Annotated in this window: 62 protein-coding genes, 1 pseudogene, 1 riboswitch and 2 other annotated features (2 of these 66 running past the window's edge); of the genes and pseudogenes, 8 read left to right on the top strand and 55 right to left on the bottom strand. The window is 40.3% G+C overall.

Features of this window, described 5'->3' with window-relative positions; all coding sequences use genetic code 11:
- The 12 genes from odhB to dapF all read right to left on the bottom strand — a co-directional run.
- Window positions 1–967 carry the 5' portion of a 2-oxoglutarate dehydrogenase complex dihydrolipoyllysine-residue succinyltransferase gene (gene odhB, locus KP77_RS10075; RefSeq protein ID WP_041122604.1) on the bottom strand. 296 nt of this gene lie to the left of the window's left edge, so 967 of the gene's 1263 nt are visible here — the first part of the coding sequence; it begins with the start codon at window positions 965–967; its stop codon lies off the left edge, out of view.
- Window positions 968–981: 14 nt separating this feature from the next.
- Window positions 982–3801, bottom strand: coding sequence for a 2-oxoglutarate dehydrogenase E1 component (locus KP77_RS10080; protein WP_041122605.1), 2820 nt, complete (start codon window positions 3799–3801; stop codon window positions 982–984).
- Window positions 3802–4010: 209 nt separating this feature from the next.
- The gene (locus tag KP77_RS10085) at window positions 4011–5396 is read right to left on the bottom strand and encodes a HAMP domain-containing sensor histidine kinase (protein ID WP_084218664.1); all 1386 of its coding nucleotides are present in this window, start codon (window positions 5394–5396) and stop codon (window positions 4011–4013) included.
- A complete protein-coding gene (locus KP77_RS10090) occupies window positions 5393–6064 on the bottom strand; it encodes a response regulator transcription factor (protein ID WP_041122606.1) in 672 nt (223 codons plus the stop codon). The genes KP77_RS10085 and KP77_RS10090 overlap by 4 nt, the downstream gene beginning before the upstream one ends.
- A gap of 83 nt (window positions 6065–6147) precedes the next feature.
- Entirely contained in the window at window positions 6148–6924 is a 777-nt protein-coding gene (gene trpA, locus KP77_RS10095) for a tryptophan synthase subunit alpha (protein WP_041122607.1), read from the bottom strand.
- Window positions 6924–8123, bottom strand: coding sequence for a tryptophan synthase subunit beta (trpB, locus tag KP77_RS10100; RefSeq protein ID WP_041122608.1), 1200 nt, complete (start codon window positions 8121–8123; stop codon window positions 6924–6926). The genes trpA and trpB overlap by 1 nt, the downstream gene beginning before the upstream one ends.
- 1 nt (window position 8124) lies before the next feature.
- A complete protein-coding gene (locus KP77_RS18390) occupies window positions 8125–8724 on the bottom strand; it encodes a phosphoribosylanthranilate isomerase (RefSeq protein WP_041122609.1) in 600 nt (199 codons plus the stop codon).
- Window positions 8714–9490 carry an indole-3-glycerol phosphate synthase TrpC gene (gene trpC, locus KP77_RS18395; protein ID WP_041122610.1) on the bottom strand — a complete coding sequence of 259 codons (777 nt, stop codon included), beginning with the start codon at window positions 9488–9490 and terminating at the stop codon, window positions 8714–8716. Before trpC ends, KP77_RS18390 begins: the two co-directional genes overlap by 11 nt.
- Window positions 9490–10509, bottom strand: a complete 1020-nt coding sequence (gene trpD / locus KP77_RS10115) for an anthranilate phosphoribosyltransferase (RefSeq protein ID WP_041122611.1) — start codon at window positions 10507–10509, stop codon at window positions 9490–9492. Before trpD ends, trpC begins: the two co-directional genes overlap by 1 nt.
- Window positions 10510–11091: an anthranilate synthase component II gene (locus KP77_RS10120; RefSeq protein WP_041122612.1), complete on the bottom strand. Its 582-nt coding sequence runs from the start codon at window positions 11089–11091 to the stop codon at window positions 10510–10512. It abuts the gene before it with no gap.
- Complete coding sequence (gene trpE, locus KP77_RS10125) at window positions 11088–12479, bottom strand: anthranilate synthase component I (protein ID WP_041122613.1); 1392 nt, start codon at window positions 12477–12479, stop codon at window positions 11088–11090. Before trpE ends, KP77_RS10120 begins: the two co-directional genes overlap by 4 nt.
- Window positions 12480–12530: 51 nt before the next feature.
- Window positions 12531–12716: a binding site (T-box leader), on the bottom strand.
- A 25-nt stretch (window positions 12717–12741) separates the two neighbouring features.
- Window positions 12742–12971, bottom strand: a binding site (T-box leader).
- Window positions 12972–13056: 85 nt separating this feature from the next.
- Window positions 13057–14043, bottom strand: coding sequence for a diaminopimelate epimerase (gene dapF, locus KP77_RS10130; protein WP_041122614.1), 987 nt, complete (start codon window positions 14041–14043; stop codon window positions 13057–13059).
- An 85-nt stretch (window positions 14044–14128) separates the two neighbouring features.
- Between dapF and KP77_RS10135 the strand changes: the two genes are divergently transcribed.
- Entirely contained in the window at window positions 14129–14404 is a 276-nt protein-coding gene (locus KP77_RS10135) for a hypothetical protein (RefSeq protein ID WP_041122615.1), read from the top strand.
- A 60-nt stretch (window positions 14405–14464) separates the two neighbouring features.
- Here KP77_RS10135 and KP77_RS10140 read toward each other — a convergent pair whose 3' ends face one another.
- The 5 genes from KP77_RS10140 to ribD all read right to left on the bottom strand — a co-directional run bounded on the left by KP77_RS10140 (window position 14465) and on the right by ribD (window position 19461).
- Window positions 14465–15754, bottom strand: a complete 1290-nt coding sequence (locus KP77_RS10140; protein ID WP_041122616.1) for an NCS2 family permease — start codon at window positions 15752–15754, stop codon at window positions 14465–14467.
- 280 nt (window positions 15755–16034) lie between these two features.
- Window positions 16035–16505, bottom strand: coding sequence for a 6,7-dimethyl-8-ribityllumazine synthase (gene ribH / locus KP77_RS10145; protein ID WP_041122617.1), 471 nt, complete (start codon window positions 16503–16505; stop codon window positions 16035–16037).
- Between the two features lie 12 nt (window positions 16506–16517).
- A complete protein-coding gene (locus tag KP77_RS10150) occupies window positions 16518–17711 on the bottom strand; it encodes a bifunctional 3,4-dihydroxy-2-butanone-4-phosphate synthase/GTP cyclohydrolase II (RefSeq protein WP_041122618.1) in 1194 nt (397 codons plus the stop codon).
- Window positions 17712–17730: 19 nt separating this feature from the next.
- On the bottom strand, window positions 17731–18366 hold the full coding sequence (ribE, locus tag KP77_RS10155) for a riboflavin synthase (protein WP_041122619.1): 636 nt from the start codon (window positions 18364–18366) through the stop codon (window positions 17731–17733).
- The gene (ribD, locus tag KP77_RS10160; protein WP_152614715.1) at window positions 18367–19461 is read right to left on the bottom strand and encodes a bifunctional diaminohydroxyphosphoribosylaminopyrimidine deaminase/5-amino-6-(5-phosphoribosylamino)uracil reductase RibD; all 1095 of its coding nucleotides are present in this window, start codon (window positions 19459–19461) and stop codon (window positions 18367–18369) included.
- 118 nt (window positions 19462–19579) lie between these two features.
- A riboswitch (FMN riboswitch) is annotated at window positions 19580–19714 on the bottom strand.
- Window positions 19715–19865: 151 nt separating this feature from the next.
- On the opposite strand from ribD, the gene KP77_RS10170 reads away from it, so the two are divergent.
- Complete coding sequence (locus KP77_RS10170; RefSeq protein ID WP_041122622.1) at window positions 19866–20987, top strand: amidohydrolase; 1122 nt, start codon at window positions 19866–19868, stop codon at window positions 20985–20987.
- A gap of 292 nt (window positions 20988–21279) precedes the next feature.
- Window positions 21280–21831, top strand: a complete 552-nt coding sequence (locus KP77_RS10175) for a GNAT family N-acetyltransferase (RefSeq protein WP_041122623.1) — start codon at window positions 21280–21282, stop codon at window positions 21829–21831.
- A 32-nt stretch (window positions 21832–21863) separates the two neighbouring features.
- Here the strand turns inward: KP77_RS10175 and KP77_RS10180 are convergent, their stop codons facing one another.
- The 6 genes from KP77_RS10180 to KP77_RS10205 form a co-directional block, all read right to left on the bottom strand.
- Entirely contained in the window at window positions 21864–22511 is a 648-nt protein-coding gene (locus KP77_RS10180; RefSeq protein ID WP_041122624.1) for an SDR family oxidoreductase, read from the bottom strand.
- A 75-nt stretch (window positions 22512–22586) separates the two neighbouring features.
- Window positions 22587–23663, bottom strand: coding sequence for an undecaprenyldiphospho-muramoylpentapeptide beta-N-acetylglucosaminyltransferase (locus KP77_RS10185; RefSeq protein WP_041122625.1), 1077 nt, complete (start codon window positions 23661–23663; stop codon window positions 22587–22589).
- Between the two features lie 50 nt (window positions 23664–23713).
- A complete protein-coding gene (locus KP77_RS10190; protein ID WP_041122626.1) occupies window positions 23714–25186 on the bottom strand; it encodes a phytoene desaturase family protein in 1473 nt (490 codons plus the stop codon).
- Entirely contained in the window at window positions 25183–26271 is a 1089-nt protein-coding gene (locus KP77_RS10195) for a glycosyltransferase (RefSeq protein ID WP_041122627.1), read from the bottom strand. Before KP77_RS10195 ends, KP77_RS10190 begins: the two co-directional genes overlap by 4 nt.
- 30 nt (window positions 26272–26301) lie before the next feature.
- Complete coding sequence (locus KP77_RS10200) at window positions 26302–27006, bottom strand: lysophospholipid acyltransferase family protein (protein WP_041122628.1); 705 nt, start codon at window positions 27004–27006, stop codon at window positions 26302–26304.
- Entirely contained in the window at window positions 26981–27757 is a 777-nt protein-coding gene (locus KP77_RS10205) for a carotenoid biosynthesis protein (protein ID WP_041122629.1), read from the bottom strand. Before KP77_RS10205 ends, KP77_RS10200 begins: the two co-directional genes overlap by 26 nt.
- Window positions 27758–27855: 98 nt before the next feature.
- Here KP77_RS10205 and KP77_RS10210 point away from each other — a divergent pair, with 98 nt between their 5' ends.
- A complete protein-coding gene (locus tag KP77_RS10210; protein ID WP_041122630.1) occupies window positions 27856–29217 on the top strand; it encodes an MATE family efflux transporter in 1362 nt (453 codons plus the stop codon).
- Between the two features lie 12 nt (window positions 29218–29229).
- On the opposite strand, the gene KP77_RS10215 is transcribed toward KP77_RS10210, so the two are convergent.
- From KP77_RS10215 to KP77_RS10285, 15 genes and pseudogenes are all read right to left on the bottom strand, one after another.
- Window positions 29230–30003: an SDR family oxidoreductase gene (locus tag KP77_RS10215; RefSeq protein WP_041122631.1), complete on the bottom strand. Its 774-nt coding sequence runs from the start codon at window positions 30001–30003 to the stop codon at window positions 29230–29232.
- Window positions 30004–30077: 74 nt separating this feature from the next.
- Window positions 30078–31202 carry a Ger(x)C family spore germination protein gene (locus KP77_RS10220; protein ID WP_268747468.1) on the bottom strand — a complete coding sequence of 375 codons (1125 nt, stop codon included), beginning with the start codon at window positions 31200–31202 and terminating at the stop codon, window positions 30078–30080.
- Window positions 31179–31430: pseudogene (locus KP77_RS18530) on the bottom strand (spore germination protein); the annotation flags it as partial. The pseudogene KP77_RS18530 and the gene KP77_RS10220, both read right to left, overlap by 24 nt.
- 37 nt (window positions 31431–31467) lie before the next feature.
- Window positions 31468–31824, bottom strand: a complete 357-nt coding sequence (locus tag KP77_RS10225) for a hypothetical protein (RefSeq protein ID WP_041122633.1) — start codon at window positions 31822–31824, stop codon at window positions 31468–31470.
- A 90-nt stretch (window positions 31825–31914) separates the two neighbouring features.
- Window positions 31915–32676: a CAP domain-containing protein gene (locus tag KP77_RS10230; RefSeq protein ID WP_041122634.1), complete on the bottom strand. Its 762-nt coding sequence runs from the start codon at window positions 32674–32676 to the stop codon at window positions 31915–31917.
- A 550-nt stretch (window positions 32677–33226) separates the two neighbouring features.
- Window positions 33227–34141, bottom strand: a complete 915-nt coding sequence (locus tag KP77_RS10240; protein WP_041122636.1) for a CobW family GTP-binding protein — start codon at window positions 34139–34141, stop codon at window positions 33227–33229.
- A 61-nt stretch (window positions 34142–34202) separates the two neighbouring features.
- On the bottom strand, window positions 34203–35696 hold the full coding sequence (locus tag KP77_RS10245; RefSeq protein WP_041122637.1) for a S41 family peptidase: 1494 nt from the start codon (window positions 35694–35696) through the stop codon (window positions 34203–34205).
- A gap of 168 nt (window positions 35697–35864) precedes the next feature.
- Window positions 35865–36569 (bottom strand): purine-nucleoside phosphorylase, encoded by a 705-nt coding sequence (gene deoD, locus KP77_RS10250; protein ID WP_041122638.1) that lies wholly within the window; start codon window positions 36567–36569, stop codon window positions 35865–35867.
- 98 nt (window positions 36570–36667) lie between these two features.
- Entirely contained in the window at window positions 36668–36886 is a 219-nt protein-coding gene (locus tag KP77_RS10255) for a YozE family protein (protein ID WP_041122639.1), read from the bottom strand.
- 70 nt (window positions 36887–36956) lie between these two features.
- Window positions 36957–37457 (bottom strand): PTS sugar transporter subunit IIA, encoded by a 501-nt coding sequence (locus KP77_RS10260; protein ID WP_041122640.1) that lies wholly within the window; start codon window positions 37455–37457, stop codon window positions 36957–36959.
- Between the two features lie 94 nt (window positions 37458–37551).
- Window positions 37552–37974, bottom strand: a complete 423-nt coding sequence (msrB, locus tag KP77_RS10265; RefSeq protein ID WP_041122641.1) for a peptide-methionine (R)-S-oxide reductase MsrB — start codon at window positions 37972–37974, stop codon at window positions 37552–37554.
- The gene (gene msrA, locus KP77_RS10270; RefSeq protein WP_041122642.1) at window positions 37971–38507 is read right to left on the bottom strand and encodes a peptide-methionine (S)-S-oxide reductase MsrA; all 537 of its coding nucleotides are present in this window, start codon (window positions 38505–38507) and stop codon (window positions 37971–37973) included. The genes msrB and msrA overlap by 4 nt, the downstream gene beginning before the upstream one ends.
- Before the next feature lie 15 nt (window positions 38508–38522).
- Window positions 38523–39098, bottom strand: a complete 576-nt coding sequence (locus tag KP77_RS10275; protein ID WP_052474073.1) for a YpmS family protein — start codon at window positions 39096–39098, stop codon at window positions 38523–38525.
- A 1-nt stretch (window position 39099) separates the two neighbouring features.
- Window positions 39100–39903: an SGNH/GDSL hydrolase family protein gene (locus tag KP77_RS10280; RefSeq protein WP_152614716.1), complete on the bottom strand. Its 804-nt coding sequence runs from the start codon at window positions 39901–39903 to the stop codon at window positions 39100–39102.
- Window positions 39904–40057: 154 nt separating this feature from the next.
- Entirely contained in the window at window positions 40058–40879 is an 822-nt protein-coding gene (locus KP77_RS10285) for a DegV family protein (protein WP_041122645.1), read from the bottom strand.
- A gap of 247 nt (window positions 40880–41126) precedes the next feature.
- Here KP77_RS10285 and trhA point away from each other — a divergent pair, with 247 nt between their 5' ends.
- The gene (gene trhA / locus KP77_RS10290) at window positions 41127–41762 is read left to right on the top strand and encodes a PAQR family membrane homeostasis protein TrhA (RefSeq protein ID WP_041122646.1); all 636 of its coding nucleotides are present in this window, start codon (window positions 41127–41129) and stop codon (window positions 41760–41762) included.
- A 101-nt stretch (window positions 41763–41863) separates the two neighbouring features.
- Here trhA and KP77_RS10295 read toward each other — a convergent pair whose 3' ends face one another.
- Window positions 41864–42346: a dihydrofolate reductase gene (locus tag KP77_RS10295; protein WP_041122647.1), complete on the bottom strand. Its 483-nt coding sequence runs from the start codon at window positions 42344–42346 to the stop codon at window positions 41864–41866.
- Between the two features lie 12 nt (window positions 42347–42358).
- Window positions 42359–43300 (bottom strand): thymidylate synthase, encoded by a 942-nt coding sequence (locus KP77_RS10300; protein ID WP_041122648.1) that lies wholly within the window; start codon window positions 43298–43300, stop codon window positions 42359–42361.
- Between the two features lie 268 nt (window positions 43301–43568).
- On the opposite strand from KP77_RS10300, the gene KP77_RS10305 reads away from it, so the two are divergent.
- Window positions 43569–44144 (top strand): YpjP family protein, encoded by a 576-nt coding sequence (locus tag KP77_RS10305; protein ID WP_041122649.1) that lies wholly within the window; start codon window positions 43569–43571, stop codon window positions 44142–44144.
- Window positions 44145–44182: 38 nt separating this feature from the next.
- Here the strand turns inward: KP77_RS10305 and KP77_RS10310 are convergent, their stop codons facing one another.
- The 8 genes from KP77_RS10310 to mntR form a co-directional block, all read right to left on the bottom strand.
- Window positions 44183–44956, bottom strand: coding sequence for a class I SAM-dependent methyltransferase (locus KP77_RS10310; protein WP_041122650.1), 774 nt, complete (start codon window positions 44954–44956; stop codon window positions 44183–44185).
- Between the two features lie 9 nt (window positions 44957–44965).
- Window positions 44966–45400 carry a BrxA/BrxB family bacilliredoxin gene (locus tag KP77_RS10315; RefSeq protein WP_041122651.1) on the bottom strand — a complete coding sequence of 145 codons (435 nt, stop codon included), beginning with the start codon at window positions 45398–45400 and terminating at the stop codon, window positions 44966–44968.
- A gap of 1 nt (window position 45401) precedes the next feature.
- Window positions 45402–46541 (bottom strand): conserved virulence factor C family protein, encoded by a 1140-nt coding sequence (locus KP77_RS10320; RefSeq protein ID WP_041122652.1) that lies wholly within the window; start codon window positions 46539–46541, stop codon window positions 45402–45404.
- Between the two features lie 72 nt (window positions 46542–46613).
- A complete protein-coding gene (locus KP77_RS10325; protein WP_041122653.1) occupies window positions 46614–48494 on the bottom strand; it encodes an ABC-F family ATP-binding cassette domain-containing protein in 1881 nt (626 codons plus the stop codon).
- Window positions 48491–49105, bottom strand: a complete 615-nt coding sequence (locus KP77_RS10330; protein ID WP_052474074.1) for an HD domain-containing protein — start codon at window positions 49103–49105, stop codon at window positions 48491–48493. The genes KP77_RS10325 and KP77_RS10330 overlap by 4 nt, the downstream gene beginning before the upstream one ends.
- Window positions 49102–49602 carry a hypothetical protein gene (locus tag KP77_RS17560; protein WP_152614717.1) on the bottom strand — a complete coding sequence of 167 codons (501 nt, stop codon included), beginning with the start codon at window positions 49600–49602 and terminating at the stop codon, window positions 49102–49104. The genes KP77_RS10330 and KP77_RS17560 overlap by 4 nt, the downstream gene beginning before the upstream one ends.
- A gap of 133 nt (window positions 49603–49735) precedes the next feature.
- Complete coding sequence (locus tag KP77_RS10340) at window positions 49736–51421, bottom strand: formate--tetrahydrofolate ligase (RefSeq protein ID WP_041122654.1); 1686 nt, start codon at window positions 51419–51421, stop codon at window positions 49736–49738.
- Between the two features lie 88 nt (window positions 51422–51509).
- The gene (mntR, locus tag KP77_RS10345; protein WP_041122655.1) at window positions 51510–51929 is read right to left on the bottom strand and encodes a transcriptional regulator MntR; all 420 of its coding nucleotides are present in this window, start codon (window positions 51927–51929) and stop codon (window positions 51510–51512) included.
- A 225-nt stretch (window positions 51930–52154) separates the two neighbouring features.
- On the opposite strand from mntR, the gene cspD reads away from it, so the two are divergent.
- Window positions 52155–52358 (top strand): cold-shock protein CspD, encoded by a 204-nt coding sequence (gene cspD, locus KP77_RS10350; RefSeq protein ID WP_041122656.1) that lies wholly within the window; start codon window positions 52155–52157, stop codon window positions 52356–52358.
- A gap of 40 nt (window positions 52359–52398) precedes the next feature.
- On the opposite strand, the gene KP77_RS10355 is transcribed toward cspD, so the two are convergent.
- Window positions 52399–52575, bottom strand: a complete 177-nt coding sequence (locus tag KP77_RS10355) for a zinc-finger domain-containing protein (RefSeq protein WP_152614718.1) — start codon at window positions 52573–52575, stop codon at window positions 52399–52401.
- Window position 52576: 1 nt separating this feature from the next.
- Window positions 52577–53245 (bottom strand): reverse transcriptase-like protein, encoded by a 669-nt coding sequence (locus tag KP77_RS10360; protein WP_052474076.1) that lies wholly within the window; start codon window positions 53243–53245, stop codon window positions 52577–52579.
- A gap of 92 nt (window positions 53246–53337) precedes the next feature.
- On the opposite strand from KP77_RS10360, the gene KP77_RS10365 reads away from it, so the two are divergent.
- Window positions 53338–53739: a reverse transcriptase-like protein gene (locus KP77_RS10365; RefSeq protein ID WP_041122659.1), complete on the top strand. Its 402-nt coding sequence runs from the start codon at window positions 53338–53340 to the stop codon at window positions 53737–53739.
- Between the two features lie 45 nt (window positions 53740–53784).
- On the opposite strand, the gene KP77_RS10370 is transcribed toward KP77_RS10365, so the two are convergent.
- The 5 genes in view from KP77_RS10370 to KP77_RS10390 are tightly spaced (at most 3 nt apart) and all read right to left on the bottom strand, a layout consistent with a single transcriptional unit that may run on beyond the window.
- The gene (locus KP77_RS10370) at window positions 53785–54054 is read right to left on the bottom strand and encodes a DUF6123 family protein (RefSeq protein ID WP_041122660.1); all 270 of its coding nucleotides are present in this window, start codon (window positions 54052–54054) and stop codon (window positions 53785–53787) included.
- Window positions 54051–54917: a 5'-3' exonuclease gene (locus KP77_RS10375; RefSeq protein WP_052474077.1), complete on the bottom strand. Its 867-nt coding sequence runs from the start codon at window positions 54915–54917 to the stop codon at window positions 54051–54053. The genes KP77_RS10370 and KP77_RS10375 overlap by 4 nt, the downstream gene beginning before the upstream one ends.
- 3 nt (window positions 54918–54920) lie before the next feature.
- Complete coding sequence (locus tag KP77_RS10380) at window positions 54921–55772, bottom strand: sulfurtransferase (RefSeq protein WP_041122661.1); 852 nt, start codon at window positions 55770–55772, stop codon at window positions 54921–54923.
- Window positions 55772–55957, bottom strand: coding sequence for a hypothetical protein (locus tag KP77_RS18400; RefSeq protein WP_041122662.1), 186 nt, complete (start codon window positions 55955–55957; stop codon window positions 55772–55774). Before KP77_RS18400 ends, KP77_RS10380 begins: the two co-directional genes overlap by 1 nt.
- On the bottom strand, window positions 55947–57671 hold the 3' end of the coding sequence (locus KP77_RS10390; protein WP_052474078.1) for a dynamin family protein. The gene runs 1845 nt beyond the window's last position; the window shows 1725 of its 3570 coding nt (coding positions 1846–3570); its start codon lies beyond the right edge, outside the window; its stop codon occupies window positions 55947–55949. The genes KP77_RS18400 and KP77_RS10390 overlap by 11 nt, the downstream gene beginning before the upstream one ends.

Below are 57671 nucleotides of genomic sequence, written 5' to 3' on the forward strand. Positions count from 1 at the left end.
TATTTTTAGCTTTTTCAGCCAGATTGACAATTTCCTGTTCAATCTCAGCAAAGTTCTTTCTGTCACAGTCTCTTACAATCGGTACAACAAGTCCGTCATCAGTAGATACAGCGACACCTACATCATAATAATGTTTCAGGATCACTTCGTCTCCATCGATCTCAGCATTAACATAAGGATATTTCTTAAGTGCTGCTACTACAGCTTTCGTAAAGAATGACATAAAGCCAAGTCTTACATCGTGTGTTTCATGGAACTTATCTTTTTTACGTTTTCTAAGATCCATCACGTGCGTCATATCAATTTCATTGAACGTAGTTAGCATGGCTGCGGTCTGTTGTACTTCTACAAGACGGTTAGCGATTGTCTGGCGGCGGCGGGACATTTTTTCTCTTGTTACCGGTTTGCCGTCATCTTTTTTCGCTGCAGGTTTTTCCTGATTTTTAGGCGCATCCTGTTTCATTTCCTGCTTCTGTGAATCAGTTCCGTGTGCTTCTACATCCTGCTTTCTGACACGGCCCATTGGATCAGCTGTCTGGATCTTAGAGAGATCAATACCTTTTTCTCTAGCAAGCTTACGTGCAGCTGGAGAAGCAATTGTACGTTCTTTCTTATCTGAGCTTTCCTGTTTTTCAACGTTTTCATCAGCATTCTTTTCTTCTTTTTCTTCAGGCTCTTCAGATTTATCTTCAGAAGACTCGTTATCTGATTCTTCTGAAGAACCACTGCCTTCACCAGCTTCAACAATTGCGATGACCTGTCCAACCTCAACAGTGTCGCCTTCTTCAGCTTTCAGCTCTTTAATGACACCTGCTTCTTCAGAAATGACTTCAACGTTTACCTTGTCAGTTTCAAGTTCTACAATGTATTCGCCTTTTTCTACTTCATCACCAGGCTGCTTAAGCCATTGTGCAATTGTACCCTCTGTAATTGATTCTGCTAATTCCGGAACTTTAATTTCTGCCACTGTGTCTTCCTCCTCTATTCTTTCCCTTTAACTACTGATTTTTCAAGAATACGCTGCTGTTCTTTTTTGTGTACTGTCGGATCGCCTTCAGCCGGACTGCTTCGGCGGCGTCTGCCAATATAAGATACTTCAGATCCTTCAGGTGAAAGTTCTTTCAGGCGCGGCTCAACAAATGTCCATGCACCCATGTTCTTAGGTTCTTCCTGAACCCAGATAATTTCTTTTAAGTTCTTATAACGGCTGAATACTTCTTTAAGTTGTTCCATTGGGAATGGGTAGAGTTCTTCAACACGAACCAGGTGCAGCCAGTCATTATTTTCTTCTTTTTCTGCTCTCTCAATCAGGTCAATTCCAACTTTACCTGATGAAAGAACGATTCTTTCTACTGCTTCTTCATTCTGTCCAAGTTCAGGGTGCTCGATAATTGGTGAAAAGGCACCTTCAGACAATTCTTCAGCACTTCTTGAAACCACCGGATGTCTGAGAAGACTTTTAGGTGTCATGATGACAAGCGGACGTACTTCTTCTTTTTTCAGAATTGCTGCCTGTCTGCGTAAGATGTGGAAGTACTGAGCAGAACTTGTCAGGTTTGCAACTGTCCAGTTGTTTTCAGCTGCAAGTGTCAGAAATCTTTCCATTCTTGCTGATGAGTGCTCAGGACCCTGTCCTTCGTAACCATGTGGCAACAGCATGACAAGACCTGACTTTTGTCCCCATTTAGCACGGCTTGAAGATACAAACTGATCAAACATGACCTGTGCCATATTTGCAAAATCTCCATATTGAGCTTCCCAGAGAACAAGCGTTTCTTTTGAAAAGACATTATATCCGTATTCAAATCCGACTACCGCTGCTTCTGTCAATGGACTGTTATACACACAGAAGGATGCATTCGCGTCAGAAATATGATGAAGCGGTGTATATTCTTCTCCGGTTTTTTCGTCGTGAAGCACTAGGTGACGGTGAGCAAATGTACCACGCTGAGAATCCTGACCTGTCAGGCGGATTGGCGTACCGTCTTGAATAATACTGCCAAAAGCGAGTGTTTCTGCATGTGCCCAGTCGACTTTCCCGTCTTTTTCAAAAGGATCATTTCTTCTCTGAAGTATTTTTTCAAGCTTTTTAAACACATTAAATTCTTCAGGGAATTTTAACAGATCTTCATTCAGTCTCTTCAGCCTGTCATATTCAACTGCAGTCGTAATGTGCTCAAGCTTTGATTGAACATCTTCAGGCGGATTCATATCAGTATCAGGATCCTTTTCGGATTTTGGTACTGTATCATACGCCTTTTGAAGCTTGGCTGTATTGTCTTCAATCATTTTTTCGGCTTCTTCAGCGGAAACTGTCTGGTTGGATACAAGCTTATCCTGGTATAGCTTGCGCACGTTATCCTGCTTTTTAATATATTGATATAAATCCGGGTTTGTCACCATTGGTTCATCCATTTCGTTATGACCAAAACGTCTGTAACCAATCAGATCAATCACAAAGTCTTTACCGAATTCAGCACGGTATTCGCTGGCCATAATCGCTGCTGCAAGGCACGCTTCAGGGTCATCAGCATTTACGTGTAAGATCGGAACTTCAAAGCCTTTTGCAGTATCTGAAGCATACTTTGTAGACCTTGAATCAAATGATTCAGTTGTAAACCCAATCATATTATTCGCTATGATATGGATAGAACCGCCTGTATGATATCCTCTCAGCTGGCTCATATTGAGTGTCTCAGCTACAACGCCCTGACCCGGGAATGCTGCATCCCCATGAATCATAATGGCAAGAGATGCCTGTTCTTTTAAGTCAGGAATCCCCGGATTCGTACGCGTTTCCTGAGCTGCTCTTGTATAACCGGCAACAATCGGGCTGACTACTTCAAGGTGACTCGGATTATTAGCAAGTGTGACACGAGTTTTTGCTTCATCTTTACTTACATTCCGGTCGGCTCCAAGGTGATACTTTACATCACCAGTCCACCCGTAAGTAATACCTGTAGAACCTTCAGAAGGAATCAGGTCTTTACTTGGTGCGTGCTGGAATTCAGCAAAGATCATTTCATACGGTTTTTCGAGAACATGTGCAAGTACGTTCAGTCGTCCGCGGTGTGCCATTCCGATATTAATAGAGGAAGCACCCTTCTCAACTGTTGACTGAATAATTTCATCTAACAGCGGAACCATCGTGTCAAGACCTTCAATCGAGAAACGCTTTTGACCGACAAATGTTTTGTGGACAAAGTTCTCGAAGCCTTCAACCTGCATCAGTCTTCTTAAGATGCTCTTTTTCTTTTCATCTTCAATTTTTGAATCAAGTGAACCTGATTCGATGTAGTTTTTCAGCCATTTCTTTTCTTTACGGTCATGGACATGTGAATATTCGAAAGCAATTGTTTTCGTATACATTTTTCTTAAATACTCAATAGCTTCATATCCATTTGTTACTTCATCAGTAGAATTTTCAATCAGAATATCAACAGGAATCTTTTCAAGGTCTTCCTTCGTCAGGTTGTGCGTTTCCAGATCAATTCTTTCACTGTCTTTTTCTTTGTCATGGAGCGGATTGATATCTGCGGCAAGGTGTCCGTATGTACGGATATTTTCCGCTAGTTGAACTGCAGCAATCACTTTGCTGTAATCAGTTCCTTCAATCGCTACTTCAGTCTGTTTGGACTTCTCTTTGTACGGAGAGCCATTTTCTTTAAAATACTGCTGTAATTCTTCATCAACAAGAGACGGGTCTTCCTGATAAAGGTCGTACATTTCCATCATATAACCAAGGTTTGGACCGGAAAAAGTTAATAATGATGGATCCTGCTGCTCCGACTGTTTTCTCATTTTGAAAACCTCCAACGTATTGGACAAATCACTTTAAAAGTCGTAGAGTGATTTGCTATGTAAATATAGTAATTATGGTGAGCTAAAACGCTTACAGAGCCATTTTATCACTGTAAAGGAGCGAGATAAAGCGTTTAGAACGATTTTTTCAAAATTTTATGCAATAAAAAATGAATACAAATTCAGCATCGGCGTGCTTTTAACAGACTTTAAACCGAAGGCAGAATGATTTTTATCACTGTGTGACCGGGTTCGCTTGAGATGTCAATTTCTGCACGGTATAGATCAAGCAGTCTCTTAGCAATTGAAAGACCAAGTCCGTTACCGCCTAATTCCCTGCTTCTCGACTTTTCGATTCTGTAAAACCTGTCGAAAATATAAGGCAGATTATCTTTAGGGATCCCTTCCCCAAAATCCTCAACTGTCACTTCATAGTGTGAAGTATTAGTTTTCCCTGACACTGTAACCTGATCATCAGAGTATTTAAGTGCATTCTCAATCAGGATAATCAATACCTGCTCTAAATGGTCCTGTTCAATCAGAGCAGTTCCATTCTCAATGTTTGAGTTAATCTTGCGCTGCTGATGGAGTGACTGCATTTTTGTGATTGTTTTCTCAATAACTGCTGCACAATCTGCCGGTGTAACCTCACTTGCTTTAACATCCCTGTCAGCTCTTGAAAGCATCAGCAGATCATTAACCAGCTTTTTCATCCTGGCAATCTCCTGCATTGAGATCTGTAGAGATTCTTCCAGGACTTCAGGATCCTTTTTACCCCATCTGTTGATTAGATTTAAATGCCCTTCCATGATCTGAAGAGGCGTTCTCATTTCATGTGAAGCATCTTCTGTAAACTGTTTCTGTTTGACAAAGTTCTTCTCAAGTTCAGTCATCATGTCATTAAAAATGTCAATCAGCCCACCGATTTCATCCTGATATTCAGGCTCCGGAAGCTGATGCTGAAATCCTTCCTTCTGTGTCTTTTTCATCGTTTCACCAAGGGTTGTGATCGGCCTGATAAAATTACCTGATAAAATAAATGCTACATACGAACTGAAGAATAATGCTGCTAATAACAGAATAACTGACAGGAAGATCATATAATTCAATTGCGCTGTATAAGCACTGAGCGGGTGAATAATCTCAATATAACCTCTGAAACTATTTGTAATCACTGGCGTCCGTCCAATCAGAACAGCATTTCCATCAAGCCTGTCCCTTTCAATTTCAGTCTCACTCACCGGCTTAAATGGAACAGAAAGCGCTGAGTCATTTCGCTGAATCTGATAAATTTCAAATCCGTCTTCATTATAAAAATGAATAATCTGACCTCTCTCATAAATCTGCTCAGCGAGGTCTCTTCCTTCTTCAATATCATTATTTGTAATGACCGGATTGCGATTTTCATAGAAATCTTTCAGATCTGTCAGCACTTCTGTAAGCGTATTTCTCTCTTCCTGTATCATCCACTGGCTCATGGCTACGATCAGAATGATACTGAAGCATGTAAAAGCCAGGAAAATTGTTGCTGAAGCAGAGAGCATCCATTTCCACCTGATAGACAGACGATTCCATTTTATTTTAAGATTTGTCATGACCGGATCACATACCCGGTTCCGCGCACAGTTTCTATATATGCTGAAGGCTGATCAGGGTCAATTTTATTTCTCAGGTGTCTGATATACACATCTACAACATTCGTTTCAGCCTCAGCGTCATACCCCCACACCTTCTCCATAATTCTGTCTCTCGTCAGAACGATATCTTTATTTTCCAACAGCATTTTGAGCAGATTAAACTCTTTATTAGTTAAAATAATTTCCTGACCGTTTTTTTCCACTTTATACGATTTTGTCATCAATGAAAGGTCTTTATGGTTGAGTGTATCCTGTGACTCATTTCCCGTTCTTCTCATCAGTGCTCTCATTCGTGCAAGCAGTTCTTCAATGGCAAAAGGCTTAACAATGTAATCGTCTGCCCCGCTGTCAAGGCCTGACACACGGTCCATTACGCCATCTTTTGCTGTAATCATAATAATAGGCAGATCTTTAACCTGTCGGATTCTTCTGCAGATCTCCATGCCACTGAGAGAAGGCAGCATTAAATCAAGTAAGATCAAATCAAAATTTTCGCTGAGCGCCATATTCAGGCCATCACGGCCGTCTTGTTCTGATACGACTTCATAGCCTTCATACTGCAGTTCGAGTTCAATAAACCTCGCAAGGTTTTTTTCATCTTCAATGACCAGTATTCTATTTTTCATCGTTTCGCCACCTTATAAGCATCAGTTATCTTTTATTCTATAACAAAAACCGGTTTCCTGCGGGGGAAACCGGTTGGTGAAGATTATTTCACAGCAGCATGAATCAGTGATTCAATATCTTTCTGCTGATTTTTATATTGAAGGTCAACGATTTTACTTCCTACAATGACGCCGTCACCGTAAGATGCCACTTCTTTTACCTGTTCAGGTGTCGAAATACCAAAGCCGGCAAGCACAGGCACTTTACTGTAAGCTTTCAGTTGTTTGAGAAAGCTTTCAAGTCTGTCACTGATATTCGCACGTTCTCCAGTAATCCCTGTGACTGACACTGCATATAAAAAGCCCTCAGAAGCCTCTGCCAGCATTTTAATTCTTGAATCAGGACTAGTCAGTGTGACAAGTTGGATCAAGGCTAGATCTGTCTGCTTGATAAAGTTGCTGATTAGTGGGTTTTGCTCGTAAGGCAGATCAGGAATAATCAAACCGGATACGCCTGATTTTTCAATATCGTTAAACACTCTGTCCAGGCCATATTTATATAAAGGATTAATATATGTCATCAGTACTATCGGAACAGTTACTTCGTCTTTTATCTTTTGCAGCTCGCTTAGTACAGCATGTAATGAAGCACCATTTTTTAATGCTCTCTTACCTGCTTCCTGAATGACTGGTCCGTCAGCTGCCGGATCTGAAAACGGAATTCCGAGCTCTATGACTGTTGCCCCGCTGTTTTGAAGGAAAAGCAGCTGATCCTTCAGTGCATCTACTGTTGGATCACCTGCCATAATATAAGGTACGAAAGCTTTTGAACCGCTTTGATTAACTGTCTCAATTGCTTGACTGATCTCATGTTTTCCCATTATTCTTCACCTTCCAGTGCTGCTTTTACAGTATTTACATCTTTATCTCCACGCCCTGACAGACAAATGACAATGATGTCATCAGCAGCGCCTTTCTTTGCTCTTTTAACAGCTTCTGAAACTGCATGGGCACTTTCTAAAGCAGGAATGATTCCTTCTGTTTTAGAGAGAAGCTGCAGGGCTTCGAGTGCTTCATTATCAGTAATTGAGATATATGATACCCGCTTAATCTCATGAAGATAACTATGCTCTGGTCCGACTCCCGGATAGTCGAGGCCGGCTGAAATAGAATGAGCTTCCTGTATCTGCCCATCCTCATTCTGGAGAAGATACATGAGCGAGCCATGCAGAATACCGACTTCACCGGCAGTCAGTGTAGCTGCATGCTTATCTGTATGAACACCGGATCCTGCTGCTTCAACACCTGTCAGCAAAACATCTGAATCGTCTATAAATGGATAAAACATTCCGATTGCATTACTTCCCCCGCCTATGCAGGCAATAATTTCATCAGGAAGACGCCCTTCCTTTTCAATGATTTGAGCTTTCGTTTCGTGACCAATCACACTTTGGAAGTCTCTCACCATTTCAGGGAATGGATGTGGTCCGAGTACAGAACCGATAATATAATGTGTGTCTTCCACATTTGCAACCCAGTATCTCATCGCTTCATTCACGGCATCTTTTAGTGTTCCACTGCCTTGTGATACAGATTCCACCTTTGCCCCAAGCAATTCCATACGGAACACATTTAACTCCTGCCTTCTGATATCCTCTTCCCCCATAAAAATAACGCATTCCAGGTTTAAAAGCGCACATACTGTTGCAGTTGCAACACCATGCTGACCAGCACCTGTCTCAGCAACTATTTTTCTTTTACCCATTCGCACTGCAAGCAGCGCCTGCCCGATTGTATTATTGATCTTATGAGCACCTGTATGATTGAGGTCTTCTCTTTTCAAATAGATTTTCGAACCGCCGACTTTTTTGGTCAGGTTTTCTGCAAAATAAAGGGGGGTTTCTCTCCCAACATAATCTTTTAGATAATGATTCAGTTCTTTTTTAAAGTCAGGATCCGCTTTAGCTTCTTTATAAGCTTTCTCAAGGTCAATGACTGATTGCATCAGTGTTTCAGGAACAAATCTGCCGCCAAACTGACCGAATTGACCGTTTATATCAGGCTGTGTATAAGTTGTCATATTAATAGCTCCTTTTAGCTTCTTTAATAAACGCATGTATTTTTGAATGGTCTTTCTTTCCGTCTGTTTCAACACCGCTTGATACATCCACACCAATAGGAGAGGTCTCGCGGATTGCTGCTGACACATTTTCAGGGGTCAGTCCTCCTGCCAGAAAGATCTCAGCAGAACCACCTTTAAGTACTGTCCAGTCAAAGGTATGACCACTTCCGCCGCGATATTTGCCGCCTGGTGCGTCTGTCAGAATATGCTTGACATCATAAGCTTTAAATTGGTTGATATCTGAATCACTGCGGATGCTGAATGCCTTGATAACGGGCTTTTGCATCGCTTGACAGAACTTAGGTGATTCTTCACCATGAAGCTGAATTAAATCCAGCTTTGCAACACGAACTGTTTCCTCAACTTCTTCTTTTGTGGGATTAACAAATACCCCAACCTTTAATACATGTTCAGGAACACCAGTACTGATACGCGCAGCATGTTCAGGTGTTACCCGCCGCTTACTGTCAGCAAATACAAAGCCCAGATAATCAGCTCCGCTATCAACTGCTGCAGTGACGTCCTGTTTATTCATTAATCCGCAAATTTTAACGAGCATGTGTATCACTCTTTAATGGAACCTGAAGCGACTGTAATAGTTCGCCCGGGGCATCTGTTCTCATTAATGCTTCTCCAACAAGAACAGCTGATGCTCCTGTCTCAGCTGCTGCAACGGCATCTTTTTCAGAGGTAATTCCGCTTTCGCTGACAAAGGACAACCCGTTTTGAATGATTGTCTGTCCAAGCGTGTCGCTAATACCTAAATCCACTTCAAATGTCTTCAGATTACGGTTATTCACACCGATTAATTCTGCATTTATATGAAGAGCGCGCTGTAATTCCTCTTCATTATGCACTTCTGTCAGAACAGTCAAATTCAGGCTTTTTGCATATTGATAAAGCTCGTTCATTAAGTCATCAGACAATGCTGCTGCGATCAGCAGAATCATGGACGCGCCTGCGTTCGCTGCTTTATCAATCTGTCTTTTATCGATCATAAAATCTTTACATAGTACCGGTATAGAAACAGCTTCAGAAACTTTTTTCAGGTCATCAAATGATCCCTGAAAAAAAGATTCATCTGTTAAAACAGAGATGGCAGAAGCACCATTTTCCTCATACAATTTTGCACGTGATACGGGATTTATATCCGGATTAATCAGTCCTTTTGAAGGGGAAGCTCTTTTAATTTCTGCGATAATACTCATTTTTTCGTGCTGTCCAATTCGAAACGGCAGTGGTTTAATTCCTTCAGTTGAGTAAACAGCAGTATCAGCTTTCAATTCTTCTTTTTTCTTTTCAATAATTTTATCCAGGATTGTCATTAGACCACCGCTTTCTTCTGACTGAATTCTATGAGTTTATTTAACTTGTTTAAAGCTGCTTTTGAATCAATACTTTTTTCTGCTTCTTTGATCCCATCTTTGATAGAAGATGTTTTACCTGCGGCAAATAATGCAATCCCTGCATTCAATACGACTGTCTGACGATAGACTGAATCTTCGCCGGATAAAACTGATAGCAGAATTTTTGCATTCTCTACGGAATCTCCGCCTTTAATATCTTCATTAGGAATAACAGATAACCCAAGGTCTTCCGGATGAAGCGTAAACTCTTTGATTTGATCATCTTCAAGAAGTGCAAGATAATTTGTCCCTGCTAATGAAGCCTCATCCATATGTCCTGCCCCGTTGAGTACGACACCTCTTTTACGTCCTGTTTTTTTCATTGCCAGTGCCATGGTATGAATCATGTCTCTTTGATAAATACCAATCATCTGTGATGATAACTGTACCGGGTTTGTAAGAGGGCCGATCAGGTTGAATATCGTAGGCACACCAAGTGCTTTTCTCGCTTTCATGACATTTTTAATGCCGCTATGCACATGTGGCGCAAATAAGAAAGTGATGTGATGCTCATCAAGTAATTCCTTCATTTCATCTTTATTAAAGTCCAGTCTGACACCAAGGTGTTCAAGTACGTCAGCGCTGCCGGTTTTACTGGAAATACTGCGGTTGCCGTGTTTTGCTACCGGAATTCCTGCACCGGAGATTACAAATGCTGCACAGGTGCTGATATTAAAACTCTGTGAACCGTCTCCTCCAGTACCGCAATTATCAATAATATTCTCAGCCGTCGTTTCATAAGTTCCTGCAATTTCTTTTACAGCTCTGACAAGACCGCTGATCTCATCGGAAGTTTCTCCTTTTTCTTTTAACGCAAGCAAAAATTGCTGAATATCTTCCTGGGGTGTCTCTGTATCAAACATACATCTCCCAGCCTCAATCATTTCCGTTTCGGTTAAATGAATTCTCTGCTCAGCTAACTCAATAAACTTTCTCATCTAGACTCTCTCCTTCGCTGTAATAAAATCAGTGCACTGCTTTAACAACTCTTTGCCTTCCTCAGTACCGATTGATTCCGGGTGAAATTGCAATCCGAGTACAGGGTGCTCGTTATGAATAACGCCCATCAATTCATGATCATCATTAGAGTAAGCAATTGGCTCCAGACAGTCAGGAAGACTGCTTTTTTCAATAACGAGTGAATGATATCTCATCACACTGATCTGCTTTTTATCACCGAAAATATCTGCTCTTGAATGATCGATCAGTGATTCCTTTGCATGCATAATATTTTTTGCCCTGATTACGTTCCCGCCATAGGCTGCGCCTATCGCCTGATGACCAAGGCAGATTCCGATAATCGGAATATCTCTTCCCAGCTTCTGAATGACCTCTATGCATTTCCCGGCATCATCCGGGTGACCGGGACCCGGGGAAATCACGATACAATCAGGATTCATGTCTCTCAGCTCTTCTATGGTAAATGCATCATTTCTTAAAACATTTACCTCATCATATTCATTCAAATACTGATAAAGGTTATAAGTGAACGAGTCGTAATTATCAATTAGTACAATCATCGTCCCACCTCCAGCAGCGATTTTGCTTTATTAATCGTTTCTTCATATTCATTTTCAGGAATCGAATCATAAACAATTCCTGCTCCAGCCTGAACGTGTGCGGTCTGATCTTTAATGACCATTGTTCTGATTGCGAGTGCGAAATCCATTGATCCATTAAAACCTGCATAACCGACTGCACCCGCATATACCCCTCTTTTAACAGGCTCGAATTGATTGATCAGCTGCATCGCACGAATCTTAGGTGCGCCGGATACGGTTCCTGCGGGCAGTGCTGCTACTAATGCATCTAATGGGTCAATTTCCGGCTTTAGCGTACCCTTTACTTCAGAGACAATATGCATCACATGCTGATATCTTTCGATTACCATGAATTTAGAAAGTGAAATGGACCCTGTCTCACATACTCTGCCAAGATCATTTCTGCCAAGGTCTACAAGCATTTTATGTTCGGCGCACTCTTTTTCATCACTCAGCAGTTCTTCTGCAAGGCTGGTATCTTCCTCTTCCGTACGTCCACGTTTACGCGTTCCTGCAATAGGATTAGTCGTGACTGTGCTGCCATCCACTTTAATCAGACTTTCCGGTGAGGCACCGAGGACAATGTAATCTTCAAAATCAATATAAAACATATATGGTGAAGGGTTATCTTTTCTCAGGTTTCTGTAAAAAGAAAAGGGTGATCCGTTAAAAGGTGCGCTTAACCTTTGTGACAGGACAACCTGAAAGATATCACCTGCACGGATATATTCCTTTGCTTCCTCGACATACTTTTCGTATCGTTTCCGATCCATATTAGACTCATACTGCAAAACTTCTGTCTGTTCAGGCTGAGGATTAATACTGCTGAAGTCAAAAACCTGGCTGATCACATCATCTATGTCGCTTTCAAGCGCTGAATGCGACATCTTACGCTCAGGATCAAACTTGAAAACGGTTATTTCATGTTTCTTATGGTCATAACTGATGATCGTACTGTAAAACATCAGGTGTGTATCAGGCATGGCCAGCTGGTCATCAGGTGTCTGCCCGATATTTTCATAAGAAGCTGCTTCATCATATCCGATATAACCAATTGCTCCGCCGGCCACCGGACTTTCATCAGACTGTATATCATACATTTTTAATAGTTCCTTCAGATGTGCGATCGGCTTTTGAGAAACCTCCTGCACACTGTTTTCAGTTGCTACAACTGTTTCACCGTTTATTCCTTTCAGTTCTGCGAATGGATCTGCAGCGATAAAAGAATAGCGCCCTGATTCCTCATGCTTTAAAGAGCTCTCAAGCAGACATTTTTTTCTGCCTTTTACACTCTGAAAAATTGAAATTGGGGTCAGTGAATCTCCCATTACTTTTTTTACTGCATAGCTCATCTCTTCTGTTCTCAACTTTCTCACCTCTTTTAGATATAAAAAAACTCCGCACAGAAATCATTCTGTACGGAGGACGGTATAATACCGCGGTGCCACCTCAGTTGGAGCAATGCTCCCTCTTCATGATGCTGTAACGGGCATTAACCGGATTCACTCCCAGGTCCATTCTGTCAGCGCTACAGTCCTGCTCTCACCACCCGCAGGCTCTCTTAACTGTGCTCACTGCATACTCTTCCTGTTCAACGTTTTTCCATATAAAAAAGCTTCCTGTCCTGTAAAAAAGGACGGGAAGCCCGTGGTACCACCTTCATTGATTTCATTAAGAAACCCACTCATTGCGCGATCAATTGTCTGCGCCGTCTGCTATCGGTGACGAACCGCCTGATCCTACTGAACTTTCAGACCGGTGCTCTGGAGTCCATTCACACTGATTCTTTACTGGTTTTCACCTGCCACCAGCTCTCTTGAAAAGAATGAAGTGTTACTATTCTCCTTCATTGCGTTACATTGTTATTGTTGATGATATTAAAGGGTATTCGAAAAAAAGTCAACAGTTTAACTGCAATTTTTTCAACACTCTGAACTTAACACCTTATCTGAGTTTAAGTCCCGGAGCAGCATTATTCAGGTAGTCTTTAGCAGCTGCAGACATCTGTTCATAAATTTTATCTTCACCGGTTTGAACACTTTCTTCAATCAAAGTCTCTCCATCTTCTTTCAACTGAAGCGTTAAACGATGTGTGAATGTTGCATTCCCGATCAGGTCAATATGATCAAATTCATCATTTTTTTTGTGAACAACACACTTCACCCTGCCGCCATCGTTAAATATATTTAATGGTTCACCGGCTCTCCACTTGCCTGCAATGACCTGTACAAGGCTCGATGATGACATTGCTGTTCCACAGGCATTTGTGAACCCGACCCCGCGCTCGTATGTTCTGACAAAAAACTCCCCATCAGAAAGTTCAACGACATAACTGACGTTTACACCGTCAGAGAACCATGGATTATTTTTGTTAAAAGATGATGCCAATTTTTCCTGACTGTCTGAATTGATCTGGTCTACTGTGGCATTTGTGATGATATGAGGATTAGGGACAGCCAGTGCTGTAAATGTAAGGTCTTTGTCCCAATCAGAAACAGGCTCAAGCACCAGTTTTGATTTTTCATTTAATGATAGCGGAAGATCATCAAGGTTAAATAGAATAGGTGAAATTTCAACGGAATAAGTAGGAATATTCCCATACAATTCATCGACCTGCTCAACCTGTAAGACTGCCTTCATTGTTTCCACTTTAAATGACTGAATCTGATCTCTTTCAGCGATATATCTTGCAGCACATCTTAACCCATTTCCACACATTGAAGCTTCAGAACCATCTGAGTTAAATACCCTCATTTTTGCTTGTGCTTTTTCACTATCAGAAATATATAATATGCCGTCTGTCTGTGTTTTTAGACATAGACTCAACGCCCATTGCTTTCTTAAATGATCATGAATATCGATTCCGGCGTCATTTTCATCGATTATGATAAAATGATTTTTAGAGCCGTGAGACTGAATAGCTGATACCATTTGTACATCTCCTTAAATAAACTTTGTATTAAATACAATGCCATAAATACTGTTTTCGTGCAATCAGACTGTCAGGGGGTAATTTATGAATCAGGAAGATGTGAAGTTCAGATTTGATGTGCTGGAGGTGTCTAAATCCGACAGAGGTTACATGATCACCGTTCTTGTTCAAGTCCGGTGGTTAAAAGAGGTGGTGTATGAAGGTCCGGTCGAGATCAGCATGAATGACATTGGCATCTTCCCTTCACCTGCACATATTGCAGCTGCTACGCCTTATAAAGGTGTACGTGGAAAACTCGGGGCTGAACTGAAAAGATATATAAAAATCCAGAAAAAGTTCATTCCGGAACTGGCTGAATAACGAATTGATTAAAAAAAGAGGACTGTCAATTGACGGTCCTCTTGAACGTTCAGTATATAGTTATAACCCCGGCATAAAGTGAAGCACAAAATATACGAGGAATAAAATTGATATAATTAAAAGTGGTATCGTTACCTCTTTCCAACGGCCCGTTACAAATTTCATCAACGGGTAAAGAACAAACCCGATTGCTATGCCATCTGCGATACTGTAAGTAAATGGGATCATTACAATCAGCATGATTGAAGGAATTGATTCTGTAAAATCCTCCATATTCATATGCCTCATTTGCTGAATCATTAATATCCCGATAATGATTAAGATTGGTGCGATCGCATGATCTGGTATATAACCCATATACGGAATAAATGCAGCTGAAACGATAAATAAAACACCGACTGTCAATGAAGTCAAACCAGTCCGTCCACCAGCAGCCATTGCGGCAGTTGATTCAACAGTGGAAACTGTCGGACTTGATCCAAGTAGTCCAGAGCTAAATGCTGATATTGCATTTGCTCTCAGTGCACCTGAATATTTCTCCGGCCTTTTGATAAATGCAGTGTGTCCATGAACCAGTCCGATATTCTCAAACACCAGAACCATTGTCATCGAAAACACACCGATCCAGAATGGGATCTGAAGCCAGGAATCAAATGACAGCTGAAACCAGACAGCAGAATCTGCGGTAATCGTTGAATTACCTGCAGTGTCAGGTGTGATCCCCATTACAAAAGCCAGTGCTGTTCCAAAAAGAATTGTCCATAAAAAATGACCCGGCACATTTTTAATAAATAGAACGAGCGCGAATAAGAGCGTCAGGATCGTTGCAAATGCCTGCGGCTCATTAAAATGCCCAATTGCCAGTATAGAATTTTCCCCCTGTATAACCAATGCCCCTTTTTCAAGTCCAATCAGTAAAAGGAAAAAACCGAGTCCTACTGTGATGGCATCTTTCAATGACTGAGGAATTGCTTCACTCAGTACGCCTGACAATTTTGTAAAAGCTACTACTACAAACAGTAAACCTGAAATTGTGACGATTGTTAATGCTTCCTGCCATGTAAACCCCATTGATTGCACCAATGTATAAGTAAACATCGCATTGATCCCCATTCCGGGAACAAGTATGATTGGTGCCTTTCCAATCACTGCCATCAGTATACATCCCAATGCACTCACTGCAATGGTTGCTATGACAGCTCCTTCAAATGGCATTCCGGATTCTGACAGGATCAGTGCATTGACTGCAACAATGTACACGATCGTGAAAAATCCAATGATGCCTGCGGTTACTTCTTTCTTAACTGAAGTACCATGTTGTTCTAACTCAAAAAATCCTCCTGATTTCATTATATAGCCTGCCTTTGCAAGCGCCCTCTCCCTACCCGCTCATACCGAAATCCGGCGAGCCACAAGAGTTAATTATACGATGAACATTACATTCTGTCATCCTTTCAGATTAAAAAATAAACCGGGATCAATTTCCCGGTCTCACATTTCAATTCCTGATGACAGCGCGATAATGGTCGCTGATCGACTAGGAGTCAGTGTCATAAGCTGCATGCACTTTAAAGGACAGCAATCACTATATGACCTTTAAAAATTGACAGCAATGTATAAGTTATGTTTGTTATACGTCCATTCTTTTAAAAAGGCTGGCCATTTCAATGGCTGCAGTTGCAGCTTCCCAGCCTTTATTGCCGGCTTTCGTACCTGCTCTTTCAATTGCCTGCTCAATTGTATCTGTTGTCAGCACGCCGAAAATGACGGGCATTCCTTCATCAAGGGCGATTTTAGCAACTCCTTTTGATACTTCGCTGCTCACATATTCAAAGTGAGGTGTTGCACCTCTGATCACTGTGCCAAGCGTAATGACTGCATCATATTTACCCGATTTTGCAAGGCGTTGTGCGACTACAGGAATTTCAAAAACACCCGGCACCCACGCTACTGATACATCCGCCTCTTCTACACCTTGTCTCTTTAGTGCGTCTTCTGCACCGCTGAGCAGTTTTCCTGTAATAAATTCATTGAATCGGCTGACTACAATTGCCACTTTTAATCCTGATCCTGATAAATGTCCTTCATATACTTTTTTCATGTTTTATTCCTCCTAAAGATTCAGCATGTGTCCAAGTTTAGATTTTTTTGTTTCTAAATATTTTGCATTTTGTTCTTTTGTAGGCATCTGGATAGCCACTCTGTCTGTCACTTCAAGACCGTAACCTCTGACACCTGCAATTTTTCTCGGATTATTTGTGAGGAGACGCATTTTGGTAACGCCGAGATCTTTTAAGATCTGTGCCCCGATTCCATAGTCTCTCAAGTCAGCTGCAAATCCGAGCTTATGATTTGCTTCTACAGTATCAAGTCCCTCTTCCTGAAGCTTATAGGCTTTCAGCTTATTAACAAGACCTATTCCGCGGCCTTCCTGTCTCATATAAAGTAATATCCCGTTGCCTTCCCGTTCAATTTGGGATAAAGCTGCATATAACTGAGGTCCACAGTCACAGCGGTTTGATCCGAAAACATCTCCTGTCAGACATTCGGAATGAACTCTGACCAGAACCGGTTCGCCCGCTTTAATGTCCCCTTTAACAAGTGCAACGTGTTCCTGCCCCGTTAAAATTTCAGTATAAGCGACTGCATTAAATTCACCAAATTCTGTCGGCATAAATGTCTCAACTTCTTTTTTTACCAGCTGTTCTTTTGTTCTTCTAAAAGCAATTAAGTCCTCAATTGTAATTAACTTCAGATCAAACTTTTTCGCGATTTCCTGTAACTCAGGGACCCTCGCCATCGTGCCATCTTCATTGATGATTTCACAGATCACTCCTGATGGTTTAGAACCACTTAACATTGCAAGGTCAACTGCAGCTTCAGTATGTCCTGCTCTCTTCAGAACTCCGCCTTTTTTTGCAACAAGCGGAAAGATATGACCGGGACGCTTAAAATCAGCTGCTTTCGCTTCATCATTGATTAATTCTCTGACTGTCAAAGCCCGTTCAGGCGCACTGATCCCCGTTGTTGTATCTTTATGGTCAACACTGACAGTAAATGCAGTCCCATGGGAATCAGTATTCGTATCTGTCATTGGTTTTAACTGCAGCTCATCTGCACGCTCTTCTGTAATTGGCACACAGACAAGACCGCGTCCTTCTGTAATCATAAAGTTAATCATTTCAGGGGTTGCTTTCTCTGAGAGCCCGATAAAGTCACCTTCATTTTCTCTATCTTCATCATCAACAACGATGACCGGCTTGCCAATTCTCAGGTCTTCTAACGCTTCTTCAATTTTGTTAAACATTGCTCATGCCTCCTGTTGGTCACATAAAACCGTTTTCTCTTAAGTATGATTCATCTATTCCTTTTTGCTCAGGCTGAATCAGGTTTTGTACATATTTTGCGATCATATCACACTCAATATTTACCTTACTTCCAGGTGACTTTGAAGCAATGATCGTGTCGTCAGCAGTTTGAGGGATCAGGGAAATCATAAATGCATTTTTTGTTACATCAAACACTGTCAATGATGTACCATCAACGGCTACTGACCCTTTCATCATAAAATATTTCATGAGATCTGACGGTACCTGAATATAGATATAGATTGCATTTTCTTCTTTTTTCATCGACTGTATCGTACCTGTACCGTCAACGTGGCCTGAAACAAAATGACCGCCAAATCGTCCCCCGGCTGCCATCGCTCTCTCAAGGTTTACTTTAGATCCTTTTTTCAGTTCATGCAGTGTCGTAGACTTCATTGTTTCAGGCATGACATCTACTGAAAACTGTTTCCCGGATCTCTCCGTGACAGTCAGACAGACACCATTAATTGCAATACTGTCACCGATCTTTGCATCTTCAATGACTTTTGTACAATCAATCGTCAGTATCATTGAATTTTTACCTTTTTGAAGGTTATGAACAGTTCCAACTTCTTCAATTAGTCCGGTAAACATTTATTCATCTCCCTTCGGTACCGCTGTGACCTTAATGTCAGGTCCTATCATTTCAACCTTTTCAATTGTCATTGCAAAAGCTTCATCCATATAGTCAATACCTTCTCCGCCGGTTACCCCTTTAGCAAGTTTTCCTGTGATCAGCTTTGGTGCTATATAAGTGATCATCCGGTTTACTGCTTTTTCTCTGATAAAGGAAGCATGAATTTCGCTGCCGCCTTCAACATAGACAGAATGAATATCAAGATTGTTCATTTCTTTCAGCACGTGTTCAATTTCTATGGTCTCTGCATTGAGCCTTAACACATTTACTTTATACAATGAAGAGAGCTGCTCCTCTTTTGCTTGATCAGCATGTTTCCCGCAGATGATCAGTACAGGTGCTTCACCATCATGTAAAAGGCGCGCATCACCCGGGATTGACAGCTGTGTATCAAGAATGACCCTGTGAGGTGATATACCACCTTCAGTCAACCTGACTGTCAGGGACGGGTTATCATGAATCACAGTGTTAACCCCGATCAGAATTGCATCATGTAGATGACGGTCAAGATGTACATCCTCTCTCGCATTCGGTCCAGTAACCCACATACTGTGGCCATTTTTAGTAGCTGTCTTACCATCGAGGGACATCGCTGTTTTTAATGTCACAAATGGCTTTTTATTTATCATTGAATGAAAGAAATATTCATTAAGACTGTCAGTCTCCGCGCTGCATATACCGGTAATGACTTCGATTCCGGCCTGCTGGAGCTTGCGAATTCCATTCCCTGACACTTTAGGATTCGGATCCACACTTCCAATCACTGCTTTTTTAATTTTTTTCTCAATGATTAAGTCGGCACAAGGTGGCGTTTTCCCATAATGTGAACATGGTTCAAGCGTGACATATATCGTTGCGCCTTCTGCATCAGCGCCGGCCATATGAAGTGCGTTTACTTCTGCATGCGCATCGCCTGCTTTGAGATGTGCACCCATTCCAATTACTCTGCCATCTTTAACGATTACACTGCCCACAGCAGGGTTGGGAGAAGTCTGGCCCCGAGCAGCTGCTGCAAGACTTATTGCAGTTTGCATCCATTTTTCATACATTATTATTCATCTCCTGTAGCCGGATCCTTTGTCTGTAAATATCAATACAATAAAAAACTCCCGTGATTAACGGGAGTTTTTTCATGACGAAATAAGCGTTTAATGCTATACATTTAAACGCAATTCCTTTCTCCCATCCAGACTTTAACTGTCGGCTTTGGAGTTTCACCAAATCCACCGGTAGCACCGGGTCACGGACTAAGAGCATCAGCTCATCACCGCCGGTAGGGAATTTCACCCTGCCCCGAAAGGTACGATATGCGATTGTCTTACTATTATGTCGGAAATGACTTCAGTTTGTAAAGGAAACAGTGTTCAATTGGCTCAAAGTTTCTGAAAATTCTTTTCTCCTGTAAAATCTTAAAGTAAAATTAGATTATAAATATATCAGCGAGGGGGCTGCTTTCATGAAAATATTATTAAAAGATGCAGTCGTATATCCAATTACTTCACAAATGATCCAATATGGAGATGTCTTAATCGAGAATGGCATCATTAAAGAAGTTAGTGAAACAATTAAGGGGCATGAAGATGCCAAAATAATTGATTGCTCAGGACAGCACTTAACGCCTGGTTTAATTGATGTTCATACTCACCTCGGGCTTTACGATGAGGGAACAGGCTGGGCAGGTAATGATGCAAATGAATCGATTGAACCGATGACACCGCACATCAGAGCAATAGATGGTGTATACCCCTTAGATGAAGGGTTTTTTAATGCCAGGTCTCATGGTGTAACGACTGTGAATATTCTTCCAGGGAGTGCAAATGTGATCGGCGGCATTACAGCAATTATTAAAACTAACGGTAAGACCGTCCAGTCGATGATTGTTAACCCTGAGTCAGGATTAAAAATGGCTTTAGGTGAAAATCCAAAAAGAATGCATTCAAACGGCTCTAATGATTCAATTACCAGAATGGGCATTATGGGGATGTTAAGAGAGCAGCTTTATCTGGCGAAGAATTTTGATGGGACGAATGATTTGAGACTCAGTGCCTTACAAAAAGCACTTGGCAGAGAAATACCTGTCAGAATTCACGCTCACCGTGCAGACGATATTGTGACAGCGATCAGACTTGCTGAAGAATTTAATCTGGATTTGCGGATAGAACACTGTACTGAAGGTCATTTAATTACTGAAGAAGTAAAAAGATCCGGCGCCAAAGTATGTGTGGGGCCAACATTTACCAGAAAGTCTAAAGTGGAATTGAGAAATAAATCCTGGAAGACATATCAGATTCTATCTGATGCCGGAGTGGAAGTATCTATCACTACTGATCACCCTTATACTCCAATTCAATATTTAAACGTCTGCGCAGCGATTGCTGTACGGGAAGGATTGTCGATTCAGGCTGCACTCGAAGCCATTACAATTAACCCTGCACGCAACCTTGGGATGGAAGAAAAGCTGGGCAGTATTGAGCCGGGTAAGGATGCTGATCTGGTCCTGTGGAGTGAGCATCCGCTTCATTTTATGGCGTCCCCTGTGTTTACGATGATTAAGGGTGAAATCGTCTATCAAAAGTAAAAAATATTTTTTAAATAAGGCAAAAAAACTATTCTCAAAGTGCTCATAATTTTGTATGATTTAATTGCAAAGATGTAGACGTAACTGAATAAGTTAACAATACAATGATGCCATAAGACTGTCATATATGAGTCTTTTATGGAGGGAAGGCAAATGGTGCGCCACCAGCGTCACGCTGGTTCTAGTGGGTTCGATTCCCACCCCGAAATTTTTTATGAACGCAATGAAAAATTTCGAGGGTGGTGTTCTTCAGGTCCTGTCAGGATACTGCCCTTTTGAGGAGGGCACCACCATGATAAAAAAGCGTGACGTACATGAAAGCCAGGCGCTATTTGACTTAATGACGCATCCAGAAGTATACCCATATGTCAGACAAAAAGCATCATCTTCAGAAGAATTGATGTTTATGATTAAACAAATGATTGAAGCCGAAGAACGTGGAGAAGTGATTTCACGTACAATTATTGATGAATGGGGAAACCCTGCAGGAACGATCAGTTTATTTGACGTGCAAAATAATAGCGGGTTTCTTGGTACATGGCTCGGCAAGCCCTATCATGGCCTTGGGTATAATCAATCAGCAAAAGAAGCTTTTTTTGACGAGCTTTTTTATGAACTTGGTATTGAAAATGTTTATCTGAGAATCCGTAAGACAAATCTGCGCTCACAAAAAGCTGCAGAAAAACTGCCTTATGTTGTATCAGCCAATGAAACAAATCAGTCTCTTTATGAAGAAATTAATAAAGACGAAAATGTTTTTAATCTATATGTGATTTCAAAAGACTTATATACGCTTGTCCATATGCGCCAGCATAATGAAACTGAAGATGCTCTAGAAGCATAAAAAAGCCGGATCGATGATGATCCGGCTTTTTTCTATACTCTATTTAAGGCAGTCATTAAATCTTCTTCATCATTTAAAATCTCAACTGCTCTGTTATTCAGATTTTCGTGCTCAAGTGCAGCAACAAGCACTTTTGCTACATCGCTTCGAGTAATCTCTCCATTGCGGTTTTCTAATACTTCGGCAGCTCTGATCTTACCGGTTCCACTATTGTCGGTTAATAGCCCCGGTCTTACAATCGTATAATTAAGTCCACTCTTTTCAAGGTGCCGGTCAGCTGCTTGTTTTGCAAGGTAATAATCTTCCATGTCTTCAGGAATATCCATTGAAGTCAGATCTCCAGCACCGATCGCACTCAGCATGACAAATTTACTGATGCCTTTTTGAACAGCCAGGTCAATGGCTTTAATTGCACCTTCTTCATCAACCGCTTTTGTCTTATCCGGCCCTGTATGGCCTCCGGAACCCGCTGCAAAAATGACTGCATCCACCTCATCAAAGGCCTGCTCAAAGTCACCTTCAAGGTCTCCTTTAACAGGAAGTCCTCCCAGCTTTTCAATTTCTTCAAACTGGTCTTCTTTCCTGACCATCCCTCTGGCATAATATTTATTTCTTTTTGCAAGTAGATCAACAGTCAGTCTGCCGGTTGTTCCATTTGCCCCTATTACTAATACATCCATAGAAAAAACCTCCATACATTAATAGTTGAATGGTATGCTTTTCCCCGTTCTTAAAAGGGTAAACAAAAAAACGGACTACTGTCCGCTTTTTTTTGAAAGCATGGTTATTTCTTCAGCCATCTGAGTAATTGTATAAGAAGGTGGTGCATCATCCATTTTTTCGATCATCGACCACTGCTGATCTCTCAGCTGTCTGACTGCTGTAAGAAGCGTTTCTTCAGTCAGGTTTTCTTCTTCAAGCTTTAATGCAAAGCCCTGCTGCACAAAAGAGTCGGCATTGAGTATCTGATCTCCCCTGCTTGCCTCTTTCGAAAGCGGGATCAGTATCATCGGCTTTTTCAATGCTAAAAACTCGAAAATAGAATTAGAACCGGCTCTTGAAATAACCAGATCTGCTGCTGCTATCAGGTCCGGAAGTTCATCAGAAACAAACTCATACTGTATGTAATCAGGGTTATGATGATCAACCTTATTTCCCTTCCCACATAAATGAATAATGGAATAATGCTGAGTCAATTCAGGAAGTGCACTTCGGACTGTAGCATTGATCCCTTTTGCCCCCAGGCTGCCACCCATTACGAGAATAACCGGTTTAGTCTGATCAATCCCTGAAAAAGCAATTCCTTTCTCTCTGGCTCCGGCAAATAATTCTTCTCTGATAATGGCACCTGCACAAGTAGACTTCTCTTTCGGAACATATTGCAGGGTATCCTGAAAGGTCGTATAAATCTTTGTGGCAAATGGCATTGCCAGCTTATTTGCAAGCCCGGGTGTGACATCGGATTCATGGATGGCAACAGGAACGCCTGCAAGTTTCGCCGCAAGCAAAACCGGTACAGAAACAAATCCACCTTTAGAAAAGATTACATCCGGTTTAATTTTTTTAATTTTTACAAACGCCTGAACTGTTCCAGCAAGCACTTTGAACGGATCAGTAAAATTTTTCATTGAAAAATATCGTCTCAATTTCCCGCTTGATATCCCGTAGTAAGGAACTTCAGGGAATTTCTTTGTAATAATATCTTTTTCAATCCCATCGTGTGACCCTATATAAGAAACCTGCCAGTTGTTTTTCATAAATTCAGGTATGAGAGCTGTATTAACTGATACATGACCAGCAGAGCCGCCTCCGGTGAATAAAATCTTCTTCATTTGTCTGTGACTCCAATCTAAAAATTCATTACGTTCCTATTATACCTGATTCATTCGAAACGGAAAGAGCCGATATCAGAAATGATTGAATCCGCCACATTCATCCCACTCATCACAACCATCGGTGAGCCTCCGCCCGGGTGGGTGGACCCACCGGTGTAGTATAAGTGTTTAACATATTTACTCTTATTTCCAGGTCTTAAAAACGCATCTTTCATTGAATTGGACGATAGACCGTAAATAGATCCTTTATAAGCTTTAAACATCGATTTCAGTGTATCAGGTGTAAACACTTTTTCCACTTCGAGCTGTTCACTGATTGGGATCCCTTTACTTTCAAGTATGCGGTAAATCTTTTTCTTATAACTCTCCACTGATTCTATAGAAGCAGCAGGCGCATTGACTAAAATGAATAAATTACTTCCTTTTGATACCGATTGATCGGTATAAGCGCTGTGGCTGATATAGATGGTAGGGTCTTCAGGAAACCTTTTGTAAGTAAAAATATCTTCAAATTCCTTTTGATAATCTTCAGGAAAGTATACCTGGTGATGATGAATATCTGGCTGGTATGTTTTTAAGCCTGCTAAAATAACAAAAGCTGATATCGAGGGTTCGTATTGATCAAGTTTACGATTAGAAAGTCCTTTTCTATCAGATTCTTTAATCAGATTTCTGGTTGAAGTCACGTAGTCCCCATTTATGACAAGACGATCAAACTCATATAGAGCACCTGAATCAGTTTTTACTGCATAGGCGGTTTGATCTTTTATACATATTTCTACAGCGGTTTCACCGTAAATGATTTCACCGCCAAGCTTTTTAAAGACTTCCTCATATGACTTAGCTATTTGTGTGTTTCCACCTTTCACTGTATACACACCTGATATCATTTCAAGATAAGCAATCATGGAAAAAGTGGCCGGTGTCTGATATGGAGAAGAGCCGATGTAAGTGGCATACCGGTTAAAAACTTTCTGCAGGTGAGGATTAGAAAAATATTTTTTATTGAAATGTGCCAGTTTTTCAAAAGGCCGGACGGAAAAGAACGCTTTAGACATCGCAGGAGCCAGAAAGTCTTTGTATGAAGTAATGGCTTTTGGAAAGAAAGCTTCTTCTGAAAGCTTATACAAGCGTTCAACTACCTTCAGATAATCCCAGTACCTGTATGCAGCATAAGGGTCAAGTTCTTTCAGCTGACTGATTACTTCATCAGCATGCACTGACTGGATAAAGGATGTACCATCATGAAATATATTCTTTGTATGTCTCTCAAGTCTCGTAAACGTGAGGTAATCATTCAAATGAAAACCTGTATCATTTAGTACGCGGTTAAAAACCCAAGGCATCGTGATCGTATTGGGACCAAAATCAAAACGGTAGTCTCCCAGTTCCACAGGCATCATTTTTCCACCCGGGTGTTGATTTTTTTCTATTATTGTTACCTGGAATCCTTTGGACTGCAGTCTGATGCCACAGGAGAGTCCACCAAGTCCTGCGCCAATTATACTGATTTTCTTCAATTGTATGTTCTCCCCTTCCACGTATAACCTTTTCCGGTTAAGCTTTTTCTCATTGAAGCCAGTAATAAAATCACTAATGCAACCGCCGATAGAGGCATATATAGGAAGTGAAATTTCGTTTGACCGGTTGAAAGGTCAATCACAAAAACCTGCAGGAAAACGATCATCAGCGGAACAATCCACATATAGTTTTCGACCAAGATACCTGTGATCGCAAGCGGTAATGGTAAAAAGTAAAAACACAAGTAAAATACCGAAACGGCTACAGCAGCAGGTACATTCCTGCCGAGTCCAGTAAAAATGTTCTTACTAAACCCTTCCCAAACTTCACTATTCGTCTCATACATATCACATGTTATATGACTTGATACATTGCTTAAAATACATGTATAGCCTTCACTTTTAAGGTGTCTTGTAATATGTATATCTTCAACCAGAGAACTTTTAACCGATTCATGTCCACTCGACTTGAAGTACGCTTCTTTTTCAAACAACATAAAAGCACCATGTGCAGCAGTAAATGCAGGCAGTGTTGTGTAATTAGCCATAAAGTTAGGCAGATGAAAGAACACGAAGAAATGCTGAAGAGGCACGAGCAGTTTTGCTAAAAAAGAATGAGCCGGAAACTTTGGAAACCCGGTTATCAGTGCCGCATTTTTCTTTTTTAATAAATATAAGGCCCGTGAAACAGCTCGTTGATCCAGCCTGAGATCAGCATCTACGAAACAAAGGAAATCACCATTTGCCTCTTTGCTTAACTGATGACATGCATGTACTTTACCAACCCAATTTTCAGGTAACGGTCTTCCATTCATCACTTTGATGCTATCCCCGTATGATGATAGAATCTCAGCGGTCCGATCCTCAGACTGGTCATTCAGTACAATGACTTCCCGGTTGAGATAATCAGAGCGCAAAACAGAATCGATGACCCCTTTGACATTTTTCTCCTCATTTCTCATAGGAATCAGAAATGATACTTTAGAAGATTCATTTTCAACAGCTTTTTTCAAACGTGGCATCGTAAAAATATTGATGATGGTAACGAATAAAAACAATAGCAGAATAAATATGTAAATAATCATTTTCAGCCTTCTTTCGATTTCCGGCTTTCATTATTTCCTCTTTAAAAATTCCAGCCATTCACTTGAGGTTTTAAATCCTTTTATAAATAATTCGTATGTATCTGTTTTCTCATGGACGATATCAGATTTTAATTGATCCAGATTCCTTTCAAGAAGCATACGCAGGCTGTTACTTTTCTGCTCCCGTGTTAATCCGTTGAGTGCATCTTTATCTGCAGACTCACCAATTGAAATGAATAGTTCCGGGCGCTGATCATGTCTGAAAGTATAGTAGCAGGAGACTGGAATAATTTCTGTCTCAGGTGTTTTTTCAAGCAGGTAAGCAGGTCCGTTCATAAATGATAATGGTCTTTTCTCGAGGTGTTCTTCCCTTCCCTGCGGAAAAATCCAGACGGACTGCTTTTCATTAAGACGGGCATCAGCAAACTGCAGGCTGCGAATAATCGATTTCGGGGAAGCTGGATCGACTGGAAAAGCTCCGATCTTTGAAAAGAATGAAAACTTTTCCATCCCTTCTTTACTCATCATCGCATAGGCATTCTCTTTCAAATGATATCGGTTCAAATAAAAAACAATCAGTCCATCCCACCAGCTCGAATGATTAATGATATATAGCTTTGAGCCCTCAGTATGAGACTGTCTATCTTTAAGATGTACCCTATAGAAGTGCTTTTTTAACTGCCACTTTAAATAAGCCCCCAGAACCTTTTCAGTTTTTCCGGATTTTTGATTCATTAGAGAACCTCCTGCTGAATAAAAGGTAGATAAAATATGTGATTGCAAGACCTGATGCTGTAACAGCTACTGCGAGATAAAGCTGGTAAGCGAGTGCTGTAATCACAAACATAATGATCATCATAAAATAAAGCCAGTTTGTACGTTTTGTCCATGATTCAGACGTTGGTGTATGCGTAAGAAAATAGACGACAATCTGAATAATGAAAGATACATAGAACCATGCAAGGAAGTTCTGTGTCGGTATATCATAATAAGGTCCTGTATCATCCCACACCCAATACTGCTTTGCCTGATAAGCTACAGGGTCGATAATCAGATCCATACACACTGCCAGAAGTGACGTGACAAAAGCAAAAAACAACCCTTTTTTAATACTTTTCGGCTGTTCCAACAGTCGGTGCATCAAACTGAGTGAAGTAAATATGACCATTACCCATGCGAACCCTATCGTTAAAGGCACTCCGAAAATCTGAATGCCAAAATCCTGTTCATAGTGGTAAGCGCCAAAAATAATGCCATACTTGACTCCTAATGATTCTGCCCACATTGTAAAAGCCATAATGATGACACTGATGACGATCCCTTTGATTAGACCTAACACTTTTGTTGAATAATAGATTGCCAGGATCCCTGCCAAGTATAAAAATACTGCATTTGCCCATTCGAGAAATGGCGGAAGCAGATCAAAAGCAACCAGTACCACACCGATTACATACCATACGATAAATATTTTCCAGACATTATTCATGACGTCACCATCCAAAACTATTTGTTATAAAACTGTGTTATAATTCTCTGAGGTTTAAATATGAGTACTTTTATAGAGAGAAAGAGAGCTGGGTCTCAATGGAACAAACGTTTACCATGAAACAAAAGTTAAAACAGTTTTCATTTATTCTAATACCAATTCTGGTCACTCAACTTGGACTTTTTGCAATGAATTTCTTTGATACAATTATGTCCGGTCAGTATTCGACTGCTGATCTTGCAGGAGTAGCAATCGGCTCGTCCCTCTGGATGCCTGTCTTTACAGGACTGTCGGGAATTCTGCTGGCTGTTACCCCGATTGTCGCACAGCTGGTTGGTGCGAAAGAAGAAAAATATGTAAGGAACACAGTGATACAGGGTGTCTACCTGGCCGTTATTATGGCAGTGATTATTCTGGTAATCGGTTTTATTGTTGTAGGACCAATCTTATCAATAATGAATATAGAACCAGAAGTCAGAAGGGTTGCCGGCCTTTATCTTGCAGCTTTATCTGTCGGTATTATCCCTCTGTTTATCTATAACGTGCTGAGATCTTTTATTGATGCACTCGGGTTTACCAGGGTCACGATGTATGTAACGCTTATGTCATTACCGATTAATGTTGTATTTAATTATATTCTTATATTCGGAAAGCTCGGACTTCCTGCTCTTGGCGGTGTTGGTGCCGGTGTCGCTTCAGCCACCACTTACTGGCTGATCTGTCTGATTTCAGTACTGATTGTTCATCGGAACCGACCATTCAGTTTATATCATGTGTTCAGACAAAAGGCTGCATTTGATTTTTCAAAATGGAAGGAAATATTGTTAATCGGGATTCCAATCGGTTTTTCAATATTTTTTGAAACGAGTATATTTTCAGCAGTAACTTTATTTATGAGTGTATACTCAACTGAAGTCATCGCTGCACATCAGGCTGCTATCAATTTTTCTTCATTTCTTTATATGATCCCTCTCAGCATCTCTATGGCACTGACAATTGTTGTAGGCTTTGAAGCTGGTGCAGGAAGAATGCGTGATGCGAAATTATACAGTTATATGGGTGTGACAATAGCTGTATTAATTGCGGCTACGGGTGGTGTGTTAACGTACTTCTTCCGCGATGCGGTGGCAGGTATATATGTAACAGATCGTGAAGTGATTAACCTGACTGCCCAATTCTTAATTTTTGCCGTTCTGTTTCAGCTGTCTGATGCAATACAGGCACCTGTACAGGGAGTTTTAAGAGGCTATAAAGATGTTAATATCACTTTAATCATGACAATGATTTCTTATTGGGTGATCGGTCTGCCTGTCGGTTATTTACTGGCAAACTATACCAACTGGTCCTATTTCGGCTATTGGATCGGTTTGATTGCAGGTCTGACGGCAGGTGCCATCACACTGACAATCAGAATGATCCTGATTCAACGAAAAAAAATGAAGGCAGCTCCCGGGGCATAACCGGGAGCTTTTTTATTTCCGATACACTTTTCCTAACACATCTTTACCGCCGGTGACCGGAATGATAGCTCCGGTAATAAAACTTGAGTCATCTTGAATTAAGAATTTCAAGATGCGTGCGATATCCTCACCTGTGCCTGGTCTGCCCACGGGGTTATCATGATCATCCGACCCTTTGCTATCTGCAATATCACGTTCTTTCCAATCCCCTTCGATATCACCTGGACAGATCATGTTCGCAGTAATGCCGTTTTCTGCTTCCTCAAGAGCGATTGTTTTTGTAAGAGAAGCAAGCCCGCTCTTAGCTGATGCAAATGCTGATCTGTAGATCCATCCTGACACATTGTCCACTCTGTCATAACCAAAAGTAATGAGCCTGCCCCACTTTTTCTTTCTCATCATCGGAACAATATGCTTGGATAAATAAAATACAGCGTTTAGATTTCCATTAATCATATTGTCCCATTCCTCATATGAATAGTCTGACATTTTTTTGCGTTCAGCAATATAGGGTCCCGCATTATGAATTAAAATATCGATTGACTGAATATGCTGCGCACTTAATTGATTCAGTAAGGACATACTGCCTTCTTTAGAAGCAATATCTGCTTTAATAGCCACACACTGCTTTGAACTGGCTCTGCTGAGTTCAGATACTAATTCTTCTGCCTGCTGATCATCCGACCTGTAATTGATTATCACTCTATAACCTGACGATGCGAGCAGTTTTGCAGTGTAACTGCCGATACCTTTTGACCCACCGGTTATTAATACTGTTTTCTCCATTGACGTCAACTCCACACAAGATTCTTATCATCATTGTATGAATAAAAGATTCATGAAAGCAACTAATAACACGTTCAGTCAATGATTCCTGTACTTGAAATAGACATATCAACCTCCACTTCTACTGGAAGTTGTGAAAATTTCTCATGCCATTCTTTTTCATCCCACTCATCAGGCATTAATGCAGCTGTCATTCTCCCAATCCCCAGAATATCAGATTGATTTTCCTTTAAAATTGTAAACAGGTCTTCTGTATCCTTCTTTAATGTTTTTTCCCACCATGATTCTATTGAATCTAACTTTTTTGTCCCGACAAGATGATCAGGTCCATACTCTGCTACTGCTCCTTTCAGCTTTATTTTTACTGAGATTCTGAAAGGATCTTTAAGTAGCTTAAGGCTGGTCTTTGTGTTTTTAAATTCCATCGTCATATAATTTGATACTTCAGGTTCTTTGTCTTCTGAATATTTTCTCGTCATACGTACTACTCTGTCGGTCTTATTTCTAAGTACATTGAATATTGTACTTTGGTCATGATTCAAGAATGTTCCTGTATATTTATCTTTACTGAAGAGTGAAGTTCCAATAGCTTCTGCCCTCTTAAGTTCATCTCTATACACTAGTAAAGGTATAAATAAGTCTATACCCGGGTCCAGCAGGATTGTACATGCGTGCTGTAAAGTCATCTTCGGTATGACATTGATAATTTCTGAGCTTTCAAGCAGACCGGCGTAGTATTCCGATTTGTTTTTCTGTGAATCAATCGGCTGATTCAATAGCTCTTTAGCTGAGGTATCGGTCATAGCCAGTCTGGCATTTAGATGGTGTCTTGGGTCTCTGTATATAACATCTATATAGGGATAAATTTTATCCTCAGCGAGATCCTTCCCCAAAACTACGACCTGAAGTTTTGAAAAATCTATATGCTCAGCAACGATTGTATCCAAATGATATCTGCTGTCACGAACAGTTTTATTATTGGTTGATAGAACGTTTACCGTTTCAACCATCTCATCAACTGGAGGAGCAACTGAAGTAGTTTCTTCTGATCCATCTTTCAGCACATCATACCCTACAGTGTAAATAAGCTGAACATCTTTTAATAAATTCTGATCCCAGCAGCTATCAGGAGACAAACACATAATAAAATCAAAATATATTTTTTCAATTATCTCCCACCCTTTGAATGCCAGATCGATATCAATTGCCTGCAATCTCATCATGTATTCTTCGACATGCATCGGATCAGCAATATCATTTAAGTAAATCAGTGCACCTTTGGTATTTGAATATGATCCAATCGTAAAATATCTAATAACCAGGTGAGAACTTTTTAATCTTATTCTGATCAGGTTTAGATTAACAATCAGATTTTCATTGAATCCTGTATGAGAACCTCTGACAATCTGTTCATTTTTCGGTTCCTGAAGAGAGCGCTGAAAACCTTCAAGGACTTAATACTTGTTATTGTCCAGGTGCCCCGTCATTGAATACAATAAGCGTTTCGCCACTTAGCAGAATATCAATAGCGGCGGCAATCGAGAGGTTTGAAGCCTGCTGTTTTATATCCACCGTATCCGGAAGTTCTTCAGTTTTCCAAAACATTTCAGACATCCATTCAAGCAGGCTGCTCTGTTTCTGTGAATCAATCAGTGATTCATAATAGAGCAGTACAGTCTGCTTATCGAGGTAATCAAGTACAACTGTTGTCAGGTCATCCGTATTTCCGGAACTGTAATCAATTTGTTCAATTATTTCATTAAAATTTTTACAATCTTTAATCAGCTGCAGTTGTTTAAACCTTTTCTGATCTTTTTTCATATAGACACATCCTTATAATCAGTATGTCTGCAGAAAGAAAAATTTAATCAAAAAAACTCCCCTTAAAGGAGAGTTTTTAATTAAGATATATTATTTGTCGATAAACATTTGTGTCCAGTAGTTGCCGTTTTCTACATAGCCAACACCAATATGAGTATAGGAAGTGCTGAGAATGTTCTGACGGTGTCCTTCACTGTTCATCCACGCATCAACGACCTGCTGTGGCGTCTGTTGACCCATCGCAATGTTTTCACCTGCTGAACGGTAGTTAATACCATAAGATTTCATCATATCAAATGGTGATCCGTATGTTGGGCTTGTATGAGAGAAATATTGATTTCTTGCCATATCAGCAGATTTTTCTTCAGCTACTGCTGACAGCTCAACATCCGCTGACAATGCCGGTAATCCAGCTTTACTTCTTTCCTGGTTCGTTAATTCAATCACCTGTGCCTCAAAGCTTCCAAGTTCTTGAGGGTGCTCAGAATCCGGGGTTTCTGATACCGTTTCAGGTTCTTTCACTTCTTCAGGTTGTGGAGCCGGTTCTGCTACAGTTACTTCCTCAGGTTGCGCAACAGGTTCAGCTGCTTTATTTTCTTCGGCAGGCTGTTCAGGTTGAACAGCCTGAGTATCAGCCGGACTTTCTGAAGGTGCGGGTGCAGCAGAAGACTCAGTCTCTTTTTCTACTGTTTTTTCAGGTGACTTGTAATGAATCTTAATATCATATTGCTTCATAAAATACTCAAAGCAATCCTGATAGAAATTCTTCTCCCAATTTGCACTCGCTGTACCTGTAGCAGGCGTTACAAGCGCAAAAACAATGGCTGCTGATGCTAGTACTTTTCCAAACATAAGATCCCTCCATAAGTGTTTTGTCTTTCGACATTCTCATCTTAACACCGGTTATGCTGTAACAATCGCGGCAGCATATGGAAGGAGCGTTCGTTAGGAAAATCATTCTAAAATATCATTATTCATTGTCTTGTAAACTGTCATTTTTCTGATAATATAAGGGTTTTCAATAAAACAGCTTAAATAGAAAGACATGGAAAGTCTGCTAGCTGAAACATCATATCGGAAAACATTACATATATATCGCAGTTGACAGCATTTGTGAAAGGTTTTTATTTTTCAATTATGACAAGAGGTTTTCATTTGTTAAAAGTCTGCTCATACAACATGCTAATATAATTATTTAATAAGCGCTGCTGCTCAGATGTTAAGTCTGAATCACTGATTAATTGTCTGGTTATCCTGTATTTTTCTTCGGGACTCCTCCTAAGACGGGGATGTGTATTTTCATCTGACAAATCACTGATAATTAATGCATTCATCTGTTTTATTGACTTAACCGGTCTGTTTTTCCACAGTGATGTGTAAAGATTCAGTATTAAATGTTCAGTCATAACTCCAGGCGTTCCAGTTCTTTACTGATCTGCTCCACATTCAGGTTCTCACCAATAACCACAAAGTTAGGTGGCATCTTCATATCCTGTTCAAAGTAAAGAGGCATGCCGTATGAATATTGAACAAGTGATGGATACTTTTCATTTTTAAATGGAACAAATCCTTTCATACGATACACGGTGGAGGATACCTTCCTCATCCAATCTTCAAATAACGTTCTTTCAACAGGGTTAGAGAAAGTGTGAACAAGCACATTCAGATTTAATTCTTTATCTGCCCGGATATTAGAGGCCCCGTCGTAATCTACTGTACTAATGCTTTCAAGTTCAGCAAAATTTATTTTGGCATGCTGTGTCATGAGTATTTTCGAAGAAGTAATAGATTGTAATTCGTTTAAAATAAAAGGTATCCGGCTTTCACTGATCAAATCAATCTTATTAAGCAGAACGAGGCTTGAAAACCTGATCTGTTCTCTTAAAAGCTGGAGCGCTTGCACAGATAAATTCTCCCTGCTCTCCCATTGCATGACATCTACAGTTGTTAAAATCCCTTTGAATTCGAAACGGTCCGCAAATAATGGTGAAAGCACTGAATCTACTACTTCCACCGGATGCGCAACACCAGTTGTTTCTATAATGAGCGTGTCAAAACCTCCATCAAACAATAGCTGTTGAAGCTGACTTTCAAGTTTATCCTGAATCGTACAGCAAATACAGCCATCAAGTAATTCAGCTAAGGGTACATCACGATCCACCTCTTCTGAATCAATTGATACTTTCCCTGCTTCGTTCATCAATACAGCAGGCTTACGTCCACTTTTTTTCTCATACTGAAGCAGGTTTTTTAACAATGTTGTTTTACCGCTTCCTAAAAATCCTGATAGTAAATAGACTGGTATATTGTGGTTCATCTACTCTTCCTTTCAAAAAAAACCCGGCCGGTAAATGGCCAGGGTTTTTATTCCTTTATGATTATGATGCTACATCTACCTGAATGTCTGCTTCCTCAATCAAATAGTCAATCGCACTATTCTCCTGAGGGTCATCCTCTTCAAGCTGTTCACGCAGGCTTAACATAATAGATGATGCTGTTTCAGCATTAATGATCCCTGTAACTTCCAGGTCATTTTGCTCTTGGTAAGTTTCAACAGCTTCAACAGTAGATCCATCGTATAAACCGTCAACATTACCCGGGTTAATTCCTAAAGCATTCAGCATTTCCTCTGCGGTTTTCACCTGTTCTGAAAGTATAGACTCTTCAAGAGGTGTATCTATATTTAAATATGGCAGAGTTGCATAATCCGGCATATCCACTTCAGTAGTTGGCGCTACTCCTTCTTCATGTACCCAGTTATCTTCAGGTGTTAACCAGCGTGCAGTAGTGATCTTCAAATTAGATGAATCACTGAAATCTTCTGCTGTCTGAACAGTTCCTTTGCCAAATGTATTTTTACCAAACAAAGGAATATCAGCTGTTTCATTGACTGCAGCTGCAACGATTTCAGATGCACTTGCACTTCCTTCATCAATCAGTACAGCGGTTGGCACTTCAACTTTATCGCCTTCCTGCGCAGCGATGACCTGCTTATCTCCGTTACTCTCTTCAATTTGTACAATCGTTTCACCGGCAGGTACAAATAAATTAGCTATTGAGATTGCCTGTGGCAGAAGTCCACCCGGATTTTGTCTCAGGTCTAACACTAATGCCTGCATACCCTGTGATTCAAGGTCATTCAGTGCTTCAGTCAGTTCATCAAAAGTCGTTTCAGAAAAACTTGTCAGCTGAACTGTCGCTACATTCTGATCATTCATCTCATAGTATACAGTTTCTAATGGAATATCATCCCGTGTGATGGTCAAGTCCATTGTATCCTGATTACCTGGTCTTTGAATGGTTAATGTTACTTCAGTGCCTTTCTCACCTCTGATCAATAAGACTGCCTCAGAAGCACTCATACCCTGTATACTCTCACCGTCTACAGCAAGAATCTGATCATTCGGCTGAATACCGGCTCTTTCTGCAGGTGATCCCTTGATTGGAGACACAACAGTGATCAAGTCGTTCATTGATTGAATTTCTGCACCGATGCCCTGAAAGCTGGAGGTAATATTTTCATTGAACTGTGCAGTTTCCTCCTGATTCATGTAATCTGAATAAGGATCTCCAAGTGAATCTACCATTCCATTAATAGCCCCATTTATCAGATCTTCCTCCGTGTATTCAAGGAAGTAATTTTCCTGTATCTTATCATAGGCTTCATAAAGTTTATTGAATTCAGTTCGTTCCTGCACACCCACTGTTACTGCTTTTTCATCTCCAAATGACAGTGCAAAAATGGAAATCCCTGCAGTCGCTAATACAGTGAAAAATAAAAGCATCACGAAATGAAATTTCTTTATATTTACATAGTTGGACAAGGTCTCTTTTGCTTCTTCCTTCGTCACATTTTGATGCTCATTATCCATTTTTTCACCACTTTCTCAACTTACACTTTTGACAATCTACTTTATCTTAACAGCTTTAAGTATCAAGGAAAAGTAAAATATGAACATTCATCAATATGTCGAAATTAAATATGTACTGATATAGTTAACAAGAAATAAAACCGGCTGCTATAGGCAGCCGGTTAACATTTATTCTGCAATCGCTGCGTCTAGAGCAACTACAATCATATCATTGAAAGTAATCTGGCGCTCTTCTGAAGAAGTCGCTTCACCTGTTAAGATGTGGTCACTTACAGTTAATACAGAAAGTGCTTTTCTCCCATGCTTTGCAGCAAGCGTATAAAGTGCAGAAGTTTCCATTTCTACAGCTAAAATGCCGTACTGAGCCCATTTTTCGTGCTCTGCATTATCATCATAGAAAATATCAGCTGTAAATACGTTACCCACCTGAAGGTTAAGACCTTTTTCAAGACCTGCATCATAAGCATTTTTTAATAAGCCAAAGTCAGCTGCAGGTGCATAATCAACACCTTTAAATGTTCTCTGATTCATATTGTTATCAGTAGATGCAGTCATGGCAAGAATAACGTCACGGACTTTTACATCTTTCTGGATTGCTCCACATGTACCTACGCGGATCAGGTTTTTCACACCATATTCCTCAATCAGCTCATTTGCATAAATCGAAATTGATGGAACACCCATTCCGGTACCCTGTACGGAAATTTTATGACCTTTATATGTACCTGTATAACCGAACATATTTCTCACTTCGTTATAGCAGGTTACATCTTCTAGAAAAGTTTCAGCAATATATTTTGCTCTTAATGGATCACCAGGTAGTAGTACCGTCTCTGCGATATCACCTTTTTTTGCACCGATATGAATACTCATTAATTGTTCCTCCCTTACCTTTATGAAGCCTTATTGTAGCCTTTTTTTATTTAATTATCAACTGATTTAATGTTTCGGAGTTGCTACTAAGTTTTTTGCTATCTTTTATCGTTTCTATATTCCTCCCAAAGTTCATCAAACGTTACTGCAAGCGAGTAGTAAATGTCGCTTGTTTCAATGTAGCTGCTGATTTCATCATAATTTTTAGATCTTTTGGGAAAGCTGCTGTCATCATATATTTTATTTGCCAGTTCTTCTTTTGAATCTCTTGCCACCGGTTCTCTGTATTTAAGTACAAAATGATAAAATGTCTTCAACTGCTCACCCCCTGATAAAAAATCATACCATAAAAAAACTGCTCTTCAATGCTGAAGAGCAGTCATTAGGTTATTTAGAAGATACGTTCAGTACTGTATCCTGTCCTGCCTGTACAGAAGATGCAGTCATCTTTTCAATACCTGCCAGATCATCACCGTTTGTAACGATCACCGGTGTAATAATGCTTTTTGCTTCTGACCGGACAAGTTCAAGATCAAACGTTACCAGCGGATCACCAACATTTACTTTTGATCCTTCAGATACGTGTGCTTCAAATCCATTACCTTCCATTGAAACAGTTTCAAGACCGATATGAATTAAAATTTCAGCCCCATTTTTTGCTTTAAGCCCAATTGCATGTTTTGTAGGAAATACTTGAACTACTTCTCCGTCAATTGGTGAGACAACTTTGCCATCTGTCGGTTCAATTGCCACTCCATCACCCATCATTTTTTGAGAAAATACAGGATCCGGTACTTCATCAAGCGTTAAGAGATTACCTGTCAGTGGAGATTTAATTTCAACATTTTTAGGTACTTCTTCTTTTTTACCAAATAATTTTTTTAACATCTAATCACGCTCCTCATGTATATATAGACAATTTACCATCCCGCTAAACTTTCGCATAAAGCAGTCTATCAGATTGTTCATATATTCACAAGTATTATTCCTCAAACAGTTTTTTATATTCCGCATATCCTTCCTGCTCAAGATCCTTATACGGTACAAACCTCATTGCTGCTGAGTTAATACAATATCTTAGCCCTGAAGGTCCGGGTCCATCATCGAATACATGTCCAAGATGTGCATCTGCTTCATTTGACCTGACCTCAGTCCGGATCATGAAGTGGCTCGTATCTTTTTTCTCACTGATTTCACTTTCGTCAATCGGCTTTGTAAAGCTCGGCCATCCGCAACCGGCATCATACTTATCTTTCGAACTGAATAGTGGTTTCCCTGAAATAATATCCACATAGATACCGTCTCCGAATTCGTCCCAGTATTCATTTTTAAAAGGCGGTTCTGTACCATTATTCTGTGTGACTTCATATTGCATTTTATTTAACTGATCAAGATTTTTTTTCATTTGTTAAACAACTCCTTATTCTGTTCAACCAGTTTTTTTCTGCCTGAGCCTGTATAGTAAGCCTGATAATGTGCCGGGTTTTTTTGATAATAATTCTGATGAGACTCTTCTGCAGGATAAAATTCTTTGGCCTCAAAAATGTCGGTTACGATCGGCTTTTTATATTTGCCACTTTCCTGTAATTCTCTTTTTGATTTCTCAGCCAGCTTTTTCTGTTCATCATTATGAAAGTAGATCGCGGTTTTGTATGATTCGCCGCGATCGAAAAACTGACCGCCCCCGTCAGTCGGATCAATTTGTATCCAGAATAGCTCAAGCAGCTTTTCATACGGATACACATCAGGATCAAACTCGATTTGAACAGCTTCCCGATGTCCGGTTTTTTCACTGCAGACTTCCTCGTAAGTGGGATTCTCTATATGCCCTCCTGTATAACCTGATGTGACTTTATGAATCCCGGGCTCCTGGTCAAAAGGTTTTACCATACACCAGAAGCACCCTCCTGCAAATGTAGCTTTTTCAGACTGTGTCATATTCATTCACTCCTATCATTGAGGTACATAAATAGAAAAAGATATTTCATCTTCTTCCAGATTAAATTCATTGGTTTTAACATTAAGGCCTTCAGGTACATCAATTTCTGTCACCTGAACCACAATCTGCTGGTTCTGGGGTTCCATGACCACCCAGTCGGGAAACTCGTAGGAATCATTGATAAATTTCAACACGCTCGATACCGGAAGATCTATCGCGCCTAAAGACAGACTTTCCTGCGTTAACAGCAAATTCCCGTTTTCAAGCGCATTTGCTTCAAAAGACATTTGAAAATCAATGGTGGTGCTGAATATTGGAATTTCACCATTCAGCTTTACCCTATCATCAAATAGCACTGAATAATCGATAGAACCGCCAAGTTCCTCCTCGATAAACCTGTTCGCCATAATTGTCAAGTCTTCCCGGTTCGTGATCACTTCGAATTCCGCTCCAGATTCCGGAGGTGCAGAAGGCGTCGCAATGGCCTGTTCACCTTCTACCGGACGCATTAATAAATAAATCATAATTGCTGCTGTGAGAATTACGATAACCAGTAATCCAAAAAATAAAAACTTCCAGGTGTTTTTCATATCACTCATCTCCTTGACTGCTGCCACCATCTAGTACTTCAATTACACCCTCTTCAATTCTTTCTGCTATTAAAGAGTATCCGTCGTCATTCGGATGAAAATAATCAGTATGCAGTAGATTTTGATCAGTCTGTCTGAAAATATCAGCTACTTCTACATATGAAGTATTTTCATAATCATTTAATATAGCCTCTCCTGAAGCATTCCAGGTTTCAACAATCATTTTCATTTCTTTAACGTCCGCTGAAAAGATAAAAAAAGGATTATATATACCCATCAAGACAATGGAAATATCCGGATTCAATTCTCTGATATCTGATAAAATCGCTGCCAGATGTTCTTCATAATTCAACCTGGCACCTTCAAAGTTTTCAAAAGTCATCGAAGGGAAAGTCGACTTTACAACTTTCATCACATCATTACCTCCGATCGTAATCACAGCAACATCCGATGAAGCAATGGCAGTCCGGATCTCCTCTTCTTCACTAATTCTTTTTAGAAGCTGATCCGAACGGTTTCCGCGTTTTCCAAAATTTAAAATATTTACTTCCCCGAATTCTGTTCTCTCTTCCAGGCTGTCCTCAAGAATTGGAACGTAACCGCCTAAGTCCTGGCTGTCGCCAACTCCCTGTGTTAAGGAATCTCCCAATGAAACAATGTTCAGTGGTTCAGGAAAGAAACCTTCGTCCGGCAGTTTTTTATCTGTTAGTTCTATTTCTCTTTTTTCCTGCTGGGCAGAACTTAACTGACAGCCGGTCATGATCATAAGTGAGCTGCTGATGACCACAAGTAGTATCTTCTTCAATTTTTTCACCTGCCTAAATCCTCTACTTCCATTATATCACCTGGAAATCATGTTCAAACAATTACCTGTTTGGTGGAAGTGCTGAAAAAACTGTGCCCGTATGCCGGACACAGTTCATCATTCATTCATTAAAGTTTTGTATCACTCATGTTATCTATTCGTAATAGTACATAAAGCCGATCGCACCTTTACCTGTATGGGTCGAGATAACAGGAGTCGTTTCGCTGAGGAATACTTCCTCATTGATTTTACCGGACACTTTTTCTGCAAGGGTCATTCCATCAGCATGCACAATGCTGACCTCTTTAACTTTTTTTCCTCGGGTGTCCTGCTCGTATTGGGAGATCAGGTATTTCGCAACCTGATTATAATTTCTTGCTTTTGAGACAGGTGTGTATTCTCCACCAGCCAGAGAAGCGATCGGTTTGATATTCAGGAGTGAACCTAAAAAAGCTCTTCCCTTGCCGATTCTTCCGCCTTTTACAAGATTTTCTAACGTATCAACCACAACAAATAATGAAGAATGGCCTTGTACATTTTTAATCAGGCTGACAATCTCTTCTGAACTTTTACCTTCAGAAGCTGCTTTTGCAGATTCAATTACCTGGTAAGCCAGCGCTCTTGAGATGAATCCTGAATCAATCACAGTCACTTTCGTGTCAGTCAGGTCTGCTGCACTTTCTGCTGATCTGACAGTACCACTCATTTTACCCGTCATATGAATTGAGATGACTTCTGAGCCCTCTTCCCCCAATTGATCATACACCTCTTTAAACGCTCCGGCAGATGGCTGTGAACTCTTAGGCAACTCCTTGGAAGACGCCATTTTCTGCATAAATTCCGATGGAGATATTTCGAACCGGTCCAGATACGATTCTCCATCAATCACTAATGTTAATGGGACAACTGTTATACCATACTTTTCAATTTCTTCATTTGTTAAATCTGAAGTAGAGTCAGTCACTATTTTAATCATCCAACTACCCCTTATCCAATAGGTTATTATTCATTATTATACTCGTTCATTGTATATTCTCATAATACTTCAGGCGTTTTTTATAAATTAGTGACAGTTGTCATACATACCCGGCAAATAAAGGCTGCAAACGCTTTTTCAGACTAATAATTATATAAGACAAATTCAGTCACCTCTTTAATCATTGCCTGAATAATATGATAGCAGTACAATAATAAAAACAGAAACACTTTGAGGTGATACTCGCTTGGATACATTCGATTACAAAGATAAAAGAGAAGAATTTTGGAATGCCGTTACACATGGGGCCGGTTTTTTGCTGTCAATCCCTGCTTTAGTGATGATTATTCTTGCAGCAGTTGAAAGAGGAACTGCATGGCATATTGTCAGTTTTGCAATTTTTGGTTCGACGATGCTCATTTTGTATCTCTGCTCAACACTTCTGCACAGTGTAAGAACTGAAAAACTAAAACGCTTTTTTGCTATACTTGATCATTCAGCTATCTATCTGCTAATCGCAGGTACTTACACACCATTTGTACTGGTTACAATCAGGGATCCGCTCGGCTGGACGATATTTGGTCTTGTCTGGGGACTTGCTGTAGCAGGCATCGTATTCAAATGTTATTTTGTAGACCGGTATCAGATTATATCTACACTATTTTATGTTCTGATGGGCTGGTTAATCATTATCGCAGCCGTTCCGCTCTATAATGAACTCTCACCTGCAGGATTTGGTCTCCTTCTGACAGGCGGATTATTTTATTCAGTTGGTGCAATATTTTATGTATGGAGAAAGATCCCATATAACCATGCGATCTGGCATTTGTTTGTCATAGCAGGAAGTGCATTTATGTATTTCTGCGTTTACTTCTACGCATAAAAAACAGGAAAGCGTTCATCCGCTTTCCTGTTTTTTATTATTTTATTGCCTGCTACTGATCTGAGTGTCGTTGTATAACCACATTTTATTATTTTCAGGATTTATATTCTTTCGTATACTCTGTATTCATAAACATACGGATTCTGGTCATTTTGATTACCTCTTTTATTTGACACGAGTTTCCAATCATCAGATGAATAGGCAGGAAAGTAAGTATCGCCTTCAAATTCTTCATGAATAAGCGTAATATATAGTCTGTCCGCTTTTTCAAGCGCCAATTTATATATCTCTCCCCCTCCAATGACGAATCCTTCTTCATCTTCATTCAGCAGTTTTAACCCCTCAACAAGATCGTGTACCACGATAGCACCGTCACGGGACCATTCCTTGTTACTTGTCAGAACTATATTTCTTCTGTTTTTTAATGGTCCATTCATTGACTCAAACGTTTTTCTGCCCATCAGGATACTGTGCCCAGAGGTCACTCTCTGAAAATATTTGAGATCGTCCGGTAAGTTCCACGGCATATCACCATTTTTTCCGATCACACGATTAAGGTCATGAGCACTGATCATAGAAATCAAATATAACTCCTCCTAAACTGCCACAGGTGCTTTAATAGCAGGATGTGGATGATAATTTTCAATCTTAATGTCATCAGGTGTTAAATCGTATATTGACTTTTCGGAGTTGCTACTAAGTATTGGACTATCTTTAAAATCCCTGACGAGCTGTGTTTTTACCTGTTCAACATGATTTGAGTAAATATGCGCGTCACCAATCGTGTGAATAAATTCTCCGACCGCTAATCCGCATTCATTTGCAATCAGATGGGTCAGTAAAGCATAACTTGCTATGTTAAATGGAATGCCGAGAAATAAGTCGCCGCTTCTCTGATATAACTGGCATGACAGTTTACCATCAGCTACGTAAAACTGAAAAAGTGTGTGACACGGCGGAAGTGCCATAGTTGGTACATCTTCAGGATTCCAGGCACTGACGATATGCCTTCTTGAATCCGGAGAATGCCTGATAGAATGAATGACGTCCTGAAGCTGATCAATTGTTTCACCATTTGATTTCTTCCAGTTGCGCCACTGCTTGCCATACACTGATCCGAGATCACCGAATTTATCTGCAAAAGATTGATCCTGAAGGATTTTATCCTGAAAAATTTTCATTTGCTCCTGATATTGTTCCCTGAACGCTTCATCTTCAAGTGATCTTAAACCAAAATCAGTCATATCAGGCCCTGAGTAATCACTTGATTCTATCCAGTTCTTAAATGCCCATTCATCCCATATATGATTATTGTGTTCTAAGAGGTATTTGATATTTGTTTCCCCTTTTATAAACCAAAGCAGTTCACTGACAATCAGCTTAAAGGGCACCCGCTTGGTAGTAACGAGTGGGAAACCTTCCTGCAGATCAAAGCGCATCTGATGTCCAAACAGACTGATTGTACCCGTACCTGTGCGGTCACTCTTACTGGTTCCTTCTTTTAATACTTTTTCAAGCAGTTCATGATATTGTTTCATTTAATTGCCCTCCGTTTTATGCTGATGTAAATAAAAAGCTGGCATCAGCCAGCTTTTAATCATTCAGCAAATTGTAAATACACAAAGTATGCAAGCATTAATAAAAATCCGATTGAAATCATAATTTCTTCCACTGTCGTAACCTCCTGTTCAGTGAACATTTTTAGAAAACTGAAGCTTTTCTTTTCGTATTCTAGTATAATTGATTTAACTTTATCAGTCCATAACAGATTGATCTACACCTCAGTGATGAAAGGAATAGATACGCATGCCTAACTGGATTAAAAAGTCTTTTGTCATTTTAATTTCAATCCTGACGTTTGGTATGATCTCACCGCAGGATCTGCTCGCAGGAAATAATCAGAAAACAGATGAACAGCAGTTTGCTACTGACCACCTGGAAATTACGCCTTTACCGGCACTCAATAAAGAGCAGACCGCAGAGCAATTAATTTCACAGGCTAAAGAAATTACGGCCACAAAACTCGGGGAAAGAATCCTCCCGAGAATTGAATCTGACTTTGAATCTGAAGTAATACCAAAAATAGAAGAAATTATTATGGATCTTTTTGATACATACCCGGAGGAAGAAATCACTGATTTGGCCATCTCTCCGGTTGTTGGAAAAGGTGATGGAGAAAGAATCTTTCATATAATGGACACAAAATCAAATGATGAAATTCTTTATTTTCATGTAAGAAAAGACCGTCCACCTCTTGAAGGGTACAGCTTCAATTTCCATTATCATTCAGCAGAAGACGGTTTTGAAACACATCATGAATTAGCAGAGATTTATTGGGGGAAAGATACACCTGCCAGGTTCGGCTCTGAACAGGTTCATTAAAATATTAAAGGCTGAAACATCCGTTTAATAGCGGTGTTTCAGCCTTTATTTATGATCCCGTAATGCTGCTTTGTCGACTGTCTGATCAGTTGAGTAAAGCCAAACGCCAAAAAACGGTGAGATCTGAAATGATCTTTTAACATTACCTTTTTTCTCGCTACTCTTTCCGCTTCGTTAATCGCATTTGACAGATTTTCATCCTGTATATATGCCAGCTTTTTTAATGGCGAAATCCCTTCTGATTCAATCGTTTCGGTAAACATTGGATCAAAATATACGACATCATAGCTGTTATCAGGACAGGATTGTAAAAAAGTAAAAGCGTCCGCATGAAACAATTTGATTTGTCTCATTGCCCGGTTAATATCCTCAGATTTATGGGCAAACGTTTTTAACCCCTGTCCTGTAATAAATGCAATTTCTTTTCTGGCCTCAATAGCCGTCACTGGATGATTGCAATACCATGAAGCTACAAGGGCATCAGATGCAATACCTGCTGTACAGTCAAGAAATAGATCATCAGGAGACAGATCCGCTGCCTGTATCAGCGGATCTGCCTCTCCATTCATCATTCTTTTTATCCGGAATGAAGCTGAATTGGGGTGATAGAAGAAAGGTTCACCCCCATCAACAGTAAAGTACTCAAATCTGGTATCTCCTGCGATCAGCATAGCATCCCGGTAGACTTCCTGCAGAGTGGAAATGGATCTTTTATTTCTGTCAACCACCTGAGCATCACTGAAATACTCAGATGCGATCTTAAGATTTGAGAAAGACCCTGCACCGGGCCTGCCTGATGTTGTAATGATCACTGAATAATCCTAGCAGTGCTGATCCATCGCAGATTTCAGATTATCCACAATTTCCTCAACTTCATGATCTTCAATTTCTTCACGTGGAATAAAATGTACAACTTCATTATCCCTTAAAAGGAGTATTGATGGTGACGATGGTTCAAGGTCCGGGAACTGAGCACGCATTTTTGCTGTAGCTTCTTTATCCTGACCTGCAAATACTGTAACGAGATGGTCCGGCTCTTTGTCATGTGTGATTAAAGCCTGAGTGACTGCGGGACGCGCCAATCCTGCTGCACACCCGCAAACTGAATTAACGACTACAAGAGAAGTTCCTTTTGACTCTTCTAAGAAAGATTCTACTTCTTCTTCCGTTCTAAGTTCCTGAAACCCTGCCTGCGTGAGTTCCTGTCTCATTGGTTTAACCAGTTGTCTCATATACTCTTCATATGCCATTGACATGTTATTTTTCCTCCATTCTTTGCTTTCTGGCTTCTGTCATCTGCTTCCAAACAGAGCCTTTTGCTTCCTGTCCTCCGGAAATTCTTTCAATCGCCATTTTAATTTGCAGTTTCACTTCAAATTCAGGGTCATCTTCTGCAGCTTTTAACGCATCAAGTGATTCAGTTGTTCCTGCTTCATATAGGAACATTGCTGCTCTCCAGCGGACAAGCTTATTTTTATCAGATAGAGCTTTCATCATTTCGCCCTCTGCATCAGGGAATCCTAGATCTGACAAACAGTCGCCGGCAGTTCTTCTGACAGAAGCATTTTTATCGTTCAGCCCTTTATATAATGAGGGAAGAACTTCTTCGTCTTCAATCATACCGAGGTATACGACTGCAAGTCTTCTGACTGATACTTTTTCATCATCAAGTGCTACATTCAGCATCGGGATATCATCTGTAACGGGCTCAGGAATCTGTTCGAGCAGCTGGTACCTTTCCTGCCACGTTTCACAGTTTCTTAACGTGTCAGCGGAGATCTTTTTCAGCTCCCTGCTCTTAATAGGCGTATCTCCTGCTTCCCTTGACGCTTCAACAATCGCCTGCACTCTGCTCGATGGATAAGATGCGAGAATTTCATCGGTTACTTCTTCAGCTATTTTATCCAGATCTCCATAACGGATGCCAAAATCTTTCCACTTTCTTTGAAGGACAACGTTATCGCCTTCAAGCTGTGCATCGCTCATTGCCTGGGCAAAATAATCTGGCAAGCCATAACGTTTCTCTTCATCACCAGTGAGTAATTTTATCTGAAGAGGAATTCCTTTGAATTGAAGAACCTGAACATTTACTTCTCCAAAATGTTCATCAGCCTTTTCTTCAATTTCCTCTTCCTCTGTATTTTCGCCAAATACAGCGCGCACTTCCGGCAGGACTGCCTCCCAGTCCGCTTTGGGGTGACGCTCAACTGCCAGGAAATCAGCTACGTGGTAGATTCCCTTCACCCCATCAATTTCAAGCAATTGTTTAATTTTCAAAGGGGCATTTGCCGCATCATCTTTTTTATAATTATTACTTTTACCGCCTGCAAGTGCCTCATCTACAATGACCTTCATTGTATTAGGACTCGGCGTAGGTTCGATTGATAATATTTTCAACGTAATCCCTCCGGTTTTTGCCAATTCTAGTTGCATTGTATCATAATAGATTTTTCAGTTGAAGAAATGGGCTTACTCAGCATATTCAGAAAGGTAGCTCCATCGCTCAATTAGTTCTTCAAGCTTTTGATTAAGTGTATCAAGCTCTTCATTAATCTCTTCTGCTCTCATATAATCGCTGCCGGTTTCATTTAATTCAAGTTCGAGGGTTTCTATCTTCATCTCTGTTTCTTCTATCGTAGAAGTAATTGTTTCCCACTCAAGTTTCTCTTTGTACGATAATCTTGTTTTCTCTTTCGCTTCACCAGCAGGTTTCTCTTCAGACTTCCTATTGGGTGTTTCCTGAGTTTTTTCCAGATTTGATGAGAATTTTTTTTCAAGATAAGTCGAATAATCATCAAGTGTGATATCAGGTGTTTCCGACCGATTCAGGATGATCAGTTTTTCTGCAGTTTTATCCAGGAAGTATCTGTCGTGGGAAACAGTAATAACGACCCCTTTAAATCCTTCAAGAAAATTTTCAAGAACGGTCAGTGTTTGTGTATCAAGATCATTAGTTGGCTCGTCTAACATCAGAACATTTGGCTGCTTCATCAATAATTTTAATAAGAACAGTCTTCTCTTTTCTCCGCCGGACAGCTTATATATCGGTGTTCCATGAACTTCAGGAGGAAATAAGAACTGTTCAAGGATCTGGGATGGTGAAACTGTACCGTCAGCGGTCTCAATCGCCTCAGCTGATTCACGTATATATTCAATCATTCGCATTGTCTGATCCATCTCTTCGATTTCCTGGGAAAAATAACCGATCTTTACTGTTTGTCCGATGTCTACACTGCCGCTGTCAGGTTTGATCCTCCCTGCTATCATGTTCATTAATGTTGATTTCCCGCTTCCGTTCGACCCGACAATGCCAATTCTGTCTCCGGGTGTCACAAGCAGACTGAAATCTTTGAATAACACCTGATCATACTTTTTAGTTACTCCCTTCAGCTCTATCACTTGTTTACCAAGCCTGCTGCTGAGAGATCCAATGTTCAGTTCAGATTCTTCCTGGTTTCCAACAGATTTTTCAAGTATCTCAAACCGCTGGATTCTCGCTTTTTGTTTCGTCGTTCTCGCTTTAGCTCCTTTTCTCATCCAGGCCAGTTCATTTTTATAGAGATTATTCTTTTTTCTTTCTTCAGAAGCCTGCTGCTCTTCACGTTCAGCTTTTGCTTCGATAAATTGCTGATAATTCCCTTTATATTTATATGCTTTTCCTTTTTCAAGCTCCAGCATGGAATTAGATACCTGGTCAATAAAATAACGGTCGTGTGATACGAATAAAATCGCTCCACTGTACTTTTGTAAGTATTGACCAAGCCAAAGTATCGCTTCATAGTCAAGATGGTTCGTAGGCTCATCCAGCAGCAGAAGATCCGGTTCCTCAAGCAGCACCTGAGCCAGTGCCACTCTCTTTTTCTGACCACCGGACAACTGACTGATTTTCATTTCAGTCTGATTCATACCAAGTTTTGATAAAACCGCTTTTGCTTTTGACGCAGCATCCCACGCATTATTTTCATCCATCTTCTGCTGAATGCTGAGCATTCTCTCTTGAATTTGATCCGATTCGGGATTTTTCTCGAATTCGTTCATGATCTGTTGATACTGGTTCATCAGCTTTGTGATTTCAGCATCACTTTCAAATACCGTTTCCATCACCGTTAAATGTTCATTCAGGTCCGGTTCCTGGTCCAGCAGCTTAATCGTATAATTTTTCGGGTATTCAATTTCACCGGCGTCAGCGTATTCTAGGCCGGCAATCATTTTCATCAATGTGGATTTACCTGTTCCATTGACACCGATCAGACCGATTTTATCAGTATCAGTAATTGTGAATGACAAATCCTGAAACAGACTTTTTTCCCCGTACGCTTTTTGCACATTTAAAACTTTACACTGCTTCATTTCTTACCATTCCATTCGTTTAGAAATTGATCTTTAAATTGCTCTAAGAATCTGTGCCTCTCAAGTGCAATTTTGTAGCCTGTTTTCGTATTTATCGTATCTTTCAGTTTTAATAGCTTTTTGTCAAAATGATCAAGGACTGATGGTTCACCGCTCTTCACGCTGTAAAGCTTTTGACCGCCGGCGCCCCCATATGTAAATGCACGCGCTGCACCTATTGCGCCAATTGCATCAAGCCTGTCAGCATCCGCGACAATTTGACTCTCAATTCCTCCCTGGAATAGATCTCTGTTCCGGAAGCTGACAGCTTTAATTTGCGGAATCAGATAATCTGTTTCGTCAGGGGAAAATTCTAGCAGGCTGATCATTGTATTCAGGAAGTCAGCTGCCTCTTCAGTACTGGGATGCAGTTTATCGTCACCTGCATCATGAAATAGCGAGATCAGTTCAACTAATTCTTTCTGCTGAACCCCTTCTATCTCTGCAATTTTCAGTGCCAGATTTTTCACTCTGAGGATATGATCCCATCCATGGCCCGTCCTGTCCTCACTGTGAAATAAATACATTTGCTGCTCGGCTTTTATTAATTGATGATGGGATATATTGATCAACGTTCTGTTACCTCCAGTAAATCGAGGGTTTCGATAACGAAGTAAACCATATCTTCAATATCTCTCAGCATATCTTCTGTAATGGTTCTCTCAAAACGGACGACTGCCTCACAGAAATCAGGATTTCTCGTCGAGGTAACCTTCCTTATATCATAACATCTGTTTTCTCCCCACTGGTTAGAGAGCACACTTAATTCAGGTTCAGTCCAATCATCACCATATTTTCTGAAAATAATAGAAATGGCTGCCCCTGCTTCACTCTCATTATTGCCAGGCAGTAATTCTGCTGCCAGTTTTTTCAGGTCTGCATACAGATTCATATCAGCTTCAAATCCATTTTCTTTCACATGAAAAGTTATATTAAAACTGCGGCATAAGGTTGCAATATCGACCTGATCTGTACGTGAAGTGATTTTAATCGTACCATCGAGATCCCGATCATAAACTGTACCTTCCAATACAGTTTTTAAGTTATCAAAAGCTGTTGGATCAAACATAGTACCTCCCGCATTCTTTTTCGTCATCATAGCATATTCAACCTGCTAAGAGCGATGATATGAGTGCCCGATAATAGTCAGCCTTAAAAAGCAAAAGCATCCATCACAGGATGCTTTTGCTTTACTGAACATGTTAAAACAGTCCGATGCCTTTACCTTCTCCCGTCACATCCATGTTTTTAGCAGCTGGCGTCTTTGGAAGTCCCGGCATGGTCATGACATCGCCGGTAAGTGCAACCAGGAAACCTGCCCCAAGCTTTGGTACAACTTCTCTAATTGTCACTTGGAAGTTTTTAGGACGGCCAAATAATGCCGGGTCATCTGATAAGGAGTATTGCGTTTTCGCCATACATACAGGCAGACTTCCCCATCCGTATGATTCGAATTGTCTGATCTGGGCTTCAGCTTTTTTAGAAAATACTGCTTCTGACCCGCCATATACCTTCTGAATAATCGTATTAATTTTTTCTTTTACAGGCATTTCAAGGTCATAAAGATACTTGAAGCTGCTTTCTCCTTCAATTGCATCAATTACTCTAGCTGCAAGGTCTTTACCGCCTTCTCCGCCCTTTTCCCACACTTCGGTTAATGAAAAAGGAACCTGTTGCGCTTTGCAGAATTCTTCCAGTATTTCAATTTCAGATGCACTGTCAGTATGAAATTTGTTAATCGCCACTACAGCAGGCAGTCCAAATTCACGAATTGTTTCAAGATGTTTTTCTAGATTGGTCAGTCCTGACTTTAATGCCTCTGTATCAGCTTCTGTCAGCTCTTTTTTAGATTTGCCGCCGTGCATTTTAAGTGCGCGCACTGTTGCCACGATCACTACAGCATCAGGGTGTTTTCCTGAAGTTCTGGTTTTAATATTTAAAAACTTTTCTGCTCCAAGATCTGCTCCGAAACCGGACTCCGTCACGACATAATCAGCCAGCTTTAACGCTGTCTGAGTCGCCAGAACTGAATTACAGCCATGAGCAATATTGGCAAATGGACCACCATGAATCAATGCAGGTGTCTGCTCGAGCGTCTGTACTAAATTCGGTTTTAGCGCATCTTTTAAAAGCAGTGCTAAAGAGCCCTGGACTTCAAGGTCAGACACAGTAACAGGCTCGCCCTGATAGGTGTATGCAACAACAATATTGGATAGGCGGTTCTTCATATCATTGATACCTGATGACAGACAAAGTACAGCCATAATTTCTGAAGCGACCGTGATGTCAAAACCGTCTTCTCTTGGCACCCCTCTTGCAGGGCCACCAAGTCCAACGACGATCTGTCTGAGCGCACGATCATTCATATCCATCACACGTTTCCAGATGATTCTTCTCGGATCGATCTGAAGATCATTCCCCTGATGAATATGGTTATCTATAAATGCTGAAAGTGCATTATTAGCAGTTGTGATTGCATGTATATCACCGGTGAAATGGAGATTAATATCTTCCATTGGCAGTACCTGTGCATAGCCGCCGCCGGTCGCACCGCCTTTTACGCCCATGACTGGTCCAAGTGAAGGTTCCCTCAGCGCTACCATAGAGTTTTTACCGGATGCTTTTAATGCGTCAGCAAGTCCTACAGTTACAGTTGACTTTCCCTCACCGGCAGGAGTCGGATTAATTGAAGTGACAAGAATTAACTTACCATCCTTGGCATTTTTTAAGCGGTCAATCGTATCAAATGTGATTTTTGCTTTGTATTTACCATACATTACAATATCATCAGGTGTCATGCCTGCTCCGGCAGCAATCTCGGTAATTGGCATCATAGTCGCAGCCTGAGCGATATCAATATCAGAAGGAACAGTCTTTTTTGTCGTCATAATGAGCCTCCACATCCTATGTAATACCATCATTATAACATGCCGATTTTATTTTAAAAACAAACAAAAAACCGCTTAAAAAAGCGGCTTACTGGTCTTCTTTTTCCTGTAACCTTCGCAGCTTCTCCACCAGCTCCGGTTCATTTTCGAAAAGCTGCACAAGATCTCCTATACGGTCAATAGAGTTCCAGCTTAAATGATGCTCTATTCCTTCAACATCATTATAAATATTCTCATTTTTGACTCCTATTACAGTTAAGAATTGCTCAAGCAATTCATGTCTGAATACAAGCCTCTTCCCAATTTTATTTCCTTTTTTAGTTAAAATGAGCCCTCGGTATTTTTCATATATCAGATACTCATCCTTATCGAGCTTCTGTACCATTTTAGTGACAGAGGACGGATGAACTGATAGTGCCTCAGCTATATCTGACACTCTTGCATACCCTTTTTGATCAATTAATATGTAAATCTGTTCTATATAATCCTCCATGCTGGGCGTTGGCATGCGGGGACCCCTCCTCAAAAAACCATGATTTCATTACTTGTAAAGTGTACTATAACCGCCTTGCGGACACAACTTTATCCATAACAGGAGCACGGACTGATGATTTAGAAAATTCAAACTAATGATTGACTCAATTTTTAATGATGTGTATAGTAAAAATATCATTTATTGATGAATATTTTTATACTTTAATCTGTAAGGGATAAATAGCAGGGAGGAAATCAGATGCATAATGGCAAGGTAAAATGGTTCAATAACGAAAAAGGCTACGGGTTTTTAGAGGTTGAAGGTGGCGATGATGTATTTGTGCATTTTACAGCCGTGCAGGGTGATGGCTACAAATCCCTTGAAGAAGGTCAGGAAGTTTCTTTTGAAATCGTAGAAGGTAATCGTGGTCCTCAGGCTGCGAACGTCGTAAAAAAAGAGTAAACAAAAAGCCGGCAGTGCCGGCTTTTTTTCGTCTAATTTTTTATGACAACTGTTTGCCAAGCTCTTTAATTTTCATTCCAATTGAACATTCCGTTATACAGAATTTATGAGCATATAGCTTACCCTTTTCAGCCCGCAGCTGCTTTTTAACAGGACAGCTTTTACAGTACGTATTCATCAATTCATCAACAGCAGATAAAGCAACTTGTTTTTCCATATTATTCATCCTTATCAGTCCTGCTTTGACTTTTTATATTTACATTGCTTCTTGCCTGATCAGCAAGTTTGTGTGCACCTTTATTATTCGACCTTGTAATGTGTTTAAATACTAACGGCATCTTCTTATCTGCAGCTAACTTTTCAATCCGGTCTGCCCACTTGTTTAAGTTCTCATCATAACTCGGCCATTCCCCGCTTAACTGATTAATTACTGTCAGTGCATCACCACTGCAGGTGATTTGCTGAATATGTCCATTTGCAACGCGGATTGCATGTTCGAGGGCATAATATAAAGACATATATTCTGCTTCATTATTTGAACTTACACCACTTACAAAACGATTACTTTTTTCAACAACTGATTCGCCGTTCCTGTCATAAGTAATGATCCAGCCGAGCCCCGTCTCCCTTGTACCTTTATCAAAAGAAGCATCGAAGAGTACATGTATATTCTTTGCCTCTCCCTCTGTTTTAGTCATCAGTTTTTTAAATTCTTTGACTGTCCATTCCTGCCCCAGATCATCATGAATGGTAATGCTATGAAATCTTCCCGTTTTTTCAAAATCCTGAATAAACAAAGGAGCGCTTTTTTCATCTATCCAACTGCTTTGAAACGTAATATACGAGCCTGAAGGGTGCTGATATGTTGCTTTGAAGAATATATTCAATGTGCCTGATCCCTCCTTCATTCTTTCTATTGTACATTTGAATTGTGCAGCGTTGCAACTGCTGATACACTTCATTCAGGGGGCTTGAAAATATGATTGAACTTTTTATAGACGGCGCAAGCGCTGGTAATCCCGGTATCAGTGGAGCCGGAGTTTTTATAAAAAATGGTAAAAACAGTCATCAATTATCATTTCCATTACCGGAGATGTCAAACCATGAAGCTGAATATGAAGCATTGCTACTTGGACTTGAAAAATGTCTTCCGTATAAAGACCAGATTATTTCATGTAAAACCGATTCACAGGCTGTATTTCAGGCTGTTGAAAAAAGGTATATAAAGAATAAGAAGTACGCACATTATCTGGAGAGAATGAATCAGCTTCTCGATCAATTTGACCTGTTTTTTATTAAATGGATACCCGGTAAAGAAAATCATGTGGCTGACAAGCTAGCAAGGCAGGCCATTCAAGTGCAGAAAGATAAAAATTTTTAAAAGAAAAACGGGACGCTGCACGTGTGTGCCAGCGAGCCCGTTTTATTATAATGCCATTCCTTTTGCTTTAAGATGAGCAGTCATTTCATCTTTACCGCTCCATTCCTGTCCCGACAGTTCTTCAAGTACTGACATGTAAAAACTGGAATCAAATCTTTTCTGACACTTTAATGTTACCTCAATTGCCATTTTGATTAACTGGTCTTCAGCACCAGTGAACTTTCTTCCAAAATAAATAAAACCAATTGCTTCCTCGTCCAGTTTAAATCCTCTTGCATGAAGATCTGCTACAAAGTCATCAAGGGATTTTTTCATTTTGCAAGTTGCTCCATAAATATCTTAACAGATCTGAGACCATGATCATCTATCACTTTTGCAGCATGATCAGGAAGGCCATTCCATTCCCTGATTACCGGCTGTTCTAATGGAACTTCACAATAGATCTCTGCAAGCTTTCTCGATATATGAAGCATTTCCTCATCTTCAGTGATTTTCTTTCTTTGACCGGGGGTCAACTGATCCAGGTTTTTAAGGAGATTTTCTACTGTACCGTACTCTTTAATCAACTTGAATGCTGTTTTTTCTCCGATCCCTTTTACACCTGGATAACCATCACTGGTATCTCCCATCAGTCCCTTTACATCTATAAATTGACGGGGTGTTATTTCATATTCCGATACAAAACGGTCAAGTGTATAGGTTTCATATGTGCCAAACCCCTTTTTAACAAGCCACAGGTCCACATTGGGGCTTAAAAGCTGGAGAAGGTCCTTATCCCCGCTTACAATGCTGACTTTTCCTTCACTTTCCGCTTTGGCAATCGTACCAATGCAATCATCTGCTTCATATCCTTTTACACCAATATTATGAAAGTGAAGTTCTTCAGCAATTTCTTTAACCAGATCAAATTGAGGGATCAATTGTTCAGGCGGGGCATTCCGATTTGATTTATATGAAGAAAATGATTCGTTACGGAATGTGTCTTTTCCCATATCCCAGCAGATTGCTACGTGAGTCGGTTGTATGATGTTTGCAGCTGTTAAAGTATGCTTTACAAATCCCTGAATACCATTTGTAGGCAACCCTTTATCGTTGTACATGAACTGGTTTGTCACTGCAGTTGCGAAAAAAGATCTGAACAGCAGTGCCATACCATCTATTAAAAGTGTATGCTTCATTTTCTACTCCTTTTTATTTGTTTCACCGGTTTCAATTTCGTGATCTGTATACGATATCCAGTCACTGTAACTGCCTGTATACAGTTTAACATGTTTAAAGCCGGCCATTTTCAATGCAATAATATTTGGACAGGCAGTAACACCACTTCCGCAATAGACGATAAGCGGCTGATCGGGATCCAGGTCTGAAAACCTCTTTTTCTGATCATCAGGTTTTAATAAATTGCCTGCCTGATAGCTTTCAAACCACTCGTAGTTCAGCGCACCCGGAATATGTCCGGCCACTTTGTCAATTGGTTCATGATCGCCTCTGTACCTTGCAGACTCTCTTGAATCAATCAGCGTGCCGCGTGTGTAACCGTCAACGATCTGTTCCACTTCAGCTGTTTCAGCTATTGATTCGAGTTGAAGATCAAGCTTAAAGGTTCCTCGTTGAACATCAGGTATGGTTTCGCTTAACGGGTATCCTTTTTCACGCCACTCTGAATATCCTCCGTCAAGGAGAAATGTTTGCTTATGCCCTGCAAATGTCAATAGCCACCATGCTCGGGCAGCAAATGCTCCTTCCCCTCCGTCATATACAATAATAAGTTCATCATCGTTTACTCCTGCCTGTTGCATTTTATCACGAAAACGATCCATTTCAGGTAAAGGATGACGCCCTCCATGATTTTTCACTTTACCGGACAGGTCCCGGTTGAGGTGTATATATACTGCACCCGGTATATGGCTTTGCAAATACTCCGCTTCCCCTGCATCCGGTTTTTTTAAGTCAAATCTGCAGTCAAGGATCGTCACTGTTTTTTTCAGCCTGATTTGTTCATTCAGCCATTCTGCTGTTACTGAAAATTGCATCAGGAGTCCCTCCTTTTTTCCATGAGTTTTTTGACATGTTCTTTTGGTTCCCAGCAGTTGAACCGGTAATCCGGTTTTGTCTCATACCCAAGTCTTTTACAAAAATACAGCATATGCCCGCTCCTGATTTTTTCACTATGAAAGTGAATGCATGTGGCACATACATGATAAGGATTATGACTCATCGGATTGAACCTTTTTTAGTGCACGTTCTATATCAGCTGCAAACTCTTCTGAATATAATCCATCAAGCGTTGAAGCGATCTGCTCTCTCAGGTCTTTTTTCCATGCTGTAAATAATTCCTTCTGGATATCTGTCACTTCAATCGAAACCCACGAAGAAATCTGATCGGTGATAAGTGATAGTTCTCCAGTCGATTTTTCTTTAAACCTTTCTTCTAAAGCATGCTGCATAAATTTCTTTTCATTTTTCTCAAAAAACGATTTCATATTTTTGAACATTGACAGCTCTTTGTTAAAATCAGATTCCTTCATATCTTCAAATGATTGGTTAAATGTCAGTAATTCTGTTTGCTTCACATCTGAAACCGGCTTAATCCCTTCAGGAAACTCAACTTTGACCAGGTCCCATATTCTTTCAAGTTCAGATTGATACAGCTTTCTGATTAACTGTTCCATTCTATAGTTTACAACCTTAAACTCCTGGATAAAATCAAATTTAACAATTTCAATTAATTCGCTGATTGCTTTTGACAGCGCGACTTTATTTGAGTAACGGTTAAATGCTGAAGGGTTAAAAGATTCTTTAAAGAAGTCAGAAAACCTGTAAAAAACCCTTTGTTGTACATAATGCAGCAGCTCAGTTAACTCTTGATCCGCCTGTAATTGCACTGATTCAACATAAGAATCATTAAAATATGAGTCTAACTCTCCAGACAGTTTTTCAAGGCTTAATTTTCTCTTCTCTTTTTTATCTTCATCTGCCCTTGCCTGATTCAGTAAAGTGTTCATTCGGCTAATTGTCTGGTCATAATAGTCAGCAGTGTTTTTAATGACAATGGCATCAAGCTCCTGGTCAATAAACATGCTAAATGCAGAATTAAACTCTTTAATTCCGGATTCACTTTGATCGCTCAGTGCCTGGAGACTGGATACGCCAAAAATTTTAGGCTCTCTTACTCCAAATGTCTGAAGCTGCTTTTTTACATACTGAATCACTTCCTGCTTTTCTTCTTCACTCTCAGCAAGATCGACTGCATTTACGATAAAAAACATTTTATCATGCTCAAAGCTATCCTTAACCCTGCCCATCTGAATCAGAAATTCCCGGTCCGCTCTTGCAAATGCATGGTTAAAATAGGTAACAAACAGAATTGCGTCTGAATTACGTATATAATCGAATGAAACATCTGTATGTCTGGCATTAACAGAATCGGCTCCTGGTGTATCAACAAGTGTAATCCCCTGCTCTGCTATCGATGAGTCTGCATGCAAATCAATCGATTCTACAAAACATGACTGGTATTCTTTCGAAACGTATCCTTCAAAATCCTCCATTGGAACTTCTTTCTCAGTTCCAAGGTAACGATGATAATCTTTCCACCCTTTAAGAAAGGCTCTGATAAAACTTTTCTTTGACTCAGAAATCTCGTTGGAACGCTGCATTAGATCCGGAAGTTCATCTGCCATTTCATCCAGCGCAGTAATATGATTGATACCTGAAGCTTCCTGCAAATCCGCTAAAAGCTCTTTCTCTTTTTTAAAATGGACAATTACACTTTGATCCGGATGAGTATGATCCGGAGGAAAAATTTTATTGATTGAAGCGGTAGTAGGGTTAGGTGAGACAGGCAGTACTTTATCTCCTAGCAGTGCGTTGGCAAAGCTTGATTTTCCTGCGCTGAATGCACCGAATAAAGCTACCGTATATCTTTTATT

The sequence above is a fragment of the Jeotgalibacillus alimentarius genome (assembly GCF_000829445.1).
Lineage (GTDB): Bacteria > Bacillota > Bacilli > Bacillales > Jeotgalibacillaceae > Jeotgalibacillus > Jeotgalibacillus alimentarius.

Excerpts from the sequence above, each read along its gene's own strand:
- KP77_RS10080 (WP_041122605.1), bottom strand. The coding sequence starts at position 3,801 with ATGAGAAAACAGTCGGAGCAGCAGGATCCATCATTATTAACTTTTTCC.
- KP77_RS10085 (WP_084218664.1), bottom strand. The coding sequence starts at position 5,396 with ATGACAAATCTTAAAATAAAATGGAATCGTCTGTCTATCAGGTGGAAA.
- KP77_RS10090 (WP_041122606.1), bottom strand. The coding sequence starts at position 6,064 with ATGAAAAATAGAATACTGGTCATTGAAGATGAAAAAAACCTTGCGAGG.
- trpA (WP_041122607.1), bottom strand. The coding sequence starts at position 6,924 with ATGGGAAAACATGAGATCAGTCAAGCAATTGAGACAGTTAATCAAAGC.
- trpB (WP_041122608.1), bottom strand. The coding sequence starts at position 8,123 with ATGACAACTTATACACAGCCTGATATAAACGGTCAATTCGGTCAGTTT.
- KP77_RS18390 (WP_041122609.1), bottom strand. The coding sequence starts at position 8,724 with ATGCTCGTTAAAATTTGCGGATTAATGAATAAACAGGACGTCACTGCA.
- trpC (WP_041122610.1), bottom strand. The coding sequence starts at position 9,490 with ATGACAATCCTGGATAAAATTATTGAAAAGAAAAAAGAAGAATTGAAA.
- trpD (WP_041122611.1), bottom strand. The coding sequence starts at position 10,509 with ATGAGAAAGTTTATTGAGTTAGCTGAGCAGAGAATTCATTTAACCGAA.
- KP77_RS10120 (WP_041122612.1), bottom strand. The coding sequence starts at position 11,091 with ATGATTGTACTAATTGATAATTACGACTCGTTCACTTATAACCTTTAT.
- dapF (WP_041122614.1), bottom strand. The coding sequence starts at position 14,043 with ATGGTATCAGCTATTCAGTCTCACGGCTCTAAAAATCATTTTATCATA.
- KP77_RS10135 (WP_041122615.1), top strand. The coding sequence starts at position 14,129 with ATGAATCAGGAAGATGTGAAGTTCAGATTTGATGTGCTGGAGGTGTCT.
- KP77_RS10140 (WP_041122616.1), bottom strand. The coding sequence starts at position 15,754 with ATGAAATCAGGAGGATTTTTTGAGTTAGAACAACATGGTACTTCAGTT.
- ribH (WP_041122617.1), bottom strand. The coding sequence starts at position 16,505 with ATGAAAAAAGTATATGAAGGACATTTATCAGGATCAGGATTAAAAGTG.
- KP77_RS10150 (WP_041122618.1), bottom strand. The coding sequence starts at position 17,711 with ATGTTTAACAAAATTGAAGAAGCGTTAGAAGACCTGAGAATTGGCAAG.
- ribE (WP_041122619.1), bottom strand. The coding sequence starts at position 18,366 with ATGTTTACCGGACTAATTGAAGAAGTTGGAACTGTTCATAACCTTCAA.
- KP77_RS10170 (WP_041122622.1), top strand. The coding sequence starts at position 19,866 with ATGAAAATATTATTAAAAGATGCAGTCGTATATCCAATTACTTCACAA.
- KP77_RS10175 (WP_041122623.1), top strand. The coding sequence starts at position 21,280 with ATGATAAAAAAGCGTGACGTACATGAAAGCCAGGCGCTATTTGACTTA.
- KP77_RS10180 (WP_041122624.1), bottom strand. The coding sequence starts at position 22,511 with ATGGATGTATTAGTAATAGGGGCAAATGGAACAACCGGCAGACTGACT.
- KP77_RS10185 (WP_041122625.1), bottom strand. The coding sequence starts at position 23,663 with ATGAAGAAGATTTTATTCACCGGAGGCGGCTCTGCTGGTCATGTATCA.
- KP77_RS10195 (WP_041122627.1), bottom strand. The coding sequence starts at position 26,271 with ATGATTATTTACATATTTATTCTGCTATTGTTTTTATTCGTTACCATC.
- KP77_RS10200 (WP_041122628.1), bottom strand. The coding sequence starts at position 27,006 with ATGAATCAAAAATCCGGAAAAACTGAAAAGGTTCTGGGGGCTTATTTA.
- KP77_RS10205 (WP_041122629.1), bottom strand. The coding sequence starts at position 27,757 with ATGAATAATGTCTGGAAAATATTTATCGTATGGTATGTAATCGGTGTG.
- KP77_RS10210 (WP_041122630.1), top strand. The coding sequence starts at position 27,856 with ATGGAACAAACGTTTACCATGAAACAAAAGTTAAAACAGTTTTCATTT.
- KP77_RS10215 (WP_041122631.1), bottom strand. The coding sequence starts at position 30,003 with ATGGAGAAAACAGTATTAATAACCGGTGGGTCAAAAGGTATCGGCAGT.
- KP77_RS10225 (WP_041122633.1), bottom strand. The coding sequence starts at position 31,824 with ATGAAAAAAGATCAGAAAAGGTTTAAACAACTGCAGCTGATTAAAGAT.
- KP77_RS10230 (WP_041122634.1), bottom strand. The coding sequence starts at position 32,676 with ATGTTTGGAAAAGTACTAGCATCAGCAGCCATTGTTTTTGCGCTTGTA.
- KP77_RS10240 (WP_041122636.1), bottom strand. The coding sequence starts at position 34,141 with ATGAACCACAATATACCAGTCTATTTACTATCAGGATTTTTAGGAAGC.
- KP77_RS10245 (WP_041122637.1), bottom strand. The coding sequence starts at position 35,696 with ATGGATAATGAGCATCAAAATGTGACGAAGGAAGAAGCAAAAGAGACC.
- deoD (WP_041122638.1), bottom strand. The coding sequence starts at position 36,569 with ATGAGTATTCATATCGGTGCAAAAAAAGGTGATATCGCAGAGACGGTA.
- KP77_RS10260 (WP_041122640.1), bottom strand. The coding sequence starts at position 37,457 with ATGTTAAAAAAATTATTTGGTAAAAAAGAAGAAGTACCTAAAAATGTT.
- msrB (WP_041122641.1), bottom strand. The coding sequence starts at position 37,974 with ATGAAAAAAAATCTTGATCAGTTAAATAAAATGCAATATGAAGTCACA.
- msrA (WP_041122642.1), bottom strand. The coding sequence starts at position 38,507 with ATGACACAGTCTGAAAAAGCTACATTTGCAGGAGGGTGCTTCTGGTGT.
- KP77_RS10275 (WP_052474073.1), bottom strand. The coding sequence starts at position 39,098 with ATGAAAAACACCTGGAAGTTTTTATTTTTTGGATTACTGGTTATCGTA.
- KP77_RS10285 (WP_041122645.1), bottom strand. The coding sequence starts at position 40,879 with ATGATTAAAATAGTGACTGACTCTACTTCAGATTTAACAAATGAAGAA.
- KP77_RS10300 (WP_041122648.1), bottom strand. The coding sequence starts at position 43,300 with ATGAAACAATATCATGAACTGCTTGAAAAAGTATTAAAAGAAGGAACC.
- KP77_RS10305 (WP_041122649.1), top strand. The coding sequence starts at position 43,569 with ATGCCTAACTGGATTAAAAAGTCTTTTGTCATTTTAATTTCAATCCTG.
- KP77_RS10315 (WP_041122651.1), bottom strand. The coding sequence starts at position 45,400 with ATGTCAATGGCATATGAAGAGTATATGAGACAACTGGTTAAACCAATG.
- KP77_RS10325 (WP_041122653.1), bottom strand. The coding sequence starts at position 48,494 with ATGAAGCAGTGTAAAGTTTTAAATGTGCAAAAAGCGTACGGGGAAAAA.
- KP77_RS17560 (WP_152614717.1), bottom strand. The coding sequence starts at position 49,602 with ATGTTTGATCCAACAGCTTTTGATAACTTAAAAACTGTATTGGAAGGT.
- KP77_RS10340 (WP_041122654.1), bottom strand. The coding sequence starts at position 51,421 with ATGACGACAAAAAAGACTGTTCCTTCTGATATTGATATCGCTCAGGCT.
- mntR (WP_041122655.1), bottom strand. The coding sequence starts at position 51,929 with ATGCCAACGCCCAGCATGGAGGATTATATAGAACAGATTTACATATTA.
- cspD (WP_041122656.1), top strand. The coding sequence starts at position 52,155 with ATGCATAATGGCAAGGTAAAATGGTTCAATAACGAAAAAGGCTACGGG.
- KP77_RS10355 (WP_152614718.1), bottom strand. The coding sequence starts at position 52,575 with ATGGAAAAACAAGTTGCTTTATCTGCTGTTGATGAATTGATGAATACG.
- KP77_RS10365 (WP_041122659.1), top strand. The coding sequence starts at position 53,338 with ATGATTGAACTTTTTATAGACGGCGCAAGCGCTGGTAATCCCGGTATC.
- KP77_RS10370 (WP_041122660.1), bottom strand. The coding sequence starts at position 54,054 with ATGAAAAAATCCCTTGATGACTTTGTAGCAGATCTTCATGCAAGAGGA.
- KP77_RS10375 (WP_052474077.1), bottom strand. The coding sequence starts at position 54,917 with ATGAAGCATACACTTTTAATAGATGGTATGGCACTGCTGTTCAGATCT.
- KP77_RS10380 (WP_041122661.1), bottom strand. The coding sequence starts at position 55,772 with ATGCAATTTTCAGTAACAGCAGAATGGCTGAATGAACAAATCAGGCTG.
- KP77_RS18400 (WP_041122662.1), bottom strand. The coding sequence starts at position 55,957 with ATGAGTCATAATCCTTATCATGTATGTGCCACATGCATTCACTTTCAT.